We start from the raw sequence: 57,671 nt of genomic DNA on the forward strand, positions 1-57,671 counted from the left end.
TTGATTTTACCGATACATGTTAATTAATAAACCTAAACTAAACCAATTATGAAAAATCATTCTACTCCTTACTTTTTGGAATGTGCCTCTTTCCTCAAATGCTGTAAAGCATCAGTTCCAATAAAAATATCCTTTATTTAGATTTTCTCACAACTTTCTGATTATCGATTTTAAAATCAATGTTATTTCTTTGAAAAATATCGTTGGTTTAATCAAGTAATCTTAACCGGGTTTTGATTCAATCTATTTGAAAAATGATTTCAATTTTAAACCAATTTAATTTTACACCTTAAACTCAATAATTTGCTTATGTCAAAAATTTACAAGTTATGCAGTATGGCACTGTTGGTTCTTATGGTAAATACGGCTGCCGTTTTTGCCCAGATAGAAGTAACAGGTACTGTTTCGGATGATTTAGGAGATCCATTACCGGGTGCCGCGGTTTTGGTTAAGGGTACTGCAAATGGTACCGTTACGAATTTAGATGGTGAATACACCATAACTGTACCCAATCAGGAGGCAACTTTGGTTTTTTCCTTTTTGGGATTTACCAATTTGGAAGAAGTCGTTGGAAGCAGAACCACAATTGATGTTCAACTGGAACAAGGCGTCAGTGGTCTGGATGAAGTTGTGGTGACTGGCTATGGTTCTCAATCCAGGAGGGAGATTACCGGTGCGGTAACTTCCGTTGATTCGGAAGAATTACTGTCTATACCTGCTACCACCTTTGCACAGCAATTGCAGGGTAGAGCAGCTGGTGTGACTATTGTCAATGATGCCACTCCGGGAGGAGGAGCAACAGTAAGGATCAGGGGTTTTGGTACGATTAACAACAATGATCCTTTATATGTGATTGATGGCGTACCTACCCAAAATCAAGGCAATCTGAATCCAAATGATATCGAATCTATTCAGATTTTGAAAGATGCTTCTGCTGCATCCATTTACGGTTCAAGAGCTGCAAACGGGGTAATTATCATTACTACTAAAAGAGGTAAAGTAGGTAAACCTTCCATTTCTTTTGATGCATTCTACGGATCTCAGACCGCAGAAAGGGGTCCTGATCCACTGAATGCCCGCGAATTAGGTGAGTATTTATATTTGGCCAATGTATATGCGGGAAGAACACCAAGTCATGGCCAGTATTCCTGGGGACCAAATGGTGAGGTAAGTATTCCTGATTATGTGTTTCCCAGTGGAGCCATGGAAGGTGACCCGGGAGTAGATCCGAGTTTATATGCTTTGGAGCCTGGAAATATTTATCCAATTACCAGAGCTGCAGATACCGACTGGTGGGCAGAAACAACCAGATCTGCACCCATTCAAAGTTATCAGATTACTGCAAATGGAGGAACAGAGAATGGAAGATATGCACTTTCTCTAAACTATTTCAATCAGGAAGGGATCGTAAACGATATTGGTTATGACAGGTATTCAGTTCGTGCCAATACCGAATTTAAAGCATTAAATAATCGATTAACTGTAGGAGAAAACCTTTCTGTAACGGTAGGCAATCGAAAAGGTGGATTCGGAAATGGATCTGCTGGTAACAATGCAGAACAAAATGCAGTATTTAGTTCCTCCTTGCAACACCCATTGCTTCCAGTTTATGACATTATGGGTAACTACGCAGGAAGTAGAGGTGCCAACCTGGGTAATAACTTCAACCCAGTTGCGGTTTTGGGTAGAGCCAAAGACAACAGAAACCTTTCCTTAAGGGCTTTTGGTAATGTATACGCACAAATAGATCTGACTGATAATATTAATGTAAGATCCAGTTTCGGGATAGATGCCAATAACAGGCGTGCCTTATATATTGGAAGGCCACAACCCGAATATGTGGAAGGTAACTTTGTAAACAGTTCAACTTCTGAAAACGAGTATTCTTATCAGTGGGTATGGACCAATACCATCAGTTATACCAAGACTTTTAATGAAGTCCATGCTTTTGATGCCTATTTGGGTATTGAGTCGATCAAAGAATTTGGAGAAATTTTTGGTGCCGCCAGACAGCGATTTGCTTTCGAAACCGTACCTGTAATTTCTTATTTGGATCTGGGTGATCCCAATACCGCTACTAACTTTGGCAGGGTAGTAAGTGACTACAGATTGTATTCTCAATTTGGAAAGTTAAACTATTCTTATGATGGCAAATACCTGGTGCAGTTTATCCTGAGAAATGACGGTTCATCCAGGTTCCTTGCTGCCTCCCGAAACGCCACCTTTCCGGCCTTCAGTTTAGGTTGGAGATTATCTGATGAGGCAGCCGTTGCAGAGGCACTACCTTTTGTATCCGACATGAAATTGAGGTATGGGTGGGGTAAAACAGGTAACCAGCTGATTGGTGATTATAACGCCTATACCACTTACAGAACGAATATTTTCAATGCGGGTTATCCTATCGATGGATCTTCTTCTTCTCCTGAATTGGGATTTGATGCCCTGCGATTTGGTAATCCAAATGCCAGATGGGAATCAACAACTTCCAACAACCTGGGACTTGATGTAGAATTCCTGAATGGGAAATACTTTTTTGAATTGGATGTTTGGAACAGAGTGACATCCGATATGTTGTTTGAAATACCTATTAGTTATGGTCATGGTGATGCAACCCCACCTTTCTTCAATGTGGGACAAATGACCAATAAAGGAATTGACCTTAATATAGGGTTGGACGACACTGCCCTTGGAGGAGAATTGAGATACGGTATTTCCGCAAATTATTCCATGTATAGAAACAACGTGGACAATTTAGCTGAAAATGAGGATAATGTTCTTTTCGGTGCCTCTACAAGGGTGCCTTCCGTAACCATCACGCAGTCTGGATACCCAATTTCTTCTTTCTTTGGTTATAACAACCTTGGTATCTTCCAAACACAGGAGGAGGTAAATGCCCATCCGGCCTATGGTTCCTACAATGCAGTAGGTAAGTTTAAAGTTGAAGATGTAAACGGGGATGGTGTTATCACAGATGGAGACAGGACCATAATTGGAAACCCTCATCCGGACTTCGTTTACGGTATCAACCTAAACTTGGGTTACAGAAATTGGGACCTTACCTTGTTTGGAAATGGTTCTGTAGGAAATGATATCTTTAACTACATCAATTACTGGACTGATTTCAATACGTTCCAGGGTAACAAGTCAAAAGCAGCATTGTATGATGCCTGGCAACCAAACAATACGGATGGAACCCTTCCTATCATGGATGCCAACGACCAAATCAGTAGCCGTCCTTCCAGTTATTTTGTGGAAGATGGATCCTATTTCAGGTTGAGAAATGCACAGCTAACTTATAATTTACCAGAAACTACTTTGAGTAATCTGGGGATGAGCAGAGCTTCCATTTATTTTCAGGGACAGAATCTCTTTACTTTGACCAAATACACCGGCACAAATCCGGAGATCCAAACTGGGAGTAACAATACAGTTGGGTTTGACGGTGGTTACATGCCAGTATCCAGAAACTTGATTTTGGGAGTTAATGTTACGTTTTAATCAACCAAAACTTAAAGAAGCAATCATATGAAAAGAATATATTTTAAAATAGCAACTGCTGCTTTGGTAACGGGAGTGATGACGACTTCCTGCCAGGAGGAATTTCTTGAAACAATTCCCCAAGGACAGTTTAGTACCGTGGGCCTTGAGAATGCGCAAGGTGTGGAAGGAATTTTATTAGGTGCCTATGCCATGATAGATGGCTACGGTCTTGACGGACAATCCGGTTGGAACGGAACCATTGACAACTGGGTTTATGGTGGTGTGGTATCCGATGATGCATACAAGGGAACAGATGCCGGAGATCAGCCGGAACAGTCCTTTTTGGAAGCATTTGACTTTCAACCCACCAATCTCCATTTGAGGAATAAGTGGAGAGCCGTTTACAAAGGGGTAGCGAGAACCAATGATGTTTTGAATACCTTAAAGGAGGCTGAAGATGTCACTGATGCTCGAAGATCCCAGATAATAGCAGAAGCCAGGTTTTTGAGGGGCTTTTTTCACATGGAAGCCAGAAAAATGTGGGAGAGGGTTCCTTATATCGATGATGAAACCTTCGAGCTATCTGATTTGGAAAGTAGTAAGGTGCCCAACGATAGTGAAATCTGGCCGGATATCGAGGCGGATTTTGAAGCTGCAATGAACGTTCTGCCCGAAGTTCAATCGGATCCGGGTCGGCCTACCAAATGGGCAGCTCAGGCTTTCCTTGCCAAAGCTAAAATGTTTCAGGGATGGGATCAATCTACCGGAGTAGCCAATACGGCTGTGTTGCAGGAGGCCAAAACGCTTTTGGATGATATTGTAAACAATGGTCCCTTCACTTTAACGCCTACTTTCGAAGAGAATTTTCTGGTAGGAAGAAGAAACAATGAAGAGTCCATATTTGAAATCCAGTTTTCGATTTCCAGTGCCACCACCGCTGCAGCCAATGAGGGTACTACCTTGAACTATCCTTACACGGATCCTTGGGGATGTTGCGGCTTTTATCAGCCATCACAGAACCTGGTAAATGCCTACAAAACATCTGCTGATGGTTTGCCTTTGTTGGATACCTTCAATGAAGTAGATGTGCCAAACGATCAGGGTTTGGCTTGGAATGATCCCTTTGACGCCTATGATGGTCCGTTGGACCCCAGGTTGGATCATACTGTAGGTCGCAGGGATATTCTCTATAAAGGATATAAAATTCATGGCAGTGACTTTATCCGGGATCAAAACTATGCAGGTCCCTATTCTCCGAAAAAGCATGTAGCTGAACCAGAGTTCTTCGGTATTGGCGCCAACCCACGATTGTCTGCCAATAATTACAGGATAATGCGTTTAGGCATGGTAATACTATGGCTGGCTGAAGCAGAAGTGGAATTGGGCAATCTGGAAAGAGCCCGGGAATTGGTCAATATCATCAGGGAAAGAGCTGCAAATCCAGCAGGATTTGTTCCGAATGCCATACAGGGAGCTGAAAGAAATGATTTTACGATTGTAGAAGGAGAACCAGCTGCCAATTATGTAATTTCTACCTATGATCAACCCTGGACAGATGAAGACGTAGCCAGAAAGGCCGTTAGAATGGAAACAAGATTGGAATTCGCTATGGAAGGTCACAGGTTTTTTGACTTACAACGTTGGGGAATCGCAGCAGAAACCATGAATGAATACCTGGAAGAAGAGGCAACAAAGAGAACTTATCTTGGTAATGCTTCCTTTGAAAAAGGCGTTCATGAATATTTCCCTGTTCCTTTGGAAGCAATTGAAAGGTCCTTTAGAGACGGTTCTCCTACACTTACTCAGGACCCTGCTTTTGATTGATTTTAAATAGTATTGAATAATTTAAAAGGTGAGGTTTAACCCTCACCTTTTTTTATGGGAAAGATTTTAGGTGAATAGATACGGATCTCCCAAATTTGATTCATGTGCCGTCATGTTGAATTTGTTTACGAATTTTGGCCTGTAGGATACCACTTTGCAATTTATCCTCCTGCCATCATGGATAATCAAAACCATTCCGGCTGCTTCCTTCTTAGTAGATCGGGATTGATTTTACCAATTCCATCCTCGAAACCGGTTACTTCAATATCCTGACCGAGGAGTTTATTTATAACGGTGCACGTGTAGGTGTGGGAGATTTCAAAAAATGCCTCCCGGATTTGTTTTATGCAGGCAAGGGAGTGCCCAACAGCCTTTATCTGAATCAGGGAGAAAGGAAATTTCGTGATGTTTCAGCCATCTCTGGTGGTTTGATTTGCCTTCCTTTTCAAATGACAGGGAAGCGAAGTCACTGGTACAGTAAATGGAAGCAGGGAAAGAAATGTTTGAAATAGCAGGACAAACCAGGGACAGTCTTTGTGTTTTTGGACACCAATAACATGGAACAACGACGGTCAGTTTTTCCGGAACCGGATGACTTTGCCCTTTGCCTCATACAAGTGATGACGAGACGATCAGAAGGGAATTGCATCATGGTTACGGATTTCTCTCTCAATCTACAAGAATGCTACCTTTACCAGAAAATACAACTGAAATAAAGATATTGGATTATGAAGGGGAATGGCGTGAAGAAAAAAGTAGGACTGTAGATGGATACAAATCCGTAATAACTCCATGATGTATTTTTTAAATTAAATGGCTTATTAGTTATACTTTTGGGTTTTACAGCTCGTTTGTTAAGATGAATTCGTCTTTATCCCGGAGAGATTATTTAAAATTTTTACCGATTTAAAAGGTATATTTGCACTTTTAATTAACAAAACAGCTGAATGCCAAAATTAATCAGGATAACTACCGTTCCTCTTTCCTTAAAACTTTTGCTCAGGCAACAGATGCATTTCATGTCAGCGGCAGGGTTTGAGGTGTTGATGGTCAGCTCAGAAGGAAAAGAATGGCATGATGTTTTAAAAAGTGAAAAAAATATCCGAAAGGAGATTATTCCTTTTACCCGTAAAATCACTCCGTTTAAGGATTTGTATTGTATTTGGCTCCTGTACCAATTGTTTAAAAAGGAAAAACCGGACATCGTCCACAGCCATACACCAAAAGCGGGCTTATTAAGCATGATAGCAGGATGGCTATCCGGAGTCCCTGTGCGCATTCATACCCTGGCTGGTTTGCCTTATGTTTCCAGGTCAAAAGGCCAAAAGAGGCTCTTGGTTTTCATGGAGAAGCTAACCTTTCGTTTTGCCCATGAAGTATGGCCCAATGCACAATCCCTGAAAGACTTTATTATCAAAGAAAAATTAGTAGATCCGGCCAAGGTGAAAGTTATTGGGCATGGTTCATCCAATGGAGTGGATTTAAGCGTTTTCAACAGGAACAACCTACAGGAAAACCATTTGGTTGCAGCAACTATGAGACTTACCCCAGGAGATGATGAATTCCTGATTTTGGCTGTGGGTAGGTTGGTGAAGGACAAAGGTATTGCCAACCTGGTGGAAGCCTTTATCCAATCCAAAATTGTGAACCGGTCAAAACTGGTATTGCTTGGAGATTTTGAGCAAGACCTTAACCCACTGGAAAAAAAGACCATCAATCAAATCAGTGACCACCCAAAAATTGTCCATGTACCCTGGACGGATCATGTGGCGTATTACCTGGCATTGTCTGATGTATTGGTACATCCTTCCCACAGAGAAGGTTTTCCGAATGTCTTACTGGAGGCTGGTGCCATGTGTTGTCCGGTAATTTGCTCTGATATAGCCGGTAACAAAGAGTTGGCCGTTCACATGAAAACGGCTTTGGTTTTTCCCGTTGCACAGGTAGCGGCATTGAAGGAAGCAATGGAGTTTGCTTTTGTAAAAAGGACGGTGATGCAAGGCTTTGCCGAAAGGATGTATGAACGGGTGAGGCTTGATTTTGATAGGAAAAAGGTCCATTCCGAAATTTTGAATGCATATAAGCGTTTGTTGGACAGAAAATAATGTCGATTAAATTAATTGCAGGCTTTAATTTTCTAAACGTCCATATTTAATTAATTTTGAGCGCATATAAATTGAATTTTTATCAAATGAGGTTGATTTCCATTGTGCTGTTTTCTTTGTTTATCACTTCCTGTATCAGTAACAAGAGGATCAACTACCTGCAGAATATCAAGGGAAATGAGCCCATTGCCCTGGATGAATTTATTCCTTATGCAGAAGTAGATTATGAATATGTGTTACAGCCTTTCGATATCATAGATATTGATTTTGCTTCGCCCAATGAAGAATTGTTGAGAGCTTTTGAATACCAGGGTGCCACAGCCGCCAGGGGAGGAAGAGCCGGAGGAGGTGGTGGAGGAGCCATGGATATATTTTATTTTTCAGGCTATTCCCTGGATAAGGACGGTTATGTAAGAATGCCAGTACTGGGCCAAATCAAATTATCCGGCTTGACAGAGGAAATGGCCAGGGACAAGGTCCAGGAAGCCATCAATGTTTATTTTAAAGAAGATGTAGAGGTCAGGTTAAGGATAGGAGGGATTAGGTTTACCACTTTAGGGGAGTTTCAGAGTGTCGGACCTAAAGTCATTCTCAAAAACAGGGCTACCATTTTTGATGCCATCTCCATGGCTGGGGAATCCAGTATTCTGGCAAGGAAAAATGAACTTTTTCTGATCAGGCAGTACGATGGAGGCATGAAAATTCACCAAATTAATTTGAACGACCGGCAATTGCTGGCCTCTCCTTATTATTTCATTCAGCCAAATGATGTTTTATATTTGCAACCCATGAAGATCCGGCAAATTGGTTCTGGAGAAAATATTTCCTCAAGCCTTCAACTGGGGATCTCCATTATTACGGCGATGATGTTTATTTATGGGATTACCTCTGGAATTTTTTGAAAATGGAAAACTTGGATCTATCTCAATTTGAAGAGCAGGAAAAGCCGATTGATATCAAGTATTATATCATCAAATACTTCCGGTACTGGCCTTTGTATGTTTTTTGTATTGTTTTGGGATTGTTTGCCGTTTTCCTGTTCCACCGGTATACAGTGGAAAGATATGAAGTAAAAGGCAGCATGATGATCAAAAGCAATGCTTCACCGGAGGTTAGGATTTTAGACCGGTCCAATATTTTTTCCGGAACAGAAAACCTCACCAATGATATTTTGCTTTTTTCCTCAAAAAACCTTGCCGAAGAGGCTTTGAGTAGGCTTCACTTCGATGTCAGTTATTTTGCCTCTACCAACATCAAGGAAATTGAACTTTATAACAACAGCCCCATCAAAGTGGATGTGGATTGGAGCCATCCCCAATTGGACAATAAAAAAGTAAGGATCCATATTCTTTCGGATTCCACCTTCAAATTGCTGCCTGGCGAAAATATGTTTTTGGACCAATTTTTCATGAGCTATCCTTATGCGGAAGAGGAACAGGCATTCTTTGGAAAGGAATATTATTTTGGCAAGGAAGTCAATGAGGGGAGGGCAAAATTCACCATCCATTTGGTAGACATCATGCGGCAATACGATGAATATGAATTTCTGCTTCATCCCCCGCAAGCGTTGATAGACCAATATGCCGGCGCTGTAAAGGTAAGGCCCCTGGTCAATTACGGGTCGGTCCTTGAGGTAAGCATGGTCACCAAAATAGTGGATAAAGGTAGTGATTATGTCAATGCTTTGATGGATGCCTTTCTGGAGTATGATTTACGTGAAAAAAACAGAATTTCAGAAAATGCCCTGAAATTCATTGAGGAGCAGTTGTTTATTGTAGAAGACTCCCTGAACTCAGTGGAATCCCGGATGCAATATTTTAAAGTAGAAAATAAATTGTTGGATGTCAATGCAGAATTTGGAGGAGTTTTGAACAACATACAACAATTGGAGGAAAGTATACAGTCCATTGACTTCGAATTGGCTTATTACAATACCCTGAAGGATTACTTGATCAGCAAAACGGGCTCCTACGAAGAGATCGTTTCTCCATCGGTCATAGGCATCTCAGACGGTATATTGGGAGAATTGATAAAAAACCTGGTTGCCCTTTCTCTGGACAGAAGAAAACTGCTGGCTGTCGTCCGCGAAACCCATCCGGATGTAGCCGCCCTGGATCAGCAAATTGAGCGTTTAAAGGAAAATATTTTTGAAAATATCGAAAATTTAATTGCCAATACAAAGAGTAAAAAAAGAGAGTATCAAGAGAAATTGAGTGGATTTGACAGACAGTTTTCCAAGCTTCCTCAAGCGGAATCCAGTTATTCCAATATTTTCCGGGAATTTAAGCTTAGGGAAAACCTGTACACCTATTTATTGGAAAAGCGGGCTGAGGCAGGAATTGCAAAAGCATCCAATGTGCCGGACAACAGCATCGTGGATTATGCCAAAAGGGGAGTGCTGATTTTCCCAAAGAAAACGCAAAATTATTCCTATGCCATAGGGCTTGGATTTTTTCTGCCTCTTGGCTTTTTGTTGGTTTTTCATTATCTGAACAACCGGATCATGGATCAGATTCAATTGAAAAACATGCTGAAAATCCCTTTGCTGGGAACCATTGGATATAGTGACAAAGAAACAAATTTGCTGGTAGCCGAGCATCCCAGATCACTTTCATCCGAATCTTTCAGGTCTTTGAGATCTGCCCTGTTTTACATTGCCAGTGAGAAGAAATGTAAAAAAATCCTGGTCACCTCCAGTATTTCGGGAGAAGGAAAAACCTATATCAGCCTCAACCTGGCTTCAGCAATGGCGCTTAGTGGCAAAAGAACCTGTATCATTGGACTTGACCTCAGGAAACCCAAACTTTCCAATTACCTGGAAATCTCTAATAAAAGAGGTTTATCGACTTTTCTCGTGGATAAGGATAAAGCAGAAGATATTATCATCGCTACAAAATTTGAAAACCTTTCTGTGGTGCCTTCTGGTCCGGTACCTCCGAATCCTGCCGAGCTGTTGTTGAAAGATAAAATGGGAGTTTTCTTAGAAAGGCTGGAAGAGGAGTTTGATATTATCGTAATGGATTGCCCCCCGGTAGGATTGGTGTCTGAAACGATGGATCTTCTTCGGTTTTCAGATGTAAACCTGTACATCGTAAGGCATGATTTCACGCATAAAAATCACCTTTTGATGATCAATGATTTGTATGCCAATGACCAGATTAGAAATTTTTATGCTATTTTTAACGGTTTGAAAAGCGGAGGGGATACCTATGATTTTGGAGGGTACAATTACGGGTATGGCTATAATTACTCCTATATGAAGAAAAACAGGTATGGCGATGGGTACTACGAGGTAGAACAAAGGAATAAACGAGGATGGTTGAATAAATTTTTGAATCGTTTTAAGGCCTGAATTATTTTGGGCTTTGTGAAAGCTTTAGGACTTTTGTAAAGTCCAGTCATTTTAATTTTAAAACCTATGAAAAAATCGATTTTGATTACTGGTGGGGCTGGTTTTATTGGCTCCCATGTTGTCAGACTTTTTGTGAATAAATATCCGGAATACCGGATCATTAATCTCGATTGCCTTACCTACGCCGGAAATCTGGAAAATCTGAAGGATATAGAGGACAAGGACAATTATGTTTTTTCCAAGGTAGACATCAATGAAGAGAAGTTATTGGAAAAGGTCTTCAATGACTTTCAGATTACAGATGTGATCCATTTGGCTGCTGAATCTCATGTGGACCGTTCCATTTCGGATCCCCTTGCCTTCGTCAAAACCAATGTGATGGGTACGGTAAACTTGTTAAATACAGCCAGAAATTTCTGGAAAGACCTGGATAACCACCTTTTTTACCATGTTTCTACAGACGAGGTATATGGTTCCCTGGATAATGGAGGGTACTTTACGGAAGACACCCCTTATGCCCCCCAATCTCCCTATTCAGCTTCAAAGGCTTCTTCAGATCATTTTGTAAGGGCCTATGCCAATACCTATGGGATGAAAACAGTCATTTCCAATTGTTCCAATAATTATGGTCCCAACCAGTTTCCGGAGAAACTCATACCGCTTTGTATCCATAATATAAAGGAGAAAAAGCCTTTGCCGGTGTATGGAAAAGGGGAAAATGTCAGAGACTGGCTGTATGTGGAAGACCATGCAAGCGCCATAGATGAGGTATTTCATAGCGGTTTACCTGGCGAGACCTACAATATTGGGGGCTTTAATGAATGGAAAAACCTCGCGATTGTAGAATTGCTGTGCAAAATCATGGATGAGAAATTGGGCCGGCCAGCAGGTGAGTCAGCCAAATTAATCACCTTCGTGAAGGACAGGGCGGGTCATGACCTTCGCTATGCCATTGATGCTAAAAAGATCAATGCTGAACTGGGATGGGAACCAAGCCTTACCTTTGAAGTAGGAATTGAAAAAACCGTAGATTGGTATTTGGAAAATGAGTCCTGGTTAAAAGGAGTGACCTCAGGTGAATACCTCCATTATTATAAAGCACATTACAGTTAATCGATTTTACAATGAAGCAATACCATCAACTGTTACAACATATCCTGGATAATGGTATTCAAAAGGGAGACAGGACAGGAACAGGGACAAGAAGCGTTTTTGGTTATCAGATGCGTTTTGATTTGTCAGAAGGGTTTCCTCTGGTCACTACCAAAAAATGCCATACCCGATCCATTTTTCACGAACTGCTTTGGTTTCTCAATGGAGATACCAATATTGCTTACCTGAAGGAAAACAAAGTTTCCATTTGGGATGAGTGGGCTGATGATAAGGGAGATCTTGGACCCGTTTATGGCTACCAGTGGCGGCACTGGCCCGATGGAAAGGGAGGGGAAATCGATCAGATCAAAAACCTGATCCATCAGATCAAAACCAATCCCAATTCCCGGCGCCTGATAGTGAGTGCCTGGAATGTGGCGGATGTAGATCAAATGGCCCTTCCACCATGTCACTTGCTTTTTCAATTTTATGTAGCTGATGGACGCCTTTCCTGCCAATTGTACCAGAGAAGCGCAGATGTGTTTTTAGGGGTGCCCTTTAACATTGCTTCCTATGCCTTGTTTTTGATGATGGTTGCCCAGGTATGTGACCTCAAACCCGGTGAATTCATCCATACCTTTGGAGATGCTCACCTGTATAACAATCACCTGGAACAGGCAAGGATGCAATTGAGCAGGGATTGCAGGCCATTGCCCCGGGTGGAGCTTAACCCTGAGGTTAAGGACATATTCTCCTTTACCTATGAGGATATCAAATTGATAAATTATGACCCTCATCCCCACATCAAAGCAGCCGTATCTGTTTAGGATTTAAAAAATATTCAGGGCATTTTAAAAATGGAATCAATTTCGTCAATTGGCTGACAATCGAATTGTCGGCCTGCTATTTTTTCAATGTAGCTGATGCCGGCAATATTGCTTACAAAAACCTGATCTGCGTTTAAGAGGTCTTTGGGATAAAAGGAGCCAATCTGACAATCTTTTCCCATCTCTTTTATTTTTTGCAGGATTTGTTTTCTTCCAACACCTGCTATACAATAATTTTCCAGCGATGGGGTAAAGAAAATCCCATTTTTTACCCAAAACAAATTGGAACTCCCTGCTTCGGATATACATCCGTTTACGTCCATCAGGATAACCTCATCCATTTGCTTATCCATTCTTTCCTGGTTTGCCATTACATAGGGCAGGGCATTTAAGGTTTTGCAATTGGCCCAAGGTGAAGGTGGAATTTTGATGGAAGCACAGAAATAAGCCTCTTTTTTAACCTTTGGAGCAGGTTGAAAGTCTGTTAACATCAGCCACTCCGCATGTCCATTTTCAGTTGGGCTATATTTTCCCATTCCGCTTCTGTAGATATTCCACCTTATCCTGTAGGTGGACTGATCTCCCGGAAGATTTTTGACCAGGTCATTTACCAGGTGAATATTGGGATAGGTAAATGGTTGGATTTTCAGACATTGTATTCCAGCTGATAACCTTTCAAAATGATCTTTCCAAAATCGGATTTCTCCCTCCGAATACACCATCGTTTCAAAAATACCATCTCCAAAAAGAAATGCCCTGTTGGCAGGTATGGTATCAATATGTTCATAAACGCCATTAGGGTTCAATATATATTGTCTCATAATCGTACAGTAATATGTTCGAAAACGAACAATTTTTTTTTAACTTTTTCCTTACCACGTTAAAATTAATTAAAAAATAAGGCTATTAGTTGATAATTCTTCGATTAGATGTTTACTTGGTGAAAATTATTCCTTTAGCACCAAATTTGAGTAATCATGTAAAGTTTTACTAACTTTATAATTGAAATCCTTCCCTTATCTTTCAAATTCGCTTAATTTATGAAAAATGTTTTGGGTTTTATTTTTTGTGCCTGCTGTTTGTCTATAGAAGGGTTTGGGCAGGCAACAACAGGCAAATTAACACTTGAGCAAAGTGTGGCTATAGCCTTGGAAAACAATTTGGATCTCAAAAGAGCTGAACTGAATCTCCTGAATGCAGAAGCAGGTCTTTTGGAGACTCAGGGGCAACGTTTACCCTCTTTTTCGATGGGGGCATCTTCTGGGTACCGTTGGGGCAGGTCCATTAACCCGGTGACCAACGATTTTGAAACCAGAAGGATAGGGAATGTCAACATTTCAGGAAGTTCAAATGTACCCCTATTTGCAGGCGGGCAGATTAGTAACAGTATCAAACAAGCGGAAATCAATACAAAGACCAGCAGACTTAATGTTGAAGCCAGCAGGAATGATATCTCACTAAATGCCATCAATTTATTTATCAATGTGGCTTTTTCAAAGGAGCAGTTGAATATTGCCAATTCACAATTGCAAACCAGCAGGGACCAATTGGAAAGGACTAGCAGATTGGTCCAGGCAGGCTCCATACCCATCGCAGACCAACTCGACCTGCAGGCACAAATGGCTACTAATGAGTTAGAGGTAATTAATGCGGAAAACAACCTGAGAATTGCCAGATTAAATCTTTCCCAGTCACTCCAGTTGCCTTTTACCGATGAATTTGACATCATTGTTCCTGAACTGGAAGTGGAGGGGTTGGAAATTGATAATAGAGGAGTTGAACACATCTACAGCGTGGCATCTGGTTACCTCCCGCAAGTGGAGGCAGCGGAATTGGGGGTAGAGGCAGCGGAACTTGGTGTTCGCATCGCCAAAGGGGCCTTTGCCCCAAGCCTTAATTTAAGTGCCAATGTGTTTTCAAACTACGTTGATCAAGCCAATTTTGGCACTGTAGATCCAATTCTGAGTCAATTTGAAAACAACCTTTCTCAATCTGCCAATGTGCAATTAAGCATTCCGGTATTTTCTAATTTCAGGAACAGGGCCGGGATACAAAGAGCAAGGGTGCAGAAGCGGCTAAGTGAAATCCAGGAAACCGAAACCAAAAACCTTTTACGACAGGAAATAGAAACGGCCTATACTGCTGCCTATGCAGCAAAGCAATCGTACCGGAGTTCGCTGCTGCGGGTAGAAGCCCTGCAGGAAGCTTTCCGTATGGCCCAACAAAGATTTGAGGTGGGGGCAATCAATGCCGTAGATTTTCAAGTTGCCCAAAACAATCTCTTCAATGCACAGGCAGATTTGGTAACTGCCAAATATGAATATGTATTCCGCACAAAAGTTCTTGATTTTTATTTAGGAAACCCACTTTCACTTTAATCAGATATAATAATGGCAAAGAAAAAGTCAAATAAATTAATTTTTATCTTATTGGCAGTTGTGGCTGTATTGGTGATTTTTACAGTCGTCGCCAAAAATGCCGGATGGGTGGGTGGCGAAAAACCGATAGCGGTGGAGGTGGGAAAGGTGTCCAAAAAAGCAATTGTAGAAAAAGTGAGTGCATCAGGTGTGGTTCAACCGGAAACAGAGGTGAAAATGAGCCCTGATGTGGCCGGTGAGATCATAGAACTGAACGTCAATGAAGGTGATTCTGTAAGTGTTGGGGATCTCTTGGTTAAAATACGACCTGATAATTTCATTTCAGCCCTGGACAGGGCACAGGCCAACCTCAACCAACAAATGGCCAATTTGGCACAATCCAAAGCCACCTTGAAGCGTTCTGAGGCGCAATTTAACCGGGCAGAATTGGCTTTTAACCGGAACAGTAAGCTTTATGAGGATAAAGTTATATCGGATGCTGATTTCGAACAAGCCAAAGCTGATTTCCTGACTGCCGAAAATGACCTGGAAGCAGCAAGGCAAACGGTCCTGGCAGCTGAATATATTGTTAAAAGTGCGCAAGCTTCGGTGGAGGAAGCTTCTGAAAACCTCCGTTTGACCAATGTTTACTCACCCACAGATGGAACGGTTTCCAGCTTACTGGTAGAAAAGGGCGAAAGGGTAGTAGGGACCGCACAAATGGCAGGTACGGAGATGCTTAGGATAGCGGATTTATCCCGCATGGAAGTGAGGGTAAACGTAAATGAAAATGACATTGTTCGTATCAGTATGCACGATACTACTTTGATTGATGTAGATTCCTATGCTTTTAGTGGGAAAAAATTCTCTGGAGTTGTCACGGCCATAGCCAATTCTGCCAATGAAAAAGCCAGTGCCGATGCAGTTACTGAATTTGAAGTCAGGATAAGGATTTTAAATGACTCGTACAAGGAATTGATTACCAATGATAATCCTTTTCCCTTCAGACCTGGGATGACAGCTAGTGTGGAAATCATTACAGAAAGAAAAGAAAATGTGCTCTCCATTCCTCTGGCTGCGGTGACCACCAGGGCAAACCAAACATTTACTTCCGGGCCGCTGGAAGGAAACCTGAAAGAGTTGGTTTTTTTGAAAGATGGTGAAGTTGCCAGGATTCAGGAAGTGAAGACCGGTATTTCTGATTTTGAGAACATAGAAATTTTGGAAGGCTTGCAGGAAGGCCAGGAGGTCATCACAGGCCCCTATTTTGTGGTTAGTACCCAGCTGGAAAACGACAAACCAGTGAAGTTGTCTGAAGAAGCCGGGTTGGAATAAAAAAGGTTGGCTTCCAGTCTCATGTCAACGTTTGAACGAGGGGAAAAGCCTTATTGGATTTTAAAACAGGTCAAAACACCAAAAATAATATAGCTATTTTTGGTGTTTTGAACGATTGATGTAGCTGAAAGATCCCAGTTGATTACGCGTAGGTTCAGGCATGACTTGACATAAGGATAGTAGGGGGAATTGGGTGATTACAAATAAAATTATTTATAATCTTACCCAGGCACCAAACTTTTTCTTATTTTAGCAGGTGTACCAATATATCCTGCATGTTTTCTATCGTTGGTTTATTTCGCAATAAATGGTTGCTTTTTTTCGCACCACTTATTTGTGCGTTTTTACATTTGGCTTGCAGCCCAAATGTACCTGAGGCTGTTCGTCTCGAAGAGAAAAATATTCCGGAGCAAATCTCCTACAACCTGCATGTGAAACCCATTTTGTCCGACCGTTGCTTTTCCTGTCATGGTCCGGATCCCAATACACGCGAGGCAGGGTTACGGTTGGATACAGAGGAGGGCGCGTACAAAACCCTGCAGGACCGATGGATGGAAAAAGCCATTTCTCCCGGAAAACCCGGAAGCAGTGAAGTTTTTCACCGCATTTTAGCAGATGACCCTTTTCTTAGAATGCCGCCTCCTGAATCCAACCTGTCCTTGTCGGATCAGGAAAAAGCGATTCTGATTCGCTGGATCGAGCAGGGAGCCGAGTACCAGGACCATTGGGCCTATCTTGCACCCGAAAAAGTACCGCCTCCAGTTCCAGAAAATCCAGCCTGGATCAGGAATGAACTGGACGCCTTTATTCTGGACAGATTGGACAAGGAAGGAATATCACCTTCACCCCAGGCAAAAGCAACTACCCTCGTTCGAAGGTTGGCTTTCGACCTTACCGGACTACCTCCCGACTGGGAGATGGTGGAACGATATGTCAAAAATCCCTCTCCCGATACCTATGAAGAGATAGTGGATGAATTAATTGCTTCAGATGCCTATGCCGAACGGATGGCCCTCGACTGGTTGGATGTGGCCCGTTATGCAGATTCACACGGATTACATGCGGATGGTATCCGGATGATGTGGCCCTGGAGGGATTGGGTTATAGAAGCTTTCCGTTCAAATATGCCTTATGACCAGTTTATCCAATGGCAAATAGCAGGAGACATGATGCCGGAGCAGACAAAGGAACAAGTGTTGGCAACAGCTTTTAACCGGAACCATCAAATGACAGCTGAAGGGGGAATCATTGATGAGGAGTACCGCTTGGAATATGTTTTTGACCGGTCTGAGACCACTGCCAAGGCTTTTTTGGGCCTGACCATGGAATGCGCAAAATGCCACGATCATAAATTCGACCCGCTTTCCCAGAGGGATTATTTTAGTTTGGCGGCTTTTTATAACAATATAGACGAAGTGGGCATGACCGGTGACGACAAAAACGCCGGCCCTATGATGCTTTTTTCCGACGAAAAAACAGACCAGGAAATTGCCCGGATCAAACAAAAAATCCTGGCTTTGGAATCCAGGCAGAAAACAGCGTTGGCCAGTCAAATACCTGAAACCACAAGGAATGTGCCGCCCAAAACCCTGGAAAAAGGATTGGTTGCCCGATTTCCCCTGGCTACCCATGAAAATGAATTGACAAGCTCCCTGGACAAGCATTTGGAAGCCAGGGTGTCCGGCAATCCCGAACCGGTTTCCGGTCCCTCCCCCGAAAAAGGTGGCTTGCGTTTCAAGGCCGATTATGATATCATTGAAATTCCGGAAACCGGGCTCTTCGAAATGGACCAGGGCTTTTCGTACAGCATATGGATCAATCCGGAAACCATTGAGCCCTATCGGTTTATTCTGGGAAATATTGGTAATAAAAATACGTATTGGAGAGGCTATGAATTGTACCTGGATAGTTTAAATCAAGTTAACGTCCAATTAATCCATGCACTTCCGCACAATGCACTTCACGTTAGTAGTGGTCTGAAGCTGCCATCTAAAAAATGGACCCATGTTGCATTCACCTATGATGGATCAGGAAAAGGCAGCGGCCTAAGAATTTTTATTAATGGAAAGGAATCGGAAAATAAGGTCGAAAAGGACAATTTGTACAAAAGCATTCTTCCCGTTAATACAAGTTACACTGTAGTGAAAAAAGCACTGCGCCTTGCCAGAAGTTACCGGGTTTTTAGCGGGGATGACGGGATTTATACCGGAAGTTTTTCGGATTTAAGGATTTATGACCGCGCACTGAGTGAGTGGGAAGTGGCCTGGGTTTTTTCTGAAGACGCAGGAAAAGCGATTTCTGGTAAGCCTGCGGCGCTTGTTCACAGTAACTATTGGGACAATGCCGCGCTGGAAGGAATTAGGGATTCTCTTTCCTATTGGCGGGCGTATAAGTTGAAATTGATGGAAGGAATAGAGGAGGTGATGGTCATGCAGGAAAGGGCATCGCCACGGAAGACTTTTTTGTTGGAACGAGGTGCTTATGATGCGCCGGGAGAGGAGGTGCAGCCGGCCGTGCCCGAAGTGATTTCAGGATTCTCTCCTGAATGGCCAAATAATCGTTTGGGTCTTGCCAAATGGCTTACCAGTCCGGAAAATCCCCTGGTAGCCAGAGTAACAGTAAACCGGTACTGGTACCGTATTTTTGGCAGGGGTATCGTGCCCACTGTGGATGATTTTGGTAGCCAGGGGCAAATGCCCAGTCATCCCGAATTGCTGGATTGGTTGGCTGTGGACTTTATAGAGAATGGGTGGGATGTAAAATACCTGATAAAAAAGATGGTAATGTCCGCGACTTACAGGCAGTCCTCAGCGCCTACCGAGCCCTTGTTGGAAAAGGATCCGGACAATGTGCTGTTGGCAAGGGCTCCACGGAGCCGGTTGCAGGGTGAGTTTATACGGGACAATTACCTAAAATCCAGTGGCCTATTGGTGCACCAGATTGGAGGCCCCAGCGTGAAACCTTATCAGCCCCCAGGTCTTTGGGAAGAAAAAGGCGAATTTTCTTATTTCCTGTACAATTATGAACAGGATACTGGTGAAGATTTATACCGAAGGAGCATGTATACGTTTATTCGGCGTACAGCCCCACCGCCTGCAATGACCACTTTCGATGTACCTAACCGGGAGGAGTGCCAGGTGTCCCGGCAGGAAACCAATACCCCGTTGCAGCCGCTGGTGCTTATGAACGATCCGCAGGTAGTCGAGGCAGCCCGGGTACTCGCAGAGAAGATGCTTCAATCTGATGAATTGGAGCAGCAGTTGGTGGTGGGTGTAAGGAATTCCTTGGGCAGAGATCCCGACAGGGAGGAATTAGCCGTGCTGAGCAGTATGTACCTCTCCGAATTGGAGCGTTTTGGAAATGATTTGCCTGCAGCTCGCGATTTACTGGCTGTGGGAGAGTATCCGGTAGATTCCCGAATTCCAGCTGAAAAAACTGCTGCCATGACCATGGTTGCAAGCCTGTTGTTCAACCACTACGAATTTTATACCAAAAAATAAAAAAGCAGCATGGATTACTTATGCCAACATACCAACAGCTATTCGCGAAGGGAATTTTTGAGTAAAACAGGTTTAGGTTTGGGTGGATTGGCCCTTTCTTCCCTGATTGGTCCTTTGGATCTGAAAGCGAACAGTATCGAAGCATTGAATGATCCGCTGGGTACACACTTTACTCCCAAAGTCAAACGGGTTATTTATTTGTTTCAAAGTGGTGGTCCTTCACAGTTGGAGTTGTTTGATTATAAGCCGGAACTGATAAAAAGGAATGGGGAGCAATTGCCGGATAGCGTACGGCAGGGACAGCGACTTACCGGAATGACTGCCGGCCAGAAATCCATTCCCATGGTAGGTTCGGTCTATGATTTTAAACAACATGGTGCCTCTGGTGCCTGGGTAAGCGAGCTTTTGCCGCACATTGCCGGGATAACAGATGAGATTTGTATGATCAAATCCATGTTTACAGAGGCAATCAACCATGATCCGGCAATCACCTTTTTTCAGACAGGCTCCCAGCAACCTGGCAGACCTTCTATTGGCTCCTGGGTGAGTTATGGGCTGGGGTCGGAAAATGAAAATCTTCCGGCATTTTGTGTTTTGCTTTCACAGGGGAAACAAGGTGCGCAACCGGTTTACAGCCGGTTATGGGGCAATGGTTTCTTACCCAGCTTGCATCAGGGCGTTCAGTTTCGTTCGGGCAAAGACCCGGTCCTGTACCTGAATGATCCACCGGGTATTTCCGGCAGGGACCGACGAAATTACCTGGACCATTTGAAAAAGCTATACGATTTGGAATATGCCCAATCACAGGATGCGGAAATCAACGCCAAAATCGCCCAGTACGAGATGGCTTACCGCATGCAGACCTCTGTTCCGGAAACCATGAATATCTCTGATGAGCCAAAGCACATTACGGATATGTACGGGCCCGATGTCCACCGGCCGGGAACTTATGCTGCCAATTGTCTGCTGGCGAGAAAACTGGCCGAAAAGGATGTAAAGTTTATTCAGCTATACCACAAAGGTTGGGATCAACATGGTAACCTGCCCAAAGACATTCAAACGATGTCGCAAAGCATGGACATGCCGACAGCCGCCCTGATTCGTGACCTGAAGCAGCGGGGTATGCTGGAGGATACCCTGGTGATTTGGGGCGGGGAGTTTGGCCGGACCAGCTACTCCCAGGGCAGGCTTAGCCCGGAGAATTACGGCCGTGACCATCATCCCAATTGCTTCACCATGTGGATGGCCGGTGCTGGGGTAAGAAAGGGCATCTCCTATGGCGAAACTGATGATCTGGGATACAATGTGGTCCGTGACCCTGTTCATGTCCACGACTTTCAGGCTACCCTTTTACACCTGCTTGGGGTGGACCATGAGAAACTGACATTCAAACACCAGGGCAGGCGGTACCGTTTAACGGACGTACACGGCAAGCTTGTCAAAGGTATTCTCGCTTAGTGTCACTTCAGAGCTAATCCCAAAGCTATTTTGGAGTGACTTATGAGCGCTCTCCCCATTTATTGTTGATATGTTGGAGCCACTGCCAATGTTATGTTTTTGACCCTTCCAGTGCCCGTTCAATATCCAGAATGATATCGTCCACATGTTCCAAGCCAACGGACAGCCTTACCAAACCGTTAAGAATGCCCACTCTTTCCCTTTCTTCCTCGCTGAGTTTACTATGGGTGGTAGAGGCGGGATGGGTGATGATGCTCCTACTGTCGCCAAGATTAGCCGTTACTGTTATCATTTGCAATTGATCAATGAATCTTTTGGCTCTGGCCAAGCCTCCCTTAAGGGTGAGTGTGATGATACCTCCTCCATGTCGCATTTGCTTTTTTGCCAGCTGGTATTGGGGATGGGAGGGGAGAAAGGGATATTTCACCATTTCTACTTCCGCATTACCTTCAAAATACTGAGCTATTTTTAAGGCATTTTCACAATGCCGGTCCATACGGACCGCTAGAGTTTCCATGCTCTTGGCCAGCACCCATGCATTGAATGGGGAAAGCGATGGCCCGGTATGCCGCATGAAAAATTGTACCTCATCAATCAACTCCTTTTTGCCCAGGATAAGACCTCCGAGCACCCTTCCCTGTCCATCGATAAATTTGGTAGCACTGTGGGTAACGATATGTGCGCCCCATCTGGCGGGCTGCTGCAGATAGGGGGTAGCAAAACAGTTGTCCACTACCAGGATCAGGTTGTGGGCATTGGCGAAATTGGCAATGAATTCAAGGTCAATTATCTCCAACCCCGGATTGGAAGGGGTTTCGATAAATATCATTTTGGTATTGGAGCGGAGTAGTTTTTCCCAATTGGCTATGTCGGCTATATCACCATAGGTGTGGGAAATGCCCCATTTCGGGAAAACCCTTGTCAATAATTGATGGGTAGAGCCAAAAAGGGACCTTGCCGCCAAAATATGATCACCTTGTTGCAGCAGCGCCGCCATGCTGCCAAACATCGCTGCCATCCCCGAGGCGGTGCAAACCCCGTTTTCTGTTCCTTCGGCAGCACATACTTTTTGGATCAGGTCACTGGTATTGGGGTTGGCATAACGGGAGTAAATGTTACCTGGAATCTCATCGGCAAACATTTGCCTTGCTTGCTCTGCGGAATCAAAAACAAAACTGGAGCTCAGGTAAATCGGAGCGGAATGTTCCCTTTGATCGGAAGAGGAAGCATTGATACGGACGGCCTGGGTTTCAAAATTTTTATCTGACATGAATGGTTTTTTCTGGATTACAAGATATAGCAAATCCCTGCCAGTCATGCGTAAAGACCTGACGGGAAATTAAGCTGTTCGGATTGGAAAATCTAAGGGGAGTTTGAAATACTGAATATTGCGTCATAAAGCCTAATTTATCGGTCCCTATTGGGCAGGTATTGGCACCTTTCCTGTTCCCGGAAGGTTGCCAGAGGTTCACTGAGCCTGTTCTCTCACCTCTTCTTTATAAATCAGTCACCTGAAATTTATGCAAATAAACAGACTGCCGGCCTTTTATCCAAATCCGGAACTGGTTTTAGGCTGTTAAAATGAAAAATCATACTGTATCCTGAAGCGCCAGCCGCTCGCCTCACGGTTTACTGATTTTTGCTCAAAATCAAAATGGGTGATATCGGCAGTAAGTTTGTTTTGGTGGCCATTGAAGAAACAGTTGAAAGCCAAAGAAATTTCCTCCTCATTGTTCATTTCCAGGGCGCTGTTTGGTTGGTAAAAGGCATAACGGGAAGCCAATTCGAGCAGGGGCTTATTTTTATCCCTCGCATGTGGATTGAGAATAAAACCACCCTGCACAAACCATCCCTGCAATTTTGTCAATTCCTGCAATTGATTGTCAAAGATGCTTTTGCGGTGAAATTCGCTGTGCCAGCTAAAGCTTTTGTACTTCAATGTACTTTCCAGCAGGTATTGGTCGATTTGATATTGCCCGGGATTGCTCCCTTCGAACCCCACAAGTTGCCCTCCCCCCTGAGAGGAATAGCGAGTATATTGACTGGTATTGGTGGCCCCTGCCCAGGCCAGCGACGCTACCGGTTTTTGGTGATGGGTTAATGCGGATCCAGACATCGCTACGCCATCTCCCAGGATGTTCCACTGAAGGCGGCCGGAATACATCAAATTCTGGTCGTCGTTGTTCCTGGCACCTATCCCGGTACCGGTCAACACCATCAGGTGATAATTGAAATCTGCCAATCCGCCGCCATCCCATCTGCCATATAATGTGACACCCTGCTGCCTGTCCAGGGTAAAGGGTCTGTTGATGATAGAGCGCTCCATCATTTGTTGATTGCCACTGGATATTACCCTCTCCCGGGTGTATTCGGATTTCCATTGCCCTACTTTAAAACTCAGCCAGGGCCATTTTTCTACCATTACCCGGAAATCCAGTAACCTTGAAGCACCAAGTTCGTATTCAAAATAATATTTAAGCCAGGGCTGGTAGGCATGTCCACCTACCTTAAGTCTGGCCCGGTTTATTTTAAACAGGTTTTGTTTCTGCTCAAAAAAATCGTCATACGTGATTGGATCCTGGTCACTCGGTGTGGCAAAACGAAACTGAAGCCTGCCGCCAAAATTGAGCTGGTATTTGCCATCTGCGGAGGAAAATTGAAATCCCCGGGAGCCATAGCGAACAGTCTGTTCCGGGATAGAATCGTTTTCTCCATGAAAAGCAAGCGCAAAGTGGGGAAGCCACACAAAGAAATACAACCAATTTTTATATTTCATGCCAGCCGAATATTAATTTCTAAAAAGTAAATCGGCTGCTTTTTCAGATAGGGGAGTACAAAGTTTCGGATAGTGCAAAGGGTGGTAAGATTAAGCATATATTAATTGAATATTACCTAATTGTTAATTTCCCTACAAAGTTAATGATACAAAATCAAAGACCAATGGTTTCTTGCAATTGAAAGGGGATTCCAGGAAGGTGAATAAGGTGAGGTTTACCTAATCTAATAACTTGAGCTCGAATCTAGATAAGGTTTATAGAATTGGTTACAAAAAAAGAAAGTAAAATATCCAAATTGCACAAAATCTTTCTGTTGCAGCGGAGGGCAGTGCCTGTTCCGACCAGACTCGGGGGGGGATTTTTTCGGTAACATCTTAAAATATCGATTCGTCAATTGTTACTTATTTTGAAATCTTCACAGATACCAGGCATTTGATTTCAGAGTGAAAAATACCCTTTTAAAAAACACGGCGATCGTGTAACTCCAAACTTTTCCAAAGTTTAGAACTTTGGAAAAGTTAAGGCTAGATTTCCAAATCGATCGCAACCAAAATCTCTCCGCCGCGGCGGAGGGCAGAGCCTGTCCCGACCAAAGTCGGGAGGGGATTTTTTCGGTAACGTCCTAAATATCTATTCGTAAGTAGTTACTTTTGTTAAAATCATTACAGATGTCTACCCAAGCCACTTTGCATATTCAAAATGTAGTACTTCTTTTTGTCATAATTTTTCAAAAGTTATACCTTAAAGAAAGCAGCTTAAAAAACGTCATCGGTAGAATTAACATTTTATAAAACGCAGAAATCGGGATGACGTTAAGTTTTTTACATTATATGGAAATATAAACTTCTCATTTTTAAATCGATAATGGTGAGTCAAAGGTTATTTATGGTATTTTAGCTTGTTTCTATTGTACTTTTTGCTTGATCAAAAAGTACCAAAAAATCAAGACAAAAAAATCCTTCTCCCCACAAACCTGCCGCACCCCCGGTTTTTTGTCGGTCCTGCGCTCTTTGCTTAATTGAATATTATTCTTCGTTTTTAATTGGACTCCACTTTTTTAAAAATGCTTTTATTTACGTCTTCGGTAGAACTGGATTCGGTCGAATGGATCAAAATGACCTGGCACCCCTGGCAGTCTGTAGTTATAGGTGTATGCGTTGCTGATCTTACTGTCCTTTCTCTTCGATTGCCTTATGATCATGCTCCGGTTCAGATCGCTTCGCTGTGCTCGCGATGACGGTAGGTTTCGAAGTGACGATAAAGCCTGTTTTAAGGTAGTTTTTAAATTGAGTTCACGTATGTATTACAAAAATTTACTGATGGTTTTGGCCCAAATGGCATATCCCTTCTCGTTCATGTGCAGGTTGTCCTTTAAAAAAATATCTTCCATTGGTTTTTTTTCTGAATTCAACATCGGCTTCCACAGATCAGCATACTTTACTTTTTTCTTTCCACGAGCATACTTTTTCATGGCTGCATTAAGTGCAATGTATTCATCAGCCAGATTCCATCGGGCCACACTGGGCTTGGCGCTGATCAGGACGATTTCGGTATTTGGCGACTCATTTTCAATTTGTTCTACGATCAGGTTATAAGTAGTGATGATTTCTTCTGTGGACTTACCTGCAGATATATCGTTATCTCCCTCATATATAAATACCTTTTCCGGCTTGTAGTCCAACACAAGCTCCTCCAGATAATGCAGCAAGTCACTTGCCTGAGAGCCGCCAAAACCCGTATTGACGATTTTTTCTCCCGGAAAATCCTGCTGCAAACTTTTCCACATGCGGATAGTGGAACTACCCGTAAAAACGACTGAAGATTGGTAATCGGAAACCGGATAATCTTTGGAGATTTGACTTACCTGATCAGAAAACCGGGTAGGGTCTTGGGCAAATGCCAGGGAGTTGCTAATAAAATACAGCAGGAATAAATAGAAGAAATTTTTCATGGCTTGGTTTATAATTCAGGTCTAAACTACTATAATAATTTGAATATTAAAACCAGATAACAAATTGTACTGCCTCAAAAGCGGACACAATAAGCGGACAGAACTGAGTTTTGAATCGATTTGGGGATAAAAATTTACCATCCATAGCATGATTCAATCCGGAAATTCCAGTCATTTATCAGAAAAATTAATTATAATAATATGATTTTCAATAATTTATGGTTTTAATTCGTTTTTGAATGACAATTGTTTTTCTCAAATCTATACACAAGCAGACATGGTATGCGTTTTGAAATGAATTCTGCTAAACATTTATCTATTCATGAATAATTTCGAAAAATTCCTGATTTTTTGTTCCGGAGCTTACCCGCCATTGGTCCGCAGGTGTCCCGCAAGTATCAACCGGTTTATGGGGATAGGCGCCACGGTCTTGTTTACGGCTATTTTTGCAGGCCTGTCTGTAAGTTATGCTTTATCTACAGTTTTTTCCTCTTTTTGGGTGATTTTAGGTATTGCTTTGATCTGGGCTTTGATGATTTTCAATTTAGACCGGTATATTGTTTCTACCCTAAAAAAGCAGGATCAATTTTTTCCGGAATTCAAACAAGCCCTTCCCCGCCTGGTATTGGCTTTGCTGATTGCGCTGGTTATTGCCAAACCATTGGAGCTACGGATTTTTGAAAAGGAAATCAACAGAGAACTGGATGAACAGCGTCTGGCTACAATCGAAGATAGCAGGGAAAAAATAGCAGCAGGGTATCCGGAAATCAATGATCTGGAAAGTCAAATTGAAAGCCTCAGGGCCGGGATTGCCGCCAAGGAGGATTTTCGGAACCAGAAGCAGGTGGAGTACGATCAGGAAAGATTTGGCGTAAAAACGGAAGGAACCACCGGGCTTGCGGGCATAGGCATCAATGCTGAGAAGAAAGAAAAACAACTGGATCAGGCAGAGCAGGATTACCAATATACCCAGAAGCTGAACGAGGGCAGGATTGAGGATCTGGAAGCGGAAATCAGCAGAATCAATGCATTGAAGGAACAGGAATTCCAAAATCAGATGGTCTCCCTGGATGCGTATGATGGGTTGGCAGCCCGGTTACAGGCTTTCAGGGATTTGACGCTAAAAAATACGGCCATTTATTGGGCCAACTGGATGATAATTTTTTTGTTTGTCATGATCGAGATGGCACCCATCCTGGTAAAGCTGATGGGAAGCAGGGGGCCTTATGATCAGTTGCTGGATTTCCATGAGGCAGGCATTGTCCTGACAGGGGAGGAGCTATGGCACAAAAAATCCGGCGATAGCGCATTGAGAAAAGAGGTTTTTGATGACTTGTATGATAAAAGGAAGGCGAGACGTGTGGATTTTGAGCTGGGTATGCTTGGGGAAAAGTAAAACTGTTAGTATTTGTAGCCGGAATTGCCTGAGCCTGGCCAGCACTCATTGTCCGGATGGCTGGGATTCCTCTGCTAGGAGGGAACGAATTAAGGAAACTAAGTATAACCAAAAAAATGTTATATTTACATCACTAGAATAAATCCGTAAAAAGAATGGACGTATCTACCAGAAAACTAAATTTTATACAGGATCTGTTATCGGTTAGTGATGAAAAGATCATTGGTAAGCTGGAATCTTTATTGAAAAAGGAAAAGCAGAAAGAAGTCCGGCAGCCATCTGTTTATGATCTTTTAGGGGTTTTGACTAAGGAAGAAGGGGAAGAAATGGAGAAAACAATAGCATCCTGTTGTGAAAGCATCCATGAAGAAGACTGGAAATGAACCCTGCTTGCTCGATACCAATATCGTTATTGATTTACACCTATTCCAGAAAATGATATTTGGATAGCTGCAATTGCCCAAGAACACAGTTTACCATTAGTTACCCGTGATGTCCATTTTAAGCATTTGCCTGATTTAAAGATTTTGTCCTGGTAAAAAATCGTGCTATTCGACATTTGCCATGTCGGATCCAGATAATCAGGGTTTGCAACCCTTAGATAAGTGAATCAATTTGTAGCTGAATTTTTTTTGGAAAACAAGGGCATATTTAATTAAACAGGCAAGCCATTTTTCAGGCCTGCCTGTTCACTTTATGGTTGATTGATTTAATATGCTTTTTTTGGCCAGGTAGAAATCTACCATTTCCAAATCACTGCTTTCACGTTCCTGCATTTCAGCTACTGTTTTTGGCGGGGGAACAATGACTTTATCTCCCTCTCTCCAATCTAGGGGCATGGCCACTTTGTATTTGTCAGCCGTTTGTAAAGCCACAAGCGACCTTTTAATTTCATCCATATTCCTTCCTACATTCAAAGGATAGTACATTATCAATCTTATTTTCCCGTTAGGGTCGATGAAAAACACAGCCCGAACAGCAGCGGTCTCACTTTCGCCCGGCTGTAGCATGCCGTATTTTTTGGATACTTTCATGTCAATGTCTGAGATGATGGGAAACTCAAACAAGACACCTGTGTTCTTTTTGACATTATTGACCCAGGCGATGTGGGAATGGATAGAATCGATACTCAATCCCACCAACTTGGTTTTCTTCTCATCAAAGAAATTTTGTTCCAGGGCAAATCCACTCATTTCTGTGGTGCAAACGGGCGTGAAATCAGCCGGGTGGGAGAACAGTATGGTCCAGCTGTCTTTGATGTATTCTGAAAACTTCATGGGGCCCGTAGTGGTCATGGCTTCAAAATCCGGAGCCTGATCGCCGATCCTGGGCATGGTCATTATATCTTCTTCGTTCATGGTATTTTTGTTTATTTGATACCATAAAAATGCAGCTTTTTAAATACCGAACCTGTGATTTTTATCACCACAACTGGGTATTATTCCAAATCGATCAGGTAATTTTCCTTTTCCCAGCTGTTTTCCAGACTATCCCTATATTGAAGGTTCATGATGAAGGGTCCTTTAAGCGAGGATGGGGTAAAATACAGTTCAGGGCCGGCTTCGTTTCCATTACTCCAGTATAGTATGTTTCGAAAATCTGGTAGATGCAATTCCTTTTCCTCTTGTCCTATTTCTGTTCTAAATTTTTTGTTTTGTTGAACACCACTGTATTCGATAAACAATGCCTTCGCAGGTAAATCAAAACGTCCAAAATCATTTTCATAGGAACTCAGGCTAACCAATCCATTGAAGCTGTGGTCCTTGATATAAAAATTCCTGTTGATAATGTCCATCTTCCGGATATTTTTGGGATTGAATTTGGCAAAATCATCGCTTTCAAAAACAGGCATGCCATCTATCAATAGCAGTGGGTTTTCCTGAAATACCTCATCAAATGGGAGATTGAAGTTCTTGAAAATGGTCGTCCTGTTCTGGCTTCTTACCAGCACCGTAGGGACGTATTCCCTGATCACCGTGGCCATGTCTTCAAAACGGTTGTAGTCGTCCAGCAGGTAGCTGAAATCTGTTACAAACTGAAAAGGAATGGAATCCCGGGCTACTTTTTCCGGAGCCAGGTAATACTGATGGCTGGCTCTTGCCAATAAGCGTTCTTCCAGGAATTCCCTGTCTTTCGGACTCATGATCAATTCAGGAAGGTCAAAGCTTTCATCAGGCCTTGCTTCCCAAAAAGGGGAATCCAGAATAAAGTTTACTTCCCGCTCAGCCGTTGAAGCCTGGACCACCACATACTCATAATGCTTGAAATTACCGGTTTCAAAATAGCAGGTACCCGTACTGTCCGGTCTGCTGATAAAAAAATGAAATTGTTTGCCATGAGCCGTAAGGTAATAAAAGCCTTCCGGATCCACGGTATTGTCCAGCACCCTTCCTTTGATGATATGACCGTAAAGCTCAGGTATTAGCGGGCTATTTGAGTTGATTCGTCTATACATTTTGTCGAAATCCAGGGCTATTTCCGGTTGAAGGGTCGGGTTGGCCTTCCGAATGACAACCGAGAGCCATGAGGCTGTAGGTAAGGTGAGTTTGATTTGATCCGAAGAACTGTTTTCAATACTTCCCGTAAAGGCAGGGTTTTCCAATTCCTTATTGGTAACAGTCCGGGGTTTATCGCTGATTGTTGGTGGTTTCTCGGGATTGATAATCGTAATGATATCCTGAAATACTCCTTTGCTTCCAGAAGTAAATGGGCTGATCCTGGTATACACCCTGAGCAGGTAATGGTCTGAATTAATGGTGGGAGGAATTTCCAGATATGCCTGGCTTCTTCCCTTATTTAAATTGGCCATATCCTGAATTACAGGTACACCCTCCCTATCCAATAGTTCCATGTAGATTACTTTTGAAGGACTGGGCTCATTTTGTACCCATACCTTGATGTCCATCCAAAGCAGTTCTTCCGTTAATACAACCCTATTGGACAGTTGCACGGCAATATCCTCCTTTGGAATGGCACCTACCTTTTGGGCCAGCAATGGAAATACCATGGATAACACCATTCCGGTAGCCATGCCAAAGACTTTGTTCCTGAAAACCTGTATGCTTTTATTCTTTTTATTCATCTTTCCAATAATCAGGTTTTGCTGTGGTTCCTCCTCTCAATCTGCAATCGGTGCATTCCTGGGTAGATGCGAAAAATCCTGAGCAGGGAAAGGTTTCACAATCTTCATATAAAGGGACATAATTACTCCTTCCAAACTTCTCTTCATACTCTGCAATGGATACTGTGTCGATCTGGCAGCCCTGATAATCCCTAATTTCGGTCCGCCAGGGGCTTACTTCATCCCGGCTGATATACATTTCTTTCTCCCTGGAAATACCCGCTGATATATATCCTATTACCGGGATATCAGGATCTTCGGTATGGTAGATATTACTGTTTACAGCAGAAGGCAAAGGACTAAAAATGCTTCCAATATCATCTGAATTCCTGCGAAGGCCTTCCCAAAATACATAGGCCTCCCTGTCCAGTACATATTGCCTGGCGCTGATCCGGTATCGGATTCCCAGCTTTTCGGAGAGACTGTCTATGGTTAACAATTCTTTTTGAAAAATCTGATAGTTTTCATACCTGGCTGAAGATTCCAGAATAATCCTTCTGGATCGATCAAAATTCCAACATTGATAGGTCAAATCTGCCTGGTCAAGAAAGTCCATATTGCCACTTATCTCATCGTAGGTATAATAGGAAATGTAAGGGGTACGGTACATCCAGGTTTCATCATAGACCCATAGAAAAAACTCGTTCTGATCATCTCCACGGGTATTGGTATACAACTGAACATCGCCTTCCTGATTGGTAAAACTGATGTCAAATTCAGGACTGAACATTGGCCGGATCGGGTCTGTGGTATACCTATTCCCATTATCCAGTGCTATGCTTAAGGTATAGTTTTGGTTTTCCGGCAGGTTTTCAGTTAGCTGGTATTGTCCATTTCCCATAGCTTGGAGCAACCACCGACCTTCCCTTTCTCCCTGAATCATGATTTCCCCGCGAGGACTGGGAGAATCCGCATCCGCATCATATATGGATGAGGTGTTGCTGAGGCTAATTTGGGTAGTGCCTCCTCCTACTTCTATATATCCTTCAACGACCAATATATTTTGATCGAAATCACTGATCTCCGGAAAAAAAGGCTCCCGGCATCCTACATTGCTCAACAGGAGGATCCCAATAATATACCATGATGTTTTACTCAGCAGGACATCCATTAAAACTTGAAATTATAGGTGATAAAAGGGATGGGTCTGGCAAAAATGGATAACTGGTATCCTTGAATCGTCCCATTCACTGGAGAGAAATAAACCGAATAAGGGTTAGCCCTGCCAAGAATATTGTAAATACCCAAAGACCAGGAGGCATGGGCCAGCTTACGGATTTTATGGTTTCCTTCAATATTAAAAGAAAGGTCCACTCTGAAATAATCAGGGATGCGGTAGGCATTTCTATCCGAATAAAATACCCGTTCTGAGCCATTGTAATTGAATTTTGCCACGGGATAGGTAATAGGCCTGCCTGTACTGTAATTGGCATTGAGGGAGGTATTGATCCTTTTGGTAAATTCAAAATTTCCTGCCAGCATGATATCATGGGGTTGATCAAAATTACTTGGGTACAATTTCCCCGAGTTGACTTTTTCTCCTCTTTCGTTGGGATTGGTTTCCAGCAAGGATCTTGAATAGGTATAACTGATCCATCCATTTAACTTGCCCTGGGTTTTCTTTGCCATCAGTTCAATGCCATAGGCCCGGCCACGGGTATTGAGCACATCCTGCTCCAGGTCATTGTTCAGGATCAGGGTTGCCCCACTTCTGAAATCAACCAGGTTTTGCATATTTCGGTAATAGACTTCTGCGGAAGTTTCAATGATATTGTTTTTGAAATTTTTAAAATAGCCTATGGCAAACTGCCTTCCAGTCTGTGGCATCAGGTAGGGATCGCTCAGTTTCCAGGTGTCGGTAGGGGCGATAGCTGCCGTATTGGTCAACATGTGTAAGTGCTGCCTCATGGTATTGAAACCTGCTTTGACAGAGGTGAAATTGTCTATGGCATACCTGGCAGAAATCCTTACTTCGGGTCCCTGATAGGTATTGATGATTTCCCCTGCCTCGTAGGCACGCTCTCCAATTTTGGTGTCCTCGGTCCTGATGGTATTGAAGGGGTATTCGTTGATGGTGTTTGGGCCCAGGTAATTGTAAATAACATACCTCATTCCATAGTTTATCAGCAATTTTGGGTTCACTTCAAATTCATCCCCGATGTAAAATGCTGATTCAAGGGCTTTTTCCCTGTTTACCCTTTCATTTAAAACAATAGATTCCGGGCCCTGTGGAGTCTGTTTGCCCGGATTGAGGTTATAAAATATATGATTCATGCCAAAGCTAAGCCGGTGTTTGTCGCTGAGCTCATAGGTAAAGTGGTTTTTCCAGCTGCTTTGGTCCATGGCAAAACCGAAACGAAAAGCATTGAGTGGATCCTGTTCACTTAAAATGCCAAAGCCATATTGATCATGGCCCAGGTGGAAATGTCCTTCCAGTTTGTCATTGAAATAATGTGTCCAACCCAAATTGATGTTTAGATTTTGGTAATGGAAAGCAGTATCCATGTCAAAACGAAATGCATCCTGACTCCGGTAAGCGGAAAGGCTGAATTCATTGTTTGGGTTTGGAGAATGTTTGAAATTTAGATTTAAATCATGAAAAGATGCCCTGCTGTCCCTGAATTCCGAATCCTCATCCAGGAAACCAAATAACCAATTGGAATAGGTTCCCCTGCCGCCAATGGCAAAGGTGGTATTTTCTGACAGAGGCCCCTCCAGATACAATCGGCTGGTCATCAACCCGATTCCTCCTCCGCCCTGAATTTTTTCCTTATTGCCGAATTTGCTTTTCACATCCAGGACAGAAGAAAGCCTTCCTCCAAATTGCACGGGAATACCAGCTTTGTATAGGTCTACACTTTCAATCATATCGGGGTTAAAGGCAGAAAACATCCCAAAAAGGTGGGTGGGATTGTAGATGGTAGCCTCATTGTATAAAATCAGGTTTTGATCTGCTGCGCCACCACGTACATTAAATCCAGCACTGGCTTCGCCCACCGTCTTCACACCCGGTAAGGTCAGCACAGCTCTTAAAACATCTACTTCACCCAGGACTGCCGGCAGTTTTTTTAGTGATTGGACAGTAATGTTGGCAAGGCCCATTTCAGGTCTTTCAATATTGGCGGATTTTTCAGAAGTAACTGTAACTTCGGACAGGGAGATGATATTGTCATCCATAGCAACATCGAGCCGTCCATCACCTGACAAATTGATTTGGCGCTGTTCCTGGTAAGCCCCGAAGTTTTGGAAAATAAGTGTATGCCGGCCTTTGGGCAAGGTAATGACATAGTTACCAGACTCGTCAGAAATGGACCGGGCTTCCTGACCTGATGTGTAAACCAATGCTCCGATTATGGGTTCGCCCGACTCAAAACTTGTTACCTTACCACTAATTGTACCATTTGCGCCTCGTGAATTAGAATGGCCATCTCCCACTTCCCATAAGCGGTTTTTGGCAAAATCCCGGTTTACGCTTTCAGCTGAAGGGCTTATGCTCTTCCCGTTTTCTTCCATCTCTGCCTGGATTCGGAAAAAACCAGCTGGCAGATTCACTTCCAATGGTCTGTCCCTACTGAGAAAAATTCTATTTTGTTGATCTATGGTGAAAAAAACACCTGCGGGTTGTAATATCTCTCTTAGCAAGTCCTCAATTGGACTTTCATAGGCGTTTACATTGACGATTATTTCTTTGACATCATCGGATTTAAAGAAAAACCTAAAAGATGATTTATCCTCTACCATCTGGGCAAAACGGCCAAAATCCAAACCTGAAAAGATTCCGCTAATCCGCTCCCCTTCCGGCGTCTGGGAGAAAAGAAGAGAAGTAGTAGCTATAAAAAGCAAAATACCGGAAAATATGCTTTTATTCATTTTCATTCCTCCTCATTCGACAGGTAGACCAGGGTTTTTAAATAGGCTTCCCTGTTTTTCCGATAACGCAGCCCATTTTTTCTTAACTGTTGCTTGGCCGATCTCTTATTTAATTCCAGCAGTGGAAAAATCTTTCTTTTGGCAGGAACGGCCACCAGTTGCCCTTTGATTTCAAAAAAATACTTTTCAACTTCTTCATAGCTTCTGATAAGTTCCGCCGTTGAAGTTTCTTGTTTCCTTTGTTTGCGGTGCTTGCAATATAGTCCGGTTTGGCCTTCGATAATTTCCCGGTAAAAACCATTTTTATGAAAAATAAAACCTTCTGGTTGGGACTTCTTTGTGAAGATGGTACCGTCACTTAGTACAATACCATCAATTTTTGCGTGATTCATGATCATTTTTTGCTTGAAAGCACTGGAAAAGGATAGGATCAGATCATCCCATATATCATATTGAACGGGAATGTTTTCAAAAACGAAGCCGCTGATAGTCAAAGTCCCATTTTCCATTTTTGATGTTGAGTAGTAAGGATGACCATCGAGAGATCTTCTTTGTTCTATGTATTGCGTACCAGTATGAATTTCAGGATAGGATTGAATGATTTGTTCATACCGGTTGATAAAGTTTGTTTGAGCGAACAGTATCTGAGCCTGCGTCAGGAGGAAAAAAATAAAAAGTATTCGTTTTATCATAGAATAGGTTAGAACAGGTTTGGGCGAATCATCAAGCAGAATTTAAATATAATCTAATTTTCTCCTTATTGAATAGTTGCTTGATTAAATTTCTATTTTTTTTTGTTTATTTGATCGCCTATAGTGGCAATACAAAGTTTAATTTACACTTGGATCGATCCTTAACCATGATGAAAGAACCCGAAAAAACAAGCAATCCATTAATCAATCCTGAGGAAGAGGCTTTTATGGCTGGTCCTCAAAGCAGGTATCTGGATTTTAAATTTACTTTAAAGGTGCTCTTGGAATTCATCCGTGGATTCAGAATGCTTCATTTTGTTGGGCCATGTGTAACGGTTTTCGGGTCAGCCCGTTTCGAGCCAGGTGATAAATACTATGAATTAGGGTTGAATGTAGGGAGAGTTGCGAGTCATATGGGATTTACTGTCATGACCGGTGGGGGACCAGGAATTATGGAAGCAGCCAATAAGGGTGCTAAGATGGCTGGCGGAAAATCTGTGGGGTGCAATATTATTTTGCCATTTGAACAATACCCTAATGTATATTTAGATAAATTCATGAATTTTAAGTATTTCTTTGTTAGAAAAGTCCTTCTTTCCAAATACAGTTATGCGTTTATTGTACTTCCTGGTGGTTTTGGTACATTGGATGAATTTTTTGAGGCATTGACACTGATTCAAACCCAGGTAATGAAAAGATTCCCGGTGGTGTTAATGGGTAAGGATTTTCATGCTCATCTATATGAGCACTTAAAGGCCATGGCTGAAGTAGGTACCATAAGCAGCGTTGATCTTGACTTGTTTTTGCTGACTGATAGTATTGAAGATATGGAAATTCACCTAAAAAAATTTGCTATTGAGGGGTTTGGTTTAAGGAGAAAAGCTCCTATGAAGCCTTCTAAAATTTTGGGAGAGGAAGCTTAGGCTATAAGAATTTTTAACAGTTAAAGATGGTCGTTTTAATTTTGGCCTGATTCTTGAAAAATCAGTACTGAAGTAAGTAGGTACTTTTTAAATGTAGCATCAGTCAGGATCAAGTTAAATGGAAAATTGTTCACACCAAATTAATCCAACACATACAGTACTGATAGGAGCAGGAAGCACCGTTGCAGACTATCTTTTGAAACTGGAAAAAAAGCCATTAGTTGGGAATATAACCATTATAGGACAGGATTGGACAGACCTGTTTTTTCTCCAGTGCTTGTGTAGTTTGACGAAACTAAAGCTGAAGATTAATCAAATTGATCCTGGTGAATGTGCGGATCAGAAGGGTGTTTTTTTTGTTTTTTCAAAGGTGGAAAGTATTGATTTTAACGCGAAAAAAATATTTTGCCAAAAGGGAGCCCTTCAGTACGATTCATTGATTTTGGTCAACGAAAATCGGCCTAAAGCCTTGCTTAACCATAAGCTTAAACACATTAAAAAGTATCATTCCAGTTGTGAATTTAGTTCCTGGATCAAAGATGTTAATAATGTTGCGGTCATTGAAGGGAATGATTTTCCTGCCCTTGCCATGGCAGAAAGATTATCTGTTTTTGGAATAAAGACATATTTGGTTTGTAAAAGCAATTATCTGGCCGAAGGATTTCTTCCTGGTGAAGAGGCCTGTCTTTTAGCCAAACATCTAAAAAATAATGGCATAACGGTCCTGTTTGATCAGCAAGTAGAAAAATACTTGCTTGACCAATCGGGCAATATTTCAGGATTCCGATTGACTGAAGGGAAGGAATATGATTGTACATTGGCCCTGCATCCTTCCGGACATTTCCCGGAGTTTTCTTATTTAAGGGACACAGATTTTTATTCAGGAAGTACTTTCTTTGTAGATAAATCCTGTAGGGTTACATCGGTGAAGGATGTTTATGTGATGGGACATAATTTGTCTTCTGAAAAAAAAGATGGAGGGGATTTGAGTGAACACGCTTTTTACCCTGATTTAGGAACAATAAGCTTTTTTAAAGATAAATTAGATGTCAGAAAAAGACCGGTAAATTTTATTCATTATAAGCTGATGGGGTTGACCTGGTCTATTTACGGGGATTTTTCCACTAATTGGGGAAAGGGTACGCAAAATTTTTATTGGGAACATCCAAATGGCCAAATTTCTTTCAGGTTGCTTTTTGATGCCAGAAATTTTAGGGTAATATCCATAGTCACATTGGGCATTGGTTTTAAAGATCAATTCATAATCAATGCCATTGACAAGCAGTGGAAGGCAGAGGAGTTGATGGATAAATTAGATAGGGGATTATACCCTGATCAAAGCTCTTCAGAAATATTCGCCCTTATTTTTAAAGCTTTCACGGTAGAGTTTAAAGAAAAGAAAAAAGTAAATAACTCCTCCTTCATGGAAAGAATTTTGGAGAAGTTATTTTAAAAGAATTACTTGTTTAATTAAAATCCTGGTCGCAATCCAAATCATCAATTTGCTGCTCTGCCTCTTCAACAGCATTTTGCCAATCTGTTCTGGTTTGTCCGGTAAGTGCCTGGCAATTTCCATAAGGTCTTAATTCATCCAAATAGGCCCTGGCGGCGGTTCTTAAATTTTCACAACTGCTGGCAGTTTGTGTTTGACCATGGGCGATCGCTGCTTGTTGCAGGGCGTTGATTTCATCACTTAATTCAGTCGCCCATTGAACAGAGCAGGCAGTAGGTGAATCATCTTCTGAAGAGCAGCTAAATAAAAAGAGCCCAGACATGATAAAAAGAACAATTAACTATTGTTTTTTAATAAAATTCAACATAATTTGTTTGTATTTATTTTAAAAGCATTGCTCTAATATAAATAAAAAAGAGAGGACAAAAAAACAAAAGGTATAATAACAAGTATGAATTGCTGAAAACAGAATTGAAAAATTCATTTATCGGATGGTGTATACTCGTTTTAAAGGAAAAATTGAATCGATATAGCCAATCTTCCGGTAGTATCTTCCATATTGGTGATTTTTCTCATTTTCCCCATATTCTAATTCTTTAAGAAAGGCGTAGCGTTGATCAACCACAAACCAGAAGAGAAAATCGGTTTCATCTGTACCAGTTATCAGGAGAGGCTGAAATTTCAAGATAATCAAGCCGTTTGGTAATTCTGCCAATTGGTGAAGGCCAACACTTTATCTATATCGGTTGATTTTATCAGGGGATCAGTTTTCGGGATTAGTGGGCCATATTTGTAAACCGTGGCGTGGGATTCCAAATGTATATTATGGGTTTTAATCCTAGGACATCAATGGGAAATTGGTTGAAATTAGAAACCTGATCATAAATTACCCCATTGGGGTCAGGTATTATGCTTGGTCTTTGATCCAAAATACCCTTAATGTTGCAGCCTCAATTGGTTCCCAATTATTTTAAGATTGCCTTGTTACTTCTATAAATATTTATAACCAATTGAAATAGATGGTTCTATGTTTTTTTTTAAATTCAAATGAAGATTAAGGTATTATTCGAGATACCCGATAAAAGGCTGGAAAAATATTTTCGAATAACGACAAACATTTGATTGTTCTTCGGGTTTAAAGAATAATATTTATAAGATTGAAAGACAATTATGGGAATGAAAGAGAATATACAGGAAATAGCAGATCATTCAATGAATGGTTTATTTGGGGAGAGAAACGAATCGAAAGATTTGCTGATAAAAAATGCCATTTTTATCCGTGATAAAGGCTGTTTGACAAAGGTCAAATACGAGAATATTATTTATCTTAAGGGAGATGGCAATTATACGACTTTGGTTACCAGAGAAAAAAGTTATTCTTTGAGGAATATTTTAAAGGAATTTGAGGAAATGCTTCCAATTGAAAACTTCCTCAGGATACATAAATCCTTTATTGTTAATCTTAATGAAATTAACACCATATCCCCTAAAGAGGTAAGTGTAAACAACCAAAAAGTTCCTGTCGGCCGTACCTATTATCAAACGCTTATCAATGGGGTAAACAAATTGGGAAGTAATGGTTTTGACTAAAACGAAATCTCATTCGGACAGGTTTTCGTCAAAAATGATTTTATCGTGCCACAACAAACTACTGTCTCCATAACTTAAGAAACGGTATCTCTTTTCAACGGCTTGCTGGTATATTTCTCTCCAGTGCCTTTTGGTGAATGCCGCGATAAGTAGCATTAAGGTAGAGCCAGGTTGGTGAAAATTGGTGATTAAACCATTACATACTTTGAATGAATACCCAGGAAAAATAAATATTTCGGTAGATCCAACTAGTTGTTCTAATCGATTGGTTTGCATGTGATTCAAAACAGCTTCAAAACTTTTCGATTTTGAAGGTAGTTCCCGGTGTGGCTGGTAAGGATATAATTTCTCAACGAAAAAATCTGGTTTTTCTTTATTTAAAAGTTTTACTCCAAACCAGTATAGGCTTTCCATTGAGCGCATGGAGGTAGTTCCTACTGCAACAATATTTCCTCCGGCATCATGTAGCTGTTGTACATTTTTTTTTGAAAAAACCATTTGTTCACAATGCATGGGATGTTCGGTGACATTTTCATGTTTGATAGGCCGAAAAGTTCCTGCCCCCACGTGGAGGGTAAGGTAATTGATTGAAATTCCTTTTTTGTTGATTTCTTCTATGCTGGTGTTTGTAAAATGTAAACCTGCTGTAGGAGCAGCCACAGCTCCCTCCATTTTGGAATATATTGTTTGATACCTTAATTTATCTGAATCAATCGCTTTTCTATTTAAATAAGGTGGTAAAGGAACTTCCCCGCAGGCTTCAACCAGACTGGCAAAGGACAATTCGGCAGGAGTCCAACTGAATTGAACGGATTTACTTTCTTTGTCTACCAAGATTGCCTGAATGGTATAATGAAGACCTTCAAGTTCTATTTCTCCTTGTAGCTTTTCGCCCTCTTTCCATCTTTTCAGATTTCCGATCATGCAATTCCATACCACGGGGCTTGAGCTCTCCATACTCTGTTGGATCAGGTTGGATGGGGCAATGGGGTTCAAAAGGAATACCTCTATGGTAGACCCTGTTGGCTTTTTAAATATTAACCTTGCAGGTATGACTTTGGTGTCGTTAAAAAACAAATGGCTATTTGGGGGAAGAAGCGCAGGTAACTCGGAGAATTGATGATGGCTTATATGTTCCTTCTCAAAATGCAAGAGTCGTGAAGCATCTCTTTTTTCGAGAGGGAATTTGGCAATGAGTTCCTCGGGCAATTCATAAAGATAGTCCTGAAGTTTTGGAGGGTTTTGCAGCAGCATTTTCCGGCAATGGTTTTGATCTTAAATTCCGGACAAATATAGGCCTTTCACGGCAATTGAAGATTCTCTATTTGTTTTCTTTTGCATAAATGCGCTCCGGGAAATTCATTTTGGGATGCAGAATTAGGATTATTAATATCCTGAAATTCCAGTGAAATTAGCCATCTTTGAAGCAATGGAATCAAATATTTTGGACTTGAGGGGGGTACTTGATAATCAGTCAGGTTGAGGATTAGGGTAAGAAATGGTCCTGTTTAGACTCTAGGTCATGAAAAAATGTTATACGCTTTTATGAAAAAGGATTGACAATTTTTAAATTATTATCAGGGTGAAAATCTCAGGAAAATGAAAGAAAATTTTAAAATAAAAGTACAGATCAAGCCTTATACTTTAAATTTTAAATTTGAAGCGGGAACGAGCAGGGGCGTTTTAAAGGAAAAGGAAACCTTTATTATACATATTTTTTCTGATGCTTTCCCGGGGATTTCAGGTTTTGGTGAAGCCGGTCCCCTCAGGGGATTAAGCCTGGATGACCACACTGATTTTATACCAAAAACCAAACCTATTATTCAAAAAGTTGAAGACCTGTCTTTTACTTTAGATAGGCAGAAAATATTGCAAGCCATTCGGGACTTACCCCAAATTGGTCGTTTTCCAAGTCTTCGGTTTGGTCTGGAAACGGCATTCCTGGATTTAATTCATGGAGGCAGGAAAAAGATTTTTTCCTGTGGATTTTATGATCACCAAAAACCTGTTCCCATTAACGGGTTGATCTGGATGGGGGACAAAGATTTCATGAAGCGGCAAATTGATCAAAAACTTAGGGAAGGATATAATTGCATCAAAATGAAGATAGGGGCGATGGATTTTGATTTGGAATGCAGCTTACTGGAAATGGTACGTAATCGTTATTCGGAACAGGATGTTTCCCTGAGGGTGGATGCAAATGGTGCTTTTGGATTGGACGAGGCCATGGAAAAATTGAATCAATTGAGTCAATTTGGTATCCATAGTATAGAACAGCCGATAAAACCCGGAAATACCACAGAAATGGCTTATTTATGTAGACACTCCCCTGTGCCTATTGCATTGGACGAAGAACTGATAGCTGTGTCAAATATAAAAGATAAAGAAGCTCTGATCGAACAGGTAAAACCAAGTTACCTGATCCTGAAACCATCATTGCTGGGTGGAATAATGGCTACAGAGGAATGGATTTCCATTGCCGGGAATGCAGGTACAGGCTGGTGGATGACTTCTGCATTAGAAAGCAATATTGGTCTCAATGCCATTGCCCAGTTTGCCTCTTCTTTACAAACGGACCTTCCACAGGGATTGGGTACGGGTCAGTTGTATCACAATAATTTCCCTTCTCCTCTTGGTATCACCAATGGAAACCTTAGCTATGATCCTCAAAAACCCTGGTCTATCCCAAAGCTTTTTGGATTAGATGCAGACTAAGTATTGAAAACTTTATGCTTTATTTGAGATTACCTTCTATTTTTGTGTTTCCGAGAATTTTATTCCAACAAACATTGGAATATTGTGATTTGTCTTAAGCCCATGAACCAAAAAAAACCTATTCTGTATATTTTTTTTCTATCCCTTACAGCGGCTGTTGGAGGTTTTCTTTTTGGCTATGATACGGCGGTGATCTCCGGAACCATTGGGCAAGTTAGCCTGCAATTTGATCTAAATGCACTGGAGCAAGGCTGGTATGTGGGCTGTGCGCTGCTTGGATCTATCCTGGGGGTAGCAATAGCGGGCAGATTGTCTGATCAATGGGGCAGAAAAAAAGTCATGATATTGTCAGCGCTGTTGTTCGCTGTTTCTGCTCTGGGCTGTGCCATCACCCATAGTTTTGAGGCTTTGGTCATATACAGGATTATTGGTGGAGCAGGAATAGGCATGGTTTCAATTGTTTCTCCCATGTATATTTCAGAGGTGGCCCCATCAAAATTCAGGGGAAGTCTGGTAGCGCTTTACCAACTGGCCATTACTGTAGGCTTTCTAGGTGCCTATCTGGTGAATTACCAATTGTTAAAGTGGTCAGCTTCAGATTTTTTCAGCGAAAACACCTTGCTTCATTTGATTATTCACCAGGAAGTATGGAGAGGTATGTTGGGGATGGAATTGCTTCCTGCCCTTTTGTTTCTGCTGATTTTATTCGCTATCCCAGAAAGTCCAAGGTGGTTGGTAATTCATGAAAGAAATGCGGATGCTGAGAAAGTATTTAAGCAATTGTATGAAAGCAGGGAACTGGCAATGCAAAAAATAGTGGAGGTAAAGGAACAGGCCGCAAAGACTACCGCCACCCATTGGGGCTTGTTGAAAAATCCGAAGATATTGAAACCTGTGTTGTATGGAATGGCCATTGCTATCCTGGGCCAGTTTATGGGTGTGAATGCGGTGTTGTATTACGGTCCGGGAATTTTTGAGCAAAGTGGTTTATCCGGTGGAGATGCTTTGTATTATCAGGTGATGGTGGGCCTGGTCAATGTAATGACTACAATTTTGGCATTGCTAATCATAGACAAGGTTGGGAGAAAGCAATTGGTTTATTTTGGCGTAAGTGGTATGGTTATCAGCCTGCTGATGATTAGCATCTATTTCACTTATGGTGAATCTCTGGGCTGGACATCAATGGTCCTGTTGGTTTTGTTTTTGGTATATATTTTCTGTACTGCCATCTCCATTTCGGCTGTCATTTTTGTTTTGCTTTCTGAAATGTACCCCAACAAAATCCGTGGTCTGGCCATGTCCATTGCTGGATTTTCCTTATGGGTTGGCACTTACCTGGTGGGGCAGCTCACTCCCTGGTTTTTGGAAAATTTGGGTCCGTCAGGGACTTTTCTTTTCTTCGCCATCATGTGTTTGCCTTATATGTACATTATTTGGAAGAAAATTCCTGAAACAGCCGGGAAAAGCCTGGAAGATATCGAAGCATATTGGTTGGGGACCGATACCGATAAAATTTAAAATTTGATGAAATCCAGCATACCGGAGGTGAGACACAGAGTTATGGGTATAAAGCACCTGCTGCCGGTAGGTAGAAGCGAGACTCCCGTTAATCCGGAACCATCTGTACGGGGCAAGTTATGACCTTTGAAAAACAATGATATAGACATGAAAAAATACCTGGATTTATACAAGAATGAGTTGCTGGACAACATCATTCCCTTCTGGATGGAGCACAGCAAGGACCAAACCTATGGGGGCTATTTCACCTGCCTTGACCGGGAAGGTAAGGTTTATGACACGGATAAGTTTGTTTGGTTACAGGCCAGGCAGGTGTGGATGTTTGCCAGGTTGTATGAAACGGTGGAAAAGCATCCGGATTGGTTGGAAATGGCCGGGTTGGGGCTCTCTTTTTTAAAAAAGAATGGAATGGATAAGGAGGGCAATTTTTTCTTTTCCCTAAACCAAAAAGGACATCCTCTGGTACAACCTTACAACATCTTTTCCGATTGCTTTGCCGCAATGGCATTTGCAGCCTATTACAAAATTGATCCCAGGGAGGAATATGCTGAACTTGCCCTGAATACCTTTGAAAATATACTAAGACGCAGAGATAATCCTAAGGGAAAATACAATAAAACCTATCCGGGTACCAGAAACCTGAAAAGCTTTGCTTTGCCCATGATTTTGAGTAATCTCACTTTGGAAATGGAGCATTTGTTAGGTGATGAAAGGGTAGATGAAATGGCTTCCGGAGTAATCCGGGAGGTCATGGGAGTGTTTTATCAAAAAGAATCAGGCCTGATATTGGAAAACGTATTCGAAGATGGTAGTTTTTCAGATTCTTTTGAAGGAAGACTGAGCAGTCCCGGTCATGCCATCGAAGCCATGTGGTTTATGCTGGATCTTTCACATCGATATGGCGATGTTGATCTGAGAGATAAGGCAGTGGCCTGTGGTTTGAAGACCTTGGAATACGGATGGGATGAAACCTATGGGGGGATTTATTATTTCCTGGATAGTAAAGGTTACCCTCCTGAAAAACTGGAATGGAATCAAAAATTATGGTGGGTACATTTGGAAACCCTGGTGTTTTTGGCCAAGGGCTATGCCATGACGGGCAATGAACAATGTCTGCACTGGTTTGAAAAAGTGCATGATTATACCTGGAATCACTTTAAAGATCCCGATTATCCGGAGTGGTACGGTTATTTGGACCGTTATGGTAAGGTGCAGTTACCCTTAAAAGGTGGTAAATGGAAAGGTTGTTTTCATGTGCCAAGGGGATTGTTTCAAGTTTGGAAGACCCTGGAGAAACTGTAATTGAACCTCGCTTTGGAACCAAGAATCATCAAAAACAGGAAATCGAGCATGAAGCATGCGACTCCCTTAGGGGTTTATTAAGCATGCGAGATGCCAAACGGCCATTGAAAAGCAAATGATAATCATATGAAAAGACGAGATTTTATCGGAAAGGTAGCATTGGGTGGAGGGACAGTGGTTTCCACTTCACTTATGGGCATGCCATCCACAGGAAGGGAGCATCAAAAAAGAGTGAAAATCCATGAAAACGGGAAGGTTTTCGAGGCTGATCTGGTCATTGCAGGAGCAGGCTTGGGTGGTTGTGCAGCCGCTTTTGCAGCATTGAGAAACGGGCTGACTGTAATTTTAACCGAGGAAACGGATTGGATAGGGGGGCAGCTTTCCCAGCAGGGCGTTCCTCCTGATGAGCACCAATGGATTGAAACACATGGTGCACCCGTTTTGTATCGGAAATTCCGGGATAATATAAGGCACTATTACCGAAGGCACTACCCATTAACGGATGAAGCAGCAGCCAACGACCGTTTAAATCCGGGAAATGGCTCCGTATCCAGACTATGTCATGAGCCAAAAGTAGCTCACAGGGTTTTGGAAGAAATGTTCTCAGCCTATGAAAGTGCCAGAAAAATCCTCATCCTAAAAGAGCATAAAGTAAGGGCAGCCGCTGTTACCGGTAACAGGGTTGAAGAGCTGAAAGCCAAGGATTTAAATTCCGGGTATGATTGTGTATTAAAAGGCCGCTATTTTGTAGATGCCACGGAACTTGGGGAATTGCTTCCGCTGACGGGTACCGACTATGTTACAGGGAGTGAATCCAGCGCTGATACGGGTGAATTGCATGCAGGACCCGTTCACAGGCCAGAAAATAACCAGGCATTTACGGTTTGCTTTGCCATTGATTATGTAAAGGGCGAAGACTGGACCATTCCCAAACCGGAAGATTATGATTACTGGAAGAATTTCAGACCCCAAATGAATCCCCCCTGGGCAGGAAAGATGCTGGAACTCAATTACAGTAATCCACGAAACCTGGAGCCTAAAGAACTTGGTTTTCATCCTGAAGGGATCAAAACAGGGGATAACCTGAACCTGATGTTGTACAGGAGAATCCTGCATCAGGACAATTTCAAACATGGTTTCTACCAGGGAGATGCCACTATTGTCAACTGGCCCCAAAATGATTATGTTTCCGGAAATATCATTGATGTCAGTGAGTCTGAGTTTAACAAGCATGTGCAGGCCGGAAAGCAGCAAAGTCTTTCCCTTCTTTACTGGTTACAAACAGAAGCTCCAAGACCGGATGGAGGTAAAGGTTGGCCTGGGTTGAGGTTAAGAAATGACATCATGGGCACAGCAGATGGTTTGGCCAAGTACCCTTATGTAAGAGAATCAAGAAGGATCAAATCCATGTTTACGGTATTAGAGGAACATGTAGGCGCAGAGCAGCGGGCTCAGGTTTCAGGATTATCGGGAGAGAACCTTAAATCGGCCGATTTTTTTGATAGTGTGGGCATAGGATACTACCATATTGACCTGCACCCCAGCAGTGGAGGAGATAATTATATTGATTTTGGATCCCTGCCTTTTCAAATTCCGCTTGGAGCGCTAATCCCACAAAAGACAGAAAACCTGCTTCCAGCCAATAAAAACATTGGTACCACCCATATTACCAATGGCTGTTACCGTTTGCATCCGGTAGAATGGAGCATAGGTGAAGCCGTTGGCATGCTTGTTCCTTTTGTATTGAATAAAGAAGTACTACCGGCAACTGTCAGGGCCGATCGGTCTTTGTTAACAGACTTTCAAAATTTTCTTCGCACCCAGGGGATTGAAACCGCATGGCCGGACGAAAATTAAAAATGTGGCCCGGATTTGCTGGGCTTCACTTTGTCATTTCGGAGTTAAAAAATGGGGTATAATGCATCAATACTTTCACAAACTACAGCAAGGCTAAAATCGATTTAGCCTTGCTGGGTGAAATATATTAAAGATTTCAAATAGGAATAATCCATTATTTTAATCAAATTTGTACCTGCTTAAAAAAACAAAGCCATATTATCCGGAACCGGGAGACCATTTGTTTTTGATTTTTTTCTTCAGTTTCAAAACCTTCTAATGGAATGAAGGTTTGGTGCTATGGGCAACCTTTTCCGGGTAAATGATGTTGTATTTAGGTATAATTAAACGTTTCAACAAAAATTAATTTATGGCAAAATCGAAAGAAACTTTCAATAAAAAGGAAAAAGAAAAGAAAAGATTAAGGAAGAAGAAAGAGAAGGAAGAAAAAAAAGAGGCCAGAAAATCCACATCCAATAAGGGGGGTGATCTGGATGACATGATTGCCTATGTAGATGAAGAAGGCAATATTACCTCAACTCCACCTGATCCTACGGTAAAGAAAAAGAAAATAGAGTTGGAGGATATAGAAGTAAGCGTATCCAAGCAGGCACCCGTAGATCCGGAAGACCTGAGAAGGAAAGGAAAAGTAACTTTCTTTAACGAATCCAAAGGCTACGGTTTTATCAAGGACCTGGAGTCTCAGGACAGTGTTTTTGTTCACGTCAAGGGATTGGTTGACGATGTTAGAGAAAATGACCAGGTTACTTTTGAGACAGAAAAAACGCCAAAAGGATTGAGTGCCATTGATGTCAAACTGGCGAAGTAAGCTTTTGCGTCATCTTTTCTATTTATATTTTATAAAATTGTGAACAGCTAAGTAGTGGAGGGCAATCATGTTATCTCCGCTTCTTTGCCCACAATTGTAATGTTTTGCCCTCGTTCAGCTATTTCTCAATAGAAAGGTATTGTCTCATTGAAACAAATTATTACCCAGAATGGGAGCTAAAAGTTTTCCGTTGATTTCCTTTTGATTGCTGTTTAATATATCCCATGGCTCCATTATTGGTTCGTCTGAAAGGTCAAATGTACCATAATGCATAGGGATAAAATATTTCCCCTTAAGTATATTAAAGGCTTTTATGGCATCTTGAGGACTAATGTGTGCCTGAGACATGAACCATTCCGGTTTATAAGCTCCAACGCCCATCAGACAGTATTCTGGATTTCCCATGATCTGCCGGATATCTTCAAAATGTTTTCCAAAACCACTATCTCCCATGAAATAAACTGTTTTATCAGCATGGGCTATGTGGAAACCTCCCCATAAATTTTCGTTTAAATCCCAAAGCCAGCGGCGGGACCAATGTCTGCTGGGAAGGTAAGTAATGGTCAAATCAGCTGTTTGGTACTGTTGGTACCAGCCTGCCTCCTGAATTTCCTGGCCCCGGGTCCAATCCTGTATGACTTCACCCAATTTCAGTCCGGTTAAAATTTTCATATCAGGATTATTTTCAGACAGAAATTGAATGCTCTTTTTGTCACAGTGGTCCCTGTGGTTATGAGAAATCAACAGGTAATCAATGGGAGGAAGGTTTTCTACTGGAAAAGGAAGTGGGCTTTCTCTTTTTAAAAAAAAATTATCAAATAAAACCGGATCAGTTAAAATTACCTGTCCATTGAGCTGGATTAAAAAGCTTGCATGGCCCAGCCAGATCAGAAAATCTTTTCCATCCTTGGGAATAACTGCCTGTTTATTCCATTCCAGTGTCCTTGTTTCGGCTTTCTTTTCTTCTTTTTGTGGGTTCGGGGATGTTTGCCATTTCCATAAATCTCCAAAACTTGAGTCGAATGGCTGGTACAAGTTGGTGAATTCCCCCTTTGAGTTCATGGGATTACCCTTCCAGCTGTCGGAAGGATGAATGGTTTTAAGCTTAGGATTATACATAAAGGTGATATCAGTATTTTCCTTTGGAGAAAAACAGGATACAAAAAGAAATAGAAAAACCAATGGCAAAGGCCTGTAGGTCACCCGCTTTATCATTCTGTTTCTGACAAATAAGAGTGATGCAATAAAATATTTTCCACTTCTGCCCAGGAATGAACCCGTTTGTGTTTACCAGGAGAGGTTAATGCATTATGAGGTTGGGTAAAAAGATAACTTTCACCTGAAAAAGTATCCAGATTTTTGAAATGGTCATCAATCATGATATCTGTCTGAATGATTTCCTTTGAACCGCAGAAGACCATTTGTTTCCAGCTGATAAAGGGAAAATGCAAATTGAGCCAGGCTTGTTTTTCTGTCAGGCTCAAGGGAAATTCTGTGGCAGCGGAGACAATAAATAAACGGTATTTAGCATTGAGATTTTCCAATGCTTTTTTTGCCCCGGGAATTAATGGTGCATTTTTGAAAAAACCTTTTGAATTTACATGTGTATATAAATAAGGAAAGGCCTCATTCTCTGTCAATCCCTTTAGTTCCTCCAGGTTTAACCTTTCTCCGGTATCCCGGAAATGCATGTCTATAAACTGCCGGTAAACGTCTGCCAATACGCCATCCATGTCTATGGCAATTGTTCTCATGTGTCTTTGTTGTTTAGCGCATCCACCAACTGCCTGTTGAGTTTTCTTTCTCTTTCCAGGGTATTCCTTCGGTGCTGTTCAAATTCCTCCCGCAAATCCTCCAGGGTTTGTTGGGTTTCTGCGGTAATCCTGTGGCCTCTCTTAAAACGGAAAAAAGAGATAATCAACACAAGCACAAGTAAGATGATGATTCCCCAAACCAAATTATTATAATAGTCCTTATGAAGGAGCATTCCAAAAAAGGTGAAACTGTCTCTCTCTGCTACGGCCTGATCATAATCAGCGGCGGTGTCACTTAGTTTTTCATTTAAAGCATTGATCTGTTCTTTATTTTGATTCAGCTCTTGCTTTAATTCCTGAACGCTGCTTTGGTAGGAATTAATGGAGTCCAGAATATTGGATTCAATTTTATCCAGTTGGCTCCTGCTTACCACTTTATATTCCTGGTAATTCGAAGAAGTATTTTTCAGGTATTCAAATTGTTCTGCTATGGTACCACTATCCAAAGAGGAAGTACCGGATGTTTCTACCTGGGCTTGTAGGGAGAAATTAACTCCCATTAGCGCTGCGAATAAAAAATAGCTGATTTTCATTATCATGGTGCTGTTTTCAATTTGATGATCAGTTGTAAAGCCTTATCAATAATGATGCAAAACTAAAAAATAATTGAAAAACAAGGCTTCATTTTTATATTTATGTACTATTCAATTTTCTTGAAATCCAGGGACACTGAATTGATGCAATACCTGATTCCGCCTTTATCATCAGGGCCATCCGGAAAACGATGCCCCAGGTGCCCACCGCAAGCAGCACAACATATTTCTTCTCTCACCATCCCGTGAGAATAATCCATGGTTACAATGATGGCATCTTCTGAAACCGGATGCGTAAAACTGGGCCAGCCACATCCGCTATCATACTTGTCTTTACTGTGAAAGATTTCGTTCCCACATCCCTTGCATTCATATATGCCGGTTTCCTTATTAAGATAATATTCACCTGTGAACGCCCTCTCAGTTCCTTTTTGCCTTAATACACGATAGGATTCAGGATCTAACTTTTTTTTCCATTCTTCATCACTGACCAATCGTTGCTGTTTATTTTCCATTATATTCAATTTTTCTACATGCTGATAACCAGCAAGACTCCATAATGGTTTCTTTACCTAATGGATTGATGCTATAATCCGAGAACAGGCCAGCCTGATTTCTTCTTCACTGATGGTAAGTGGTGGGGCAATGCGCATGGCATTGTCACAAAAAAGAAACCAGTCGGTGATTACCCCATTGGCGATGCAACGGTCAATGATTGGTTTAAGCACCTCAAAAGAGTCGAAGGACAGGGCCATCATTAATCCTTTGTTTCTTATACCAGTGATTTTTGGATGATCCAGTAGCTCTCTGAACAAAAGTGCTTTTTGTGCTACCTGAGCGGTTAGCTTTTCCTCATGAATGACCTGTATGGTGGCCAGAGAGGCAGCAGCACTGACGGGGTGACCACCAAATGTGGTTATATGCCCCAGAAGTGGGTTGTTTTTTAAAACGGACATGATTTCCCGGGAAGATATGAAAGCTCCTATGGGCATGCCGCCACCCATTCCCTTGGCGCAAACCAAAATATCAGGTTGTATATCAAAATGTTCAAAAGCCCAGAATTTGCCGGTTCTCCCAAACCCGGCCTGGATTTCATCCAGGATCAAAAGCGCACCTGTTTCGGTACACCTTTGTCTCAGAGCTTTGAAATACGTTTTGCTGCCTACCCGGATCCCAGCTTCTCCCTGAATGGTTTCTATGATCACAGCCGCTGTTTCGGCGGTGATTTTTTCAAGGTGTTCCAATTCTCCATACTCAATATGGCTGATGCCTGGCAATAGTGGACGGTAGGCTCGTTTAAAGATTTCATTTCCTCCTACGGATAAGGCACCATGTGATGATCCGTGGTAGGCATTGACACATGAAATTATTTCTCGTCGGTTGGTATATCTTTTTGCCAGTTTCAGTGCCCCTTCCACAGCTTCACTCCCGCTATTGACCAGGTAAACATTATCCAGTGGCTGAGGCAGTGTTTTGACCAAGGCTTCTGCCAACAAAGCCTGTGGTTGTTGAACATACTCACCATAGACCATTAAATGAAGGTATTTATCCAGTTGCTCCTGAATAGCAGCCAGTATATGCGGGTGCCGGTGGCCCACGTTACTCACTCCGATCCCTGAAATCAGGTCAAGGTAAGATTTACCATCAGGACCGTACAGGAATACGCCTTCTGCTTTTTCGATTTCTATCATCAGGGGGAAATCTGTGGTCTGAGCCAAATGGGATAAAAAAAGCTGTCGGTTATTCATGTGAAGGGTATGATTTTTTGAGGCGGTTTTTGAATTTCAATTGATGCACGAAAGTAAGCATATCTTCCTTGCTTTAAAACCTGATTCCCTAACGGAAGGTTTTGGATTGGTAAAGTAGCCTCCTTTCCTGACATATCTTCCCTATATTTTCATCAATGCTAAAATTTATCCATTCGGATGCGGGTTTATTTGGTACAATTCACTTATTTTGAATACTTCAAAACCATAAACTTAAAAAAACCGATGAAAATTAAATGTTATAGCCTGGCCCTTCTTTCCGGGGTATTTTTCTCTACTGCTGTTCTGGCCCAACAAAATCAACCAAAATTACCACCCGAGGCAACGGAGTTTTATGAACCGGTGGTAAAACCGGTGACTCCGGGAAATGAAAACCACCTTCCTCCGGCAGATGCCATTGTGCTTTTCGGAGGGAATGACCTCAATGCATGGGTAAGTGATCGGGACGGAAGTTTCCCCAAATGGAAAGTAGAGAATGGTATCCTTACCGTAGCCCCCAAAACAGGAGGTATCAAGTCCAAGGAAGTATTTGGAGATGTTCAGGTACATATCGAATGGAGGTCTCCCAGCGAAGTATCCGGAAATGGGCAGGGCAGAGGCAATTCCGGCTTTTTCTTTATGGGAAAGTATGAACTACAAATCCTGGATTCTTACGATAACAAAACCTATTCCAATGGTCAGGCCGCAAGTATTTACAAGCAGCATCCTCCTTTGGTCAATGCCATGAGGCCTCCCGGTGAGTGGAATACCTACGATGCTGTTTTTACCGCTCCCAGATTTAACAGCAATGGCATGTTGATCTCTCCTGCTAGGATCACTGTTTTTCACAATGGGATTTTGGTCCAAAACAATGTAGAACTTAAAGGTCCTACCGAATATATTGGCATCCCCAATTATGTAGCCCATCCGGAGCAGCTTCCGTTCCATATACAAGACCACAGTAATCCGGTAAGTTTCAGAAATATTTGGGCACGAAAATTAGATTGATCCTACCCGGTAGAAAAATCAAAAAACCATGAAGTCAAGGAGAAAATTTATTCAAAAATCATTACTGGCATCTGTGGGTGCGGCAGCCCTTCCCAACCTGGTTACGGCTGCACATATGGATGCCTTGAAGACCAAAGTTGCTGCCAATGAGCAGATTAATTTTGGATTGATCGGCTGCAAGGGAATGGGCTGGTCTAACATGAACAGCCACCTGCTATTACCAGAAGTCAATTGCGTAGCCCTTGCGGATGTAGACCAGAATGTACTTGATCAGAGGACAGCCGATGTCAATCAACTCAGGGGTAAAAAACCAAAGCAATACAAGGATTACAGGCAAATGCTGGAAGATCCGGATATTGATGCGGTCATTATCGGCACTCCAGACCACTGGCATTGTTTAAACCTGGTGGACAGTCTTTCTGCCGGCAAACATGCCTATACAGAAAAACCCCTGGCCAATAGCATTGAAGAGTGCAATCTGATGGTAAAGGCAGCCGAGCGGTATGGAAAACTGGTTCAGGTTGGACAATGGCAAAGAAGTGGTTCGCAATACGAGCAGGCCATCAATATGGTCAAATCAGGTAAACTTGGGAATATCAGACTTGTCAAGACCTGGGCTTATCAGGGCTGGATGAAACCTGTTCCTGTGGTTCCGGATAGTCAGCCACCTGCCGGAGTGGATTACAAGATGTGGCTGGGTCCTGCACCGGACAGACCATTCAATGCCAATAGATTTCATTTTAATTTCCGTTGGTTTTGGGATTACGCTGGTGGCCTGATGACAGACTGGGGCGTACATGAGATAGACATCGCCCTTCACGCCATGGGAGTGAGTGCTCCCAAATCCGTCATGGCCTCAGGAGGTAAACTTGCCTATCCGGATGATGCCTCCGAAACCCCGGACACCTTGCAGACCGTCTATGAATATGATGGTTTTAATATGCTTTGGGAGCATGCTACTGGAATTGATGGAGGTAACTATGGCACAACCGAAGGTATCGCCTTTATTGGGAATAACGCTACCTTGGTGGTCAACCGCGGAGGTTGGAAGGTAATCGCCGAGACAGAAAATGTAAATGGGGAACGCAAGGAGAAAATTGAATCCATGGAGCTTGTCAAACCAGAAGGTAATGCACAGCGGATTCATTGCAAAAACTTTGTAGAATCCATAAAAGCCAATGATCCTACCATGCTAAATTGTGGTATCAAAACGGGGTCCATAGCAGCTATAAATGCACATATGGGTAACGTTTCCTATAAATTGGGAGAGAAAATCTACTGGGAAGCCGATAAAGGCAAATTTACCAATGGAAAGGCCAATAAGATGATCAAAGCCGATTATAATAATGGATGGAAACTTCCATCTGTTTAGGCAGAATCGAATACAAACAATAAAAAAGGGGCTTTATTAAGCCCCTTTTTTATTAATAATTAGCCAGCATTTTCTGAATATGAGCTTTGGCATTGAGCATGTCCTGGAATACGTCCTTTATAACATGTCCTTTGTCCAATAGGTAAGTAACCCTCTTGGGAATTCCAATAAGAGGAACCAGGGCATCATATTTTTTGCATACTTCACCTGATGTATCTGATAGCAATTCAAAGGGTAGGTTATTTGCTTTTTTAAATCGCAAATGAGTGGCGATATCGTCTTTGCTGATTCCTATAACTGGTAGATCCAGGTCTTTAAAATCGGCAAATTGATCCCTGAACTCACATGCCTGAGCGGTGCATCCCCCGGTAAAATCCTTCGGATAAAAATAAATTACACAGGCTTTGCCAAAAAGATCCCTGGAAAGTTTAAAATCAGTTCCTGAGGTGGAAGGTAAAGTGAAGTCTGGTGCTTTTTTTCCTTTCTTTAATCCCATTTTTTTTATTGTTTAACAACCGTTACAAAATTAAGTTTGTAAAAAGGGCATTTTATTGCGGTTCAGGAACCAATTTTTTCTAATGTTGCTTTTAATAGGAAATTTTCTTTTCGTGATAAAATAATCTGTTTTGAGTAATGAAAGTGTCCGACACATGTTGTTGGCAAGTTTTTTTTTCGCCCTTATGAATGTGACGGTCAAGTTTTTACCTCATATTCCCGCCATCGAAATCATACTTTTCAGATCTGTTTTCAGCTTTATTTTCAGTTTTTTGATTTTGAAAAGACAAGGGGTTCCGGTTTTGGGCAACAATAAAAAATTATTGATCACGAGAGGAGCAGTGGGGTCCATAGGATTGATTACATTTTTTTATACCCTGCAAAACATCCCACTGGCCAGTGCAGTAACCATTCAATATTTAGGTCCAATTTTCACCAGTATTTTAGGGATTTTTATAGTTAATGAAAAAGTAAGACCCATTCAGTTTTTTTACTTTGCCATTGCTTTTTCAGGGGTTCTGATGATTGAAGGATTTGATTCCCGGATTGATCCTTTATTTTTGGGAATTGGTGTAACCTCGGCCCTGTTCTCAGGTCTGGCATATAATGTGATCAGAAAATTAAAAAATACCGAACATCCCCTGGTTATCGTTTTTTATTTTCCTCTAGTGACCATTCCTATTGCCGGTGTTTTGAGCTATTATTTTTGGATTACACCTGAAGGTTGGGATTGGCTGTTGTTGCTTTTGATTGGCATCTTGACCCAATTTGCGCAATATTTCATGACCATGGCCTATCAAAATGCCAATTTGGCTAAAGTGGCCAGCTTGAATTACATTGGGATCATCTATGCCCTGGGTTTTGGTTTTGTTCTTTTCAATGAAACCTACAATATCTGGACATATGGTGGCATGTTGCTGGTACTTTCAGGAGTGATCATGAATTTGTTCAATTCGAGAAGAGGTAGGATAAATTAAGAGTTAAATGATGGATTAAGCCGTTGAAACCTGTAAATTTGAGCTTCACAATACTATTTTTATGAAAATCACAAAAGATCTTTACCAAAGTTCACTGACCTTATTGACTGATTTTTACCAGTTTACCATGGCATATGCCTATTGGAAATCTGGAAAAGCAGAGGAAGAAGCAGTTTTCAATCTTTTTTTCAGGAAAAATCCCTTTCAAAGTGGTTTTACCATTGCCGCAGGATTGGATTATGTCATTGATTATTGCCGGAACATGAAGTTTACGGATCAGGATCTGGCTTATCTGGCAGATATGACGGATGCCAAAGGAAACAGGGAATTCGATCCTGAATTTATTACCTATTTAAAAAACCTTACTTTTAGTTGTGATGTAGATGCGGTTGAGGAAGGAGAGGTGGTTTTTCCCAATATGCCCATTGTAAGGGTAAAGGGACCATTGATCCAGTGCCAACTTCTGGAAACACCTTTACTGAATATCATTAATTTCCAGACTTTGATTGCCACAAAGGCGGCAAGGATTGTACTGGCTGCCAATGGGGATCCTGTGATGGAATTTGGATTAAGGAGAGCTCAGGGCATAGACGGGGCACTGGCAGCAAGCAGGGCTTCTTACATAGGAGGTTGTTCTTCTACCTCCAATGTAATGGCAGGTAAACTTTTTGATATTCCGGTTTCTGGCACCCATGCCCATAGCTGGATCATGTCATTCGACAATGAAATGGAAGCCTTCGAAGCATATGCAGCCACCTTTCCCGACGATACCATATTGTTGGTAGACACTTATGACATTACACAGGGTGTAAGGAATGCCATAGTCATTGCCCAAAGGTTGAGAGAAAAGGGAAAACAACTGAAGGGGATTCGTATTGATTCGGGAGATTTGGCCTATTTCAGTATTATGGCCAGGGAAATGTTGGATAAGTCTGGATTCCCCGAAGTGAAAATTGTTGCGAGTAATGATCTCGATGAACACATCATTACCTCACTTAAAATGCAGGAAGCGGCCATAGACATCTGGGGCGTAGGTACCAAGTTGGTGACCGCTTTCGATCAGCCTGCCTTGGGGGCTGTTTACAAGCTTTCTGCCTTGAAAAATGCTGATGAGGAATGGATTCCGAAGATCAAGTTGTCCCAGCAATCGATAAAAATAAATATCCCCGGTTATCATAATGTATTAAGGTTCACCACCCAGGGAAAAGCCATTGCGGACATGATTTATTTAGAAGGGGTAGACCAGGGACACAAGGTTACGATCATTGATCCAAACGATCCAACCAGGAGGAAAAAGATATCTGTGGAGAATGCGGAAGCTGAGATTTTGCTAAAACCTATTTTTTCAAAAGGAGAAAAAGTATATCACAGACCAGCTATCCATCAAATCAGGCAAAGAACTCAGGACAGGTTGGCTGCTTTTGATAAAACACACAAAAGATTGATCAATCCACATATTTATCCAGTGGGCCTGGAGGCCAGTTTGTATGAATTCAGGACTAACCTGGTATTGAAGGCTAAATCCTTGGAAAATGGGAATTGAATAGAACTGAAAAATAATAATGATGTATTGGTTCTGACCAGAAAAAAAAATAGGGTAGGTGTTAATCTTTTAGATTTAGGTTAAAATCCCACTGGAATCCAGGCCATAATCTTTGGTATTTCAAAGGGATTGTTATTATCATCCTCCAGTTTTTTCATTTTCATGATTTCTAAATTACCGCAGGAAAAGGAAAGCGTTCCTTCCTCATCTATATCAAAAGTATGAGCTGATTTTAAGACCGTAAGAAAAATGTCTTCCCCATTTCCTTCACACAACTTTTCTGTCATTCCCATGAACCCCAGCACATCAATACCGTTTCCTTCCAGGTAGGTGAGGATGCTGAAAATATTACAACCCGTGTGGCCAAAGGCTGTTTTATTGACAGTGTCAAAATAAAGGGTAGGTTTTTTATCAGGAAAGAGCTCATCAAATGGCTTGAATTTATCATAGATATAACTCAATTCCCATAAACCCTCCAGTTCTTTCTGAGAGGTTGTTTTTTTCGATTTTTCAGGAAAGGGTTCTACTTCAATGGTATCGGGGATCTGGGAAAAACCCAAGCCTGCTATCAGGAAAAATAAAACCATCCAAATGGAAAATAATTTTTTCATGAGTGTAGGGTTTATTGTCAAAGGAAATATAAGGATTAATTGATAAGAATAAAATAAATTACTCAAAAATTAAGCCATAAACCAATTCTCGATTGGAAGATGTTCCTTAATAAAAAACCCTTCAAGAAATTTGATCTTGAAGGGCTTCTGTTGAGAGAATAAATTTTTTGTGCTATTCCTTGGTTGCTGTGGCGGAATGCAATTTACCCATTTCCTGATCAATTGTCCATAGTCCAATGCCTTCCTCACCAATGATTTCAAAAATCTCCA

45 protein-coding genes and 1 riboswitch (1 of these 46 running past the window's edge) are annotated in these 57,671 nt (G+C 41.8%); of the genes, 26 read left to right on the plus strand and 19 right to left on the minus strand.

Going from position 1 to position 57,671, the window contains the following annotated elements; genetic code table 11:
- The first annotated feature begins 309 nt into the window (after positions 1-309).
- The 7 genes from HUJ21_RS03740 (at position 310) to HUJ21_RS03770 (ending at position 12,680) form a co-directional block, all read left to right on the plus strand.
- Complete coding sequence (locus HUJ21_RS03740; RefSeq protein WP_291367444.1) at positions 310-3,498, plus strand: TonB-dependent receptor; 3,189 nt, start codon at positions 310-312, stop codon at positions 3,496-3,498.
- A gap of 27 nt (positions 3,499-3,525) precedes the next feature.
- A complete protein-coding gene (locus HUJ21_RS03745; RefSeq protein ID WP_291367446.1) occupies positions 3,526-5,304 on the plus strand; it encodes a RagB/SusD family nutrient uptake outer membrane protein in 1,779 nt (592 codons plus the stop codon).
- Between the two features lie 947 nt (positions 5,305-6,251).
- Entirely contained in the window at positions 6,252-7,409 is a 1,158-nt protein-coding gene (locus HUJ21_RS03750) for a glycosyltransferase family 4 protein (protein ID WP_291367448.1), read from the plus strand.
- 86 nt (positions 7,410-7,495) lie between these two features.
- The gene (locus HUJ21_RS03755; RefSeq protein ID WP_291367535.1) at positions 7,496-8,311 is read left to right on the plus strand and encodes a polysaccharide biosynthesis/export family protein; all 816 of its coding nucleotides are present in this window, start codon (positions 7,496-7,498) and stop codon (positions 8,309-8,311) included.
- A gap of 2 nt (positions 8,312-8,313) precedes the next feature.
- A complete protein-coding gene (locus HUJ21_RS03760) occupies positions 8,314-10,761 on the plus strand; it encodes a tyrosine-protein kinase (RefSeq protein ID WP_291367449.1) in 2,448 nt (815 codons plus the stop codon).
- Positions 10,762-10,827: 66 nt separating this feature from the next.
- Positions 10,828-11,874 (plus strand): dTDP-glucose 4,6-dehydratase, encoded by a 1,047-nt coding sequence (rfbB, locus tag HUJ21_RS03765; protein ID WP_291367450.1) that lies wholly within the window; start codon positions 10,828-10,830, stop codon positions 11,872-11,874.
- Positions 11,875-11,885: 11 nt separating this feature from the next.
- Positions 11,886-12,680 carry a thymidylate synthase gene (locus tag HUJ21_RS03770; RefSeq protein WP_291367452.1) on the plus strand — a complete coding sequence of 265 codons (795 nt, stop codon included), beginning with the start codon at positions 11,886-11,888 and terminating at the stop codon, positions 12,678-12,680.
- 14 nt (positions 12,681-12,694) lie between these two features.
- On the opposite strand, the gene HUJ21_RS03775 is transcribed toward HUJ21_RS03770, so the two are convergent.
- Positions 12,695-13,501: an aminotransferase class IV gene (locus HUJ21_RS03775; protein WP_291367454.1), complete on the minus strand. Its 807-nt coding sequence runs from the start codon at positions 13,499-13,501 to the stop codon at positions 12,695-12,697.
- Between the two features lie 219 nt (positions 13,502-13,720).
- Here HUJ21_RS03775 and HUJ21_RS03780 point away from each other — a divergent pair, with 219 nt between their 5' ends.
- From HUJ21_RS03780 to HUJ21_RS03795, 4 genes are all read left to right on the plus strand, one after another.
- Positions 13,721-15,058: a TolC family protein gene (locus HUJ21_RS03780; RefSeq protein WP_291367456.1), complete on the plus strand. Its 1,338-nt coding sequence runs from the start codon at positions 13,721-13,723 to the stop codon at positions 15,056-15,058.
- A gap of 12 nt (positions 15,059-15,070) precedes the next feature.
- Positions 15,071-16,372 carry an efflux RND transporter periplasmic adaptor subunit gene (locus HUJ21_RS03785; protein ID WP_291367457.1) on the plus strand — a complete coding sequence of 434 codons (1,302 nt, stop codon included), beginning with the start codon at positions 15,071-15,073 and terminating at the stop codon, positions 16,370-16,372.
- A gap of 350 nt (positions 16,373-16,722) precedes the next feature.
- Complete coding sequence (locus tag HUJ21_RS03790; protein ID WP_291367459.1) at positions 16,723-19,872, plus strand: DUF1553 domain-containing protein; 3,150 nt, start codon at positions 16,723-16,725, stop codon at positions 19,870-19,872.
- A gap of 9 nt (positions 19,873-19,881) precedes the next feature.
- The gene (locus HUJ21_RS03795) at positions 19,882-21,330 is read left to right on the plus strand and encodes a DUF1501 domain-containing protein (RefSeq protein WP_291367461.1); all 1,449 of its coding nucleotides are present in this window, start codon (positions 19,882-19,884) and stop codon (positions 21,328-21,330) included.
- Between the two features lie 91 nt (positions 21,331-21,421).
- Here the strand turns inward: HUJ21_RS03795 and HUJ21_RS03800 are convergent, their stop codons facing one another.
- From HUJ21_RS03800 to HUJ21_RS03810, 3 genes are all read right to left on the minus strand, one after another.
- The gene (locus HUJ21_RS03800; RefSeq protein WP_291367463.1) at positions 21,422-22,600 is read right to left on the minus strand and encodes an aminotransferase class I/II-fold pyridoxal phosphate-dependent enzyme; all 1,179 of its coding nucleotides are present in this window, start codon (positions 22,598-22,600) and stop codon (positions 21,422-21,424) included.
- 134 nt (positions 22,601-22,734) lie between these two features.
- Positions 22,735-22,835, minus strand: a riboswitch (SAM riboswitch).
- A 71-nt stretch (positions 22,836-22,906) separates the two neighbouring features.
- On the minus strand, positions 22,907-24,106 hold the full coding sequence (locus HUJ21_RS03805; RefSeq protein WP_291367465.1) for a porin: 1,200 nt from the start codon (positions 24,104-24,106) through the stop codon (positions 22,907-22,909).
- A 1,304-nt stretch (positions 24,107-25,410) separates the two neighbouring features.
- A complete protein-coding gene (locus tag HUJ21_RS03810; protein WP_291367467.1) occupies positions 25,411-26,058 on the minus strand; it encodes an SGNH/GDSL hydrolase family protein in 648 nt (215 codons plus the stop codon).
- A 322-nt stretch (positions 26,059-26,380) separates the two neighbouring features.
- Between HUJ21_RS03810 and HUJ21_RS03815 the strand changes: the two genes are divergently transcribed.
- The 3 genes from HUJ21_RS03815 (at position 26,381) to HUJ21_RS25060 (ending at position 27,993) form a co-directional block, all read left to right on the plus strand.
- On the plus strand, positions 26,381-27,454 hold the full coding sequence (locus HUJ21_RS03815; protein ID WP_291367469.1) for a DUF4407 domain-containing protein: 1,074 nt from the start codon (positions 26,381-26,383) through the stop codon (positions 27,452-27,454).
- Between the two features lie 155 nt (positions 27,455-27,609).
- Entirely contained in the window at positions 27,610-27,837 is a 228-nt protein-coding gene (locus HUJ21_RS03820) for a hypothetical protein (RefSeq protein WP_291367470.1), read from the plus strand.
- A gap of 42 nt (positions 27,838-27,879) precedes the next feature.
- Positions 27,880-27,993, plus strand: coding sequence for a PIN domain-containing protein (locus HUJ21_RS25060; protein ID WP_366483616.1), 114 nt, complete (start codon positions 27,880-27,882; stop codon positions 27,991-27,993).
- A 150-nt stretch (positions 27,994-28,143) separates the two neighbouring features.
- On the opposite strand, the gene HUJ21_RS03825 is transcribed toward HUJ21_RS25060, so the two are convergent.
- The 5 genes from HUJ21_RS03825 to HUJ21_RS03845 all read right to left on the minus strand — a co-directional run bounded on the left by HUJ21_RS03825 (position 28,144) and on the right by HUJ21_RS03845 (position 35,137).
- A complete protein-coding gene (locus HUJ21_RS03825) occupies positions 28,144-28,812 on the minus strand; it encodes a peroxiredoxin (RefSeq protein ID WP_291367471.1) in 669 nt (222 codons plus the stop codon).
- Positions 28,813-28,892: 80 nt separating this feature from the next.
- Positions 28,893-30,536: a hypothetical protein gene (locus tag HUJ21_RS03830; protein ID WP_291367472.1), complete on the minus strand. Its 1,644-nt coding sequence runs from the start codon at positions 30,534-30,536 to the stop codon at positions 28,893-28,895.
- Positions 30,529-31,686 carry a DUF4249 domain-containing protein gene (locus HUJ21_RS03835; RefSeq protein WP_291367473.1) on the minus strand — a complete coding sequence of 386 codons (1,158 nt, stop codon included), beginning with the start codon at positions 31,684-31,686 and terminating at the stop codon, positions 30,529-30,531. Before HUJ21_RS03835 ends, HUJ21_RS03830 begins: the two co-directional genes overlap by 8 nt.
- Complete coding sequence (locus HUJ21_RS03840; protein ID WP_291367474.1) at positions 31,686-34,445, minus strand: TonB-dependent receptor; 2,760 nt, start codon at positions 34,443-34,445, stop codon at positions 31,686-31,688. Before HUJ21_RS03840 ends, HUJ21_RS03835 begins: the two co-directional genes overlap by 1 nt.
- Positions 34,446-34,447: 2 nt before the next feature.
- Positions 34,448-35,137, minus strand: a complete 690-nt coding sequence (locus HUJ21_RS03845) for a hypothetical protein (RefSeq protein WP_291367475.1) — start codon at positions 35,135-35,137, stop codon at positions 34,448-34,450.
- 167 nt (positions 35,138-35,304) lie between these two features.
- Here HUJ21_RS03845 and HUJ21_RS03850 point away from each other — a divergent pair, with 167 nt between their 5' ends.
- Complete coding sequence (locus tag HUJ21_RS03850) at positions 35,305-36,060, plus strand: TIGR00730 family Rossman fold protein (RefSeq protein WP_291367476.1); 756 nt, start codon at positions 35,305-35,307, stop codon at positions 36,058-36,060.
- Between the two features lie 118 nt (positions 36,061-36,178).
- Positions 36,179-37,513, plus strand: a complete 1,335-nt coding sequence (locus HUJ21_RS03855) for an FAD-dependent oxidoreductase (protein ID WP_291367477.1) — start codon at positions 36,179-36,181, stop codon at positions 37,511-37,513.
- A 13-nt stretch (positions 37,514-37,526) separates the two neighbouring features.
- On the opposite strand, the gene HUJ21_RS03860 is transcribed toward HUJ21_RS03855, so the two are convergent.
- Positions 37,527-37,835 carry a hypothetical protein gene (locus tag HUJ21_RS03860; RefSeq protein ID WP_291367478.1) on the minus strand — a complete coding sequence of 103 codons (309 nt, stop codon included), beginning with the start codon at positions 37,833-37,835 and terminating at the stop codon, positions 37,527-37,529.
- Positions 37,836-38,689: 854 nt separating this feature from the next.
- Between HUJ21_RS03860 and HUJ21_RS03865 the strand changes: the two genes are divergently transcribed.
- Positions 38,690-39,103 carry a LytTR family DNA-binding domain-containing protein gene (locus HUJ21_RS03865; RefSeq protein WP_291367479.1) on the plus strand — a complete coding sequence of 138 codons (414 nt, stop codon included), beginning with the start codon at positions 38,690-38,692 and terminating at the stop codon, positions 39,101-39,103.
- Positions 39,104-39,112: 9 nt separating this feature from the next.
- On the opposite strand, the gene HUJ21_RS03870 is transcribed toward HUJ21_RS03865, so the two are convergent.
- Complete coding sequence (locus HUJ21_RS03870) at positions 39,113-40,357, minus strand: S-adenosylmethionine:tRNA ribosyltransferase-isomerase (RefSeq protein WP_291367480.1); 1,245 nt, start codon at positions 40,355-40,357, stop codon at positions 39,113-39,115.
- A gap of 345 nt (positions 40,358-40,702) precedes the next feature.
- Here HUJ21_RS03870 and HUJ21_RS03875 point away from each other — a divergent pair, with 345 nt between their 5' ends.
- The 5 genes from HUJ21_RS03875 to HUJ21_RS03895 all read left to right on the plus strand — a co-directional run bounded on the left by HUJ21_RS03875 (position 40,703) and on the right by HUJ21_RS03895 (position 47,303).
- Positions 40,703-41,818 carry an o-succinylbenzoate synthase gene (locus HUJ21_RS03875; RefSeq protein ID WP_291367481.1) on the plus strand — a complete coding sequence of 372 codons (1,116 nt, stop codon included), beginning with the start codon at positions 40,703-40,705 and terminating at the stop codon, positions 41,816-41,818.
- Positions 41,819-41,902: 84 nt separating this feature from the next.
- Positions 41,903-43,336, plus strand: a complete 1,434-nt coding sequence (locus HUJ21_RS03880; protein ID WP_291367482.1) for a sugar porter family MFS transporter — start codon at positions 41,903-41,905, stop codon at positions 43,334-43,336.
- 147 nt (positions 43,337-43,483) lie between these two features.
- Positions 43,484-44,638 (plus strand): AGE family epimerase/isomerase, encoded by a 1,155-nt coding sequence (locus HUJ21_RS03885; RefSeq protein WP_291367483.1) that lies wholly within the window; start codon positions 43,484-43,486, stop codon positions 44,636-44,638.
- A gap of 126 nt (positions 44,639-44,764) precedes the next feature.
- The gene (locus HUJ21_RS03890) at positions 44,765-46,495 is read left to right on the plus strand and encodes an FAD-dependent oxidoreductase (RefSeq protein WP_291367484.1); all 1,731 of its coding nucleotides are present in this window, start codon (positions 44,765-44,767) and stop codon (positions 46,493-46,495) included.
- A 349-nt stretch (positions 46,496-46,844) separates the two neighbouring features.
- Positions 46,845-47,303: a cold-shock protein gene (locus HUJ21_RS03895; RefSeq protein WP_166143665.1), complete on the plus strand. Its 459-nt coding sequence runs from the start codon at positions 46,845-46,847 to the stop codon at positions 47,301-47,303.
- 144 nt (positions 47,304-47,447) lie between these two features.
- Here HUJ21_RS03895 and HUJ21_RS03900 read toward each other — a convergent pair whose 3' ends face one another.
- The 5 genes from HUJ21_RS03900 to HUJ21_RS03920 all read right to left on the minus strand — a co-directional run bounded on the left by HUJ21_RS03900 (position 47,448) and on the right by HUJ21_RS03920 (position 51,398).
- Positions 47,448-48,518, minus strand: a complete 1,071-nt coding sequence (locus tag HUJ21_RS03900) for an MBL fold metallo-hydrolase (RefSeq protein ID WP_291367485.1) — start codon at positions 48,516-48,518, stop codon at positions 47,448-47,450.
- Entirely contained in the window at positions 48,515-49,057 is a 543-nt protein-coding gene (locus tag HUJ21_RS03905; RefSeq protein ID WP_291367486.1) for a 5'(3')-deoxyribonucleotidase, read from the minus strand. The genes HUJ21_RS03900 and HUJ21_RS03905 overlap by 4 nt, the downstream gene beginning before the upstream one ends.
- Positions 49,054-49,650, minus strand: coding sequence for a hypothetical protein (locus tag HUJ21_RS03910; protein WP_291367488.1), 597 nt, complete (start codon positions 49,648-49,650; stop codon positions 49,054-49,056). Before HUJ21_RS03910 ends, HUJ21_RS03905 begins: the two co-directional genes overlap by 4 nt.
- A 107-nt stretch (positions 49,651-49,757) precedes the next feature.
- Positions 49,758-50,165 (minus strand): peptide-methionine (R)-S-oxide reductase MsrB, encoded by a 408-nt coding sequence (gene msrB / locus HUJ21_RS03915; protein WP_291367490.1) that lies wholly within the window; start codon positions 50,163-50,165, stop codon positions 49,758-49,760.
- 57 nt (positions 50,166-50,222) lie between these two features.
- On the minus strand, positions 50,223-51,398 hold the full coding sequence (locus HUJ21_RS03920) for an aspartate aminotransferase family protein (RefSeq protein ID WP_291367492.1): 1,176 nt from the start codon (positions 51,396-51,398) through the stop codon (positions 50,223-50,225).
- A 243-nt stretch (positions 51,399-51,641) separates the two neighbouring features.
- Between HUJ21_RS03920 and HUJ21_RS03925 the strand changes: the two genes are divergently transcribed.
- The gene (locus HUJ21_RS03925) at positions 51,642-52,403 is read left to right on the plus strand and encodes a DUF1080 domain-containing protein (RefSeq protein WP_291367494.1); all 762 of its coding nucleotides are present in this window, start codon (positions 51,642-51,644) and stop codon (positions 52,401-52,403) included.
- Positions 52,404-52,431: 28 nt separating this feature from the next.
- Positions 52,432-53,775 carry a Gfo/Idh/MocA family oxidoreductase gene (locus HUJ21_RS03930; RefSeq protein ID WP_291367496.1) on the plus strand — a complete coding sequence of 448 codons (1,344 nt, stop codon included), beginning with the start codon at positions 52,432-52,434 and terminating at the stop codon, positions 53,773-53,775.
- 52 nt (positions 53,776-53,827) lie between these two features.
- Here the strand turns inward: HUJ21_RS03930 and HUJ21_RS03935 are convergent, their stop codons facing one another.
- A complete protein-coding gene (locus tag HUJ21_RS03935; protein ID WP_291367498.1) occupies positions 53,828-54,271 on the minus strand; it encodes a peroxiredoxin in 444 nt (147 codons plus the stop codon).
- Between the two features lie 154 nt (positions 54,272-54,425).
- Here HUJ21_RS03935 and HUJ21_RS03940 point away from each other — a divergent pair, with 154 nt between their 5' ends.
- Both HUJ21_RS03940 and HUJ21_RS03945 read left to right on the plus strand, forming a co-directional pair.
- Positions 54,426-55,247: a DMT family transporter gene (locus HUJ21_RS03940; protein WP_291367537.1), complete on the plus strand. Its 822-nt coding sequence runs from the start codon at positions 54,426-54,428 to the stop codon at positions 55,245-55,247.
- Between the two features lie 61 nt (positions 55,248-55,308).
- Complete coding sequence (locus HUJ21_RS03945; RefSeq protein WP_291367500.1) at positions 55,309-56,790, plus strand: nicotinate phosphoribosyltransferase; 1,482 nt, start codon at positions 55,309-55,311, stop codon at positions 56,788-56,790.
- An 80-nt stretch (positions 56,791-56,870) separates the two neighbouring features.
- On the opposite strand, the gene HUJ21_RS03950 is transcribed toward HUJ21_RS03945, so the two are convergent.
- Both HUJ21_RS03950 and HUJ21_RS03955 read right to left on the minus strand, forming a co-directional pair.
- Positions 56,871-57,401: an META domain-containing protein gene (locus tag HUJ21_RS03950; RefSeq protein ID WP_291367502.1), complete on the minus strand. Its 531-nt coding sequence runs from the start codon at positions 57,399-57,401 to the stop codon at positions 56,871-56,873.
- A gap of 172 nt (positions 57,402-57,573) precedes the next feature.
- On the minus strand, positions 57,574-57,671 hold the 3' portion of the coding sequence (locus tag HUJ21_RS03955; protein ID WP_166143645.1) for a ferritin. The gene runs 451 nt beyond the window's last position; 98 of the gene's 549 nt are visible here — the last part of the coding sequence; the start codon falls outside the window, past its right edge; it ends in the stop codon at positions 57,574-57,576.

This window comes from Cyclobacterium sp., assembly GCF_014762705.1.
GTDB lineage: Bacteria > Bacteroidota > Bacteroidia > Cytophagales > Cyclobacteriaceae > Cyclobacterium.

What these genes read in the sequence shown, in the direction of transcription:
- HUJ21_RS03740 (WP_291367444.1), top strand. Translation starts at nt 310, where the DNA reads ATGTCAAAAATTTACAAGTTATGCAGTATGGCACTGTTGGTTCTTATG.
- HUJ21_RS03745 (WP_291367446.1), top strand. Translation starts at nt 3,526, where the DNA reads ATGAAAAGAATATATTTTAAAATAGCAACTGCTGCTTTGGTAACGGGA.
- HUJ21_RS03750 (WP_291367448.1), top strand. Translation starts at nt 6,252, where the DNA reads ATGCCAAAATTAATCAGGATAACTACCGTTCCTCTTTCCTTAAAACTT.
- HUJ21_RS03755 (WP_291367535.1), top strand. Translation starts at nt 7,496, where the DNA reads ATGAGGTTGATTTCCATTGTGCTGTTTTCTTTGTTTATCACTTCCTGT.
- HUJ21_RS03760 (WP_291367449.1), top strand. Translation starts at nt 8,314, where the DNA reads ATGGAAAACTTGGATCTATCTCAATTTGAAGAGCAGGAAAAGCCGATT.
- rfbB (WP_291367450.1), top strand. Translation starts at nt 10,828, where the DNA reads ATGAAAAAATCGATTTTGATTACTGGTGGGGCTGGTTTTATTGGCTCC.
- HUJ21_RS03770 (WP_291367452.1), top strand. Translation starts at nt 11,886, where the DNA reads ATGAAGCAATACCATCAACTGTTACAACATATCCTGGATAATGGTATT.
- HUJ21_RS03775 (WP_291367454.1), bottom strand. Translation starts at nt 13,501, where the DNA reads ATGAGACAATATATATTGAACCCTAATGGCGTTTATGAACATATTGAT.
- HUJ21_RS03780 (WP_291367456.1), top strand. Translation starts at nt 13,721, where the DNA reads ATGAAAAATGTTTTGGGTTTTATTTTTTGTGCCTGCTGTTTGTCTATA.
- HUJ21_RS03785 (WP_291367457.1), top strand. Translation starts at nt 15,071, where the DNA reads ATGGCAAAGAAAAAGTCAAATAAATTAATTTTTATCTTATTGGCAGTT.
- HUJ21_RS03795 (WP_291367461.1), top strand. Translation starts at nt 19,882, where the DNA reads ATGGATTACTTATGCCAACATACCAACAGCTATTCGCGAAGGGAATTT.
- HUJ21_RS03800 (WP_291367463.1), bottom strand. Translation starts at nt 22,600, where the DNA reads ATGTCAGATAAAAATTTTGAAACCCAGGCCGTCCGTATCAATGCTTCC.
- HUJ21_RS03805 (WP_291367465.1), bottom strand. Translation starts at nt 24,106, where the DNA reads ATGAAATATAAAAATTGGTTGTATTTCTTTGTGTGGCTTCCCCACTTT.
- HUJ21_RS03810 (WP_291367467.1), bottom strand. Translation starts at nt 26,058, where the DNA reads ATGAAAAATTTCTTCTATTTATTCCTGCTGTATTTTATTAGCAACTCC.
- HUJ21_RS03815 (WP_291367469.1), top strand. Translation starts at nt 26,381, where the DNA reads ATGAATAATTTCGAAAAATTCCTGATTTTTTGTTCCGGAGCTTACCCG.
- HUJ21_RS03820 (WP_291367470.1), top strand. Translation starts at nt 27,610, where the DNA reads ATGGACGTATCTACCAGAAAACTAAATTTTATACAGGATCTGTTATCG.
- HUJ21_RS03825 (WP_291367471.1), bottom strand. Translation starts at nt 28,812, where the DNA reads ATGAACGAAGAAGATATAATGACCATGCCCAGGATCGGCGATCAGGCT.
- HUJ21_RS03830 (WP_291367472.1), bottom strand. Translation starts at nt 30,536, where the DNA reads ATGAATAAAAAGAATAAAAGCATACAGGTTTTCAGGAACAAAGTCTTT.
- HUJ21_RS03835 (WP_291367473.1), bottom strand. Translation starts at nt 31,686, where the DNA reads ATGGATGTCCTGCTGAGTAAAACATCATGGTATATTATTGGGATCCTC.
- HUJ21_RS03840 (WP_291367474.1), bottom strand. Translation starts at nt 34,445, where the DNA reads ATGAATAAAAGCATATTTTCCGGTATTTTGCTTTTTATAGCTACTACT.
- HUJ21_RS03845 (WP_291367475.1), bottom strand. Translation starts at nt 35,137, where the DNA reads ATGATAAAACGAATACTTTTTATTTTTTTCCTCCTGACGCAGGCTCAG.
- HUJ21_RS03850 (WP_291367476.1), top strand. Translation starts at nt 35,305, where the DNA reads ATGATGAAAGAACCCGAAAAAACAAGCAATCCATTAATCAATCCTGAG.
- HUJ21_RS03855 (WP_291367477.1), top strand. Translation starts at nt 36,179, where the DNA reads ATGGAAAATTGTTCACACCAAATTAATCCAACACATACAGTACTGATA.
- HUJ21_RS03860 (WP_291367478.1), bottom strand. Translation starts at nt 37,835, where the DNA reads ATGTCTGGGCTCTTTTTATTTAGCTGCTCTTCAGAAGATGATTCACCT.
- HUJ21_RS03865 (WP_291367479.1), top strand. Translation starts at nt 38,690, where the DNA reads ATGAAAGAGAATATACAGGAAATAGCAGATCATTCAATGAATGGTTTA.
- HUJ21_RS03870 (WP_291367480.1), bottom strand. Translation starts at nt 40,357, where the DNA reads ATGCTGCTGCAAAACCCTCCAAAACTTCAGGACTATCTTTATGAATTG.
- HUJ21_RS03875 (WP_291367481.1), top strand. Translation starts at nt 40,703, where the DNA reads ATGAAAGAAAATTTTAAAATAAAAGTACAGATCAAGCCTTATACTTTA.
- HUJ21_RS03885 (WP_291367483.1), top strand. Translation starts at nt 43,484, where the DNA reads ATGAAAAAATACCTGGATTTATACAAGAATGAGTTGCTGGACAACATC.
- HUJ21_RS03890 (WP_291367484.1), top strand. Translation starts at nt 44,765, where the DNA reads ATGAAAAGACGAGATTTTATCGGAAAGGTAGCATTGGGTGGAGGGACA.
- HUJ21_RS03895 (WP_166143665.1), top strand. Translation starts at nt 46,845, where the DNA reads ATGGCAAAATCGAAAGAAACTTTCAATAAAAAGGAAAAAGAAAAGAAA.
- HUJ21_RS03900 (WP_291367485.1), bottom strand. Translation starts at nt 48,518, where the DNA reads ATGATAAAGCGGGTGACCTACAGGCCTTTGCCATTGGTTTTTCTATTT.
- HUJ21_RS03905 (WP_291367486.1), bottom strand. Translation starts at nt 49,057, where the DNA reads ATGAGAACAATTGCCATAGACATGGATGGCGTATTGGCAGACGTTTAC.
- HUJ21_RS03910 (WP_291367488.1), bottom strand. Translation starts at nt 49,650, where the DNA reads ATGAAAATCAGCTATTTTTTATTCGCAGCGCTAATGGGAGTTAATTTC.
- msrB (WP_291367490.1), bottom strand. Translation starts at nt 50,165, where the DNA reads ATGGAAAATAAACAGCAACGATTGGTCAGTGATGAAGAATGGAAAAAA.
- HUJ21_RS03920 (WP_291367492.1), bottom strand. Translation starts at nt 51,398, where the DNA reads ATGAATAACCGACAGCTTTTTTTATCCCATTTGGCTCAGACCACAGAT.
- HUJ21_RS03925 (WP_291367494.1), top strand. Translation starts at nt 51,642, where the DNA reads ATGAAAATTAAATGTTATAGCCTGGCCCTTCTTTCCGGGGTATTTTTC.
- HUJ21_RS03930 (WP_291367496.1), top strand. Translation starts at nt 52,432, where the DNA reads ATGAAGTCAAGGAGAAAATTTATTCAAAAATCATTACTGGCATCTGTG.
- HUJ21_RS03935 (WP_291367498.1), bottom strand. Translation starts at nt 54,271, where the DNA reads ATGGGATTAAAGAAAGGAAAAAAAGCACCAGACTTCACTTTACCTTCC.
- HUJ21_RS03940 (WP_291367537.1), top strand. Translation starts at nt 54,426, where the DNA reads ATGTTGTTGGCAAGTTTTTTTTTCGCCCTTATGAATGTGACGGTCAAG.
- HUJ21_RS03945 (WP_291367500.1), top strand. Translation starts at nt 55,309, where the DNA reads ATGAAAATCACAAAAGATCTTTACCAAAGTTCACTGACCTTATTGACT.
- HUJ21_RS03950 (WP_291367502.1), bottom strand. Translation starts at nt 57,401, where the DNA reads ATGAAAAAATTATTTTCCATTTGGATGGTTTTATTTTTCCTGATAGCA.